Source organism: Noviluteimonas gilva (assembly GCF_009740395.1).
In the GTDB taxonomy this organism is placed as follows: domain Bacteria; phylum Pseudomonadota; class Gammaproteobacteria; order Xanthomonadales; family Xanthomonadaceae; genus Noviluteimonas; species Noviluteimonas gilva.
The window spans coordinates 503,062-559,022 of sequence record NZ_WOXT01000002.1 but is presented as its reverse complement, the minus strand read 5'-3'; the positions used below and the strand labels follow the sequence as shown (position 1 = coordinate 559,022).

General features: G+C 66.9%; 55 protein-coding genes (2 of these 55 only partly in view). 24 read left to right on the top strand and 31 right to left on the bottom strand.

Annotated elements, in window-relative coordinates; genetic code table 11:
* The 5 genes from GN331_RS09660 to GN331_RS09640 all read left to right on the top strand — a co-directional run.
* Positions 1–112 carry the end of a hypothetical protein gene (locus GN331_RS09660; RefSeq protein ID WP_156641757.1) on the top strand. The gene continues 425 nt to the left of window position 1, outside the view, so only the last 112 of its 537 coding nucleotides appear in the window; its start codon lies off the left edge, out of view; its stop codon occupies positions 110–112.
* 52 nt (positions 113–164) lie between these two features.
* Positions 165–1,073 carry a DUF4097 family beta strand repeat-containing protein gene (locus tag GN331_RS09655; RefSeq protein ID WP_156641756.1) on the top strand — a complete coding sequence of 303 codons (909 nt, stop codon included), beginning with the start codon at positions 165–167 and terminating at the stop codon, positions 1,071–1,073.
* 119 nt (positions 1,074–1,192) lie between these two features.
* Complete coding sequence (locus GN331_RS09650; protein ID WP_156641755.1) at positions 1,193–3,052, top strand: ABC transporter ATP-binding protein; 1,860 nt, start codon at positions 1,193–1,195, stop codon at positions 3,050–3,052.
* A 27-nt stretch (positions 3,053–3,079) separates the two neighbouring features.
* The gene (locus GN331_RS09645) at positions 3,080–4,261 is read left to right on the top strand and encodes a PQQ-dependent sugar dehydrogenase (protein WP_156641754.1); all 1,182 of its coding nucleotides are present in this window, start codon (positions 3,080–3,082) and stop codon (positions 4,259–4,261) included.
* Positions 4,258–4,674, top strand: a complete 417-nt coding sequence (locus GN331_RS09640) for a GFA family protein (protein ID WP_156641753.1) — start codon at positions 4,258–4,260, stop codon at positions 4,672–4,674. Before GN331_RS09645 ends, GN331_RS09640 begins: the two co-directional genes overlap by 4 nt.
* Here the strand turns inward: GN331_RS09640 and GN331_RS09635 are convergent.
* A complete protein-coding gene (locus GN331_RS09635; RefSeq protein WP_156641752.1) occupies positions 4,671–5,726 on the bottom strand; it encodes a LysR family transcriptional regulator in 1,056 nt (351 codons plus the stop codon). The genes GN331_RS09640 and GN331_RS09635 overlap by 4 nt on opposite strands.
* Before the next feature lie 140 nt (positions 5,727–5,866).
* Here GN331_RS09635 and GN331_RS09630 point away from each other — a divergent pair, with 140 nt between their 5' ends.
* The 6 genes from GN331_RS09630 to GN331_RS09605 all read left to right on the top strand — a co-directional run bounded on the left by GN331_RS09630 (position 5,867) and on the right by GN331_RS09605 (position 13,727).
* Entirely contained in the window at positions 5,867–6,136 is a 270-nt protein-coding gene (locus GN331_RS09630; RefSeq protein ID WP_156641751.1) for a hypothetical protein, read from the top strand.
* Entirely contained in the window at positions 6,133–7,023 is an 891-nt protein-coding gene (locus GN331_RS09625; protein WP_156641750.1) for an SDR family NAD(P)-dependent oxidoreductase, read from the top strand. The genes GN331_RS09630 and GN331_RS09625 overlap by 4 nt, the downstream gene beginning before the upstream one ends.
* Positions 7,001–8,194: an efflux RND transporter periplasmic adaptor subunit gene (locus GN331_RS09620; RefSeq protein ID WP_156641749.1), complete on the top strand. Its 1,194-nt coding sequence runs from the start codon at positions 7,001–7,003 to the stop codon at positions 8,192–8,194. Before GN331_RS09625 ends, GN331_RS09620 begins: the two co-directional genes overlap by 23 nt.
* Before the next feature lie 161 nt (positions 8,195–8,355).
* The gene (locus tag GN331_RS09615) at positions 8,356–11,517 is read left to right on the top strand and encodes an efflux RND transporter permease subunit (RefSeq protein ID WP_156641748.1); all 3,162 of its coding nucleotides are present in this window, start codon (positions 8,356–8,358) and stop codon (positions 11,515–11,517) included.
* 24 nt (positions 11,518–11,541) lie between these two features.
* Positions 11,542–12,294, top strand: a complete 753-nt coding sequence (locus tag GN331_RS09610; protein ID WP_156641747.1) for an SDR family oxidoreductase — start codon at positions 11,542–11,544, stop codon at positions 12,292–12,294.
* Positions 12,288–13,727, top strand: coding sequence for an efflux transporter outer membrane subunit (locus tag GN331_RS09605; protein WP_156641746.1), 1,440 nt, complete (start codon positions 12,288–12,290; stop codon positions 13,725–13,727). The genes GN331_RS09610 and GN331_RS09605 overlap by 7 nt, the downstream gene beginning before the upstream one ends.
* Positions 13,728–13,742: 15 nt before the next feature.
* Here GN331_RS09605 and GN331_RS09600 read toward each other — a convergent pair whose 3' ends face one another.
* Positions 13,743–14,573 carry a universal stress protein gene (locus GN331_RS09600; RefSeq protein WP_156641745.1) on the bottom strand — a complete coding sequence of 277 codons (831 nt, stop codon included), beginning with the start codon at positions 14,571–14,573 and terminating at the stop codon, positions 13,743–13,745.
* Between the two features lie 616 nt (positions 14,574–15,189).
* Here GN331_RS09600 and GN331_RS09595 point away from each other — a divergent pair.
* From GN331_RS09595 to GN331_RS09585, 3 genes are read left to right on the top strand one after another with little or no spacing between them, the layout of a single operon-like run.
* Positions 15,190–15,753, top strand: a complete 564-nt coding sequence (locus GN331_RS09595; protein WP_156641744.1) for a hypothetical protein — start codon at positions 15,190–15,192, stop codon at positions 15,751–15,753.
* Between the two features lie 16 nt (positions 15,754–15,769).
* Positions 15,770–16,159, top strand: a complete 390-nt coding sequence (locus GN331_RS09590; protein WP_156641743.1) for a hypothetical protein — start codon at positions 15,770–15,772, stop codon at positions 16,157–16,159.
* Entirely contained in the window at positions 16,156–16,482 is a 327-nt protein-coding gene (locus tag GN331_RS09585) for a hypothetical protein (RefSeq protein WP_156641742.1), read from the top strand. The genes GN331_RS09590 and GN331_RS09585 overlap by 4 nt, the downstream gene beginning before the upstream one ends.
* A gap of 6 nt (positions 16,483–16,488) precedes the next feature.
* Here the strand turns inward: GN331_RS09585 and GN331_RS09580 are convergent, their stop codons facing one another.
* Complete coding sequence (locus tag GN331_RS09580) at positions 16,489–17,025, bottom strand: DUF488 domain-containing protein (RefSeq protein ID WP_156641741.1); 537 nt, start codon at positions 17,023–17,025, stop codon at positions 16,489–16,491.
* Positions 17,026–17,100: 75 nt separating this feature from the next.
* Between GN331_RS09580 and GN331_RS09575 the strand changes: the two genes are divergently transcribed.
* Together GN331_RS09575 and GN331_RS09570 are read left to right on the top strand one after the other, a co-directional pair.
* Positions 17,101–18,786: an ABC1 kinase family protein gene (locus tag GN331_RS09575; RefSeq protein WP_156641740.1), complete on the top strand. Its 1,686-nt coding sequence runs from the start codon at positions 17,101–17,103 to the stop codon at positions 18,784–18,786.
* A gap of 162 nt (positions 18,787–18,948) precedes the next feature.
* Positions 18,949–19,758 (top strand): ferredoxin--NADP reductase, encoded by an 810-nt coding sequence (locus GN331_RS09570; protein WP_156641739.1) that lies wholly within the window; start codon positions 18,949–18,951, stop codon positions 19,756–19,758.
* Between the two features lie 16 nt (positions 19,759–19,774).
* Here the strand turns inward: GN331_RS09570 and GN331_RS09565 are convergent, their stop codons facing one another.
* Both GN331_RS09565 and GN331_RS09560 read right to left on the bottom strand, forming a co-directional pair.
* Positions 19,775–20,182, bottom strand: a complete 408-nt coding sequence (locus GN331_RS09565) for a hypothetical protein (protein ID WP_156641738.1) — start codon at positions 20,180–20,182, stop codon at positions 19,775–19,777.
* 132 nt (positions 20,183–20,314) lie between these two features.
* Positions 20,315–21,196: a LytTR family DNA-binding domain-containing protein gene (locus GN331_RS09560; protein WP_231734440.1), complete on the bottom strand. Its 882-nt coding sequence runs from the start codon at positions 21,194–21,196 to the stop codon at positions 20,315–20,317.
* A gap of 154 nt (positions 21,197–21,350) precedes the next feature.
* Between GN331_RS09560 and GN331_RS09555 the strand changes: the two genes are divergently transcribed.
* Positions 21,351–22,541 (top strand): acyltransferase family protein, encoded by a 1,191-nt coding sequence (locus GN331_RS09555; RefSeq protein WP_156641737.1) that lies wholly within the window; start codon positions 21,351–21,353, stop codon positions 22,539–22,541.
* Here GN331_RS09555 and GN331_RS09550 read toward each other — a convergent pair.
* Together GN331_RS09550 and GN331_RS09545 are read right to left on the bottom strand one after the other, a co-directional pair.
* Entirely contained in the window at positions 22,481–22,963 is a 483-nt protein-coding gene (locus GN331_RS09550; protein WP_156641736.1) for a glutathione peroxidase, read from the bottom strand. The two genes, GN331_RS09555 and GN331_RS09550, sit on opposite strands and share 61 nt — an antisense overlap.
* Positions 22,964–23,007: 44 nt before the next feature.
* Entirely contained in the window at positions 23,008–23,439 is a 432-nt protein-coding gene (locus GN331_RS09545; protein WP_197427070.1) for a CBS domain-containing protein, read from the bottom strand.
* A 175-nt stretch (positions 23,440–23,614) separates the two neighbouring features.
* On the opposite strand from GN331_RS09545, the gene GN331_RS09540 reads away from it, so the two are divergent.
* Positions 23,615–25,846 (top strand): M3 family metallopeptidase, encoded by a 2,232-nt coding sequence (locus tag GN331_RS09540; RefSeq protein ID WP_156641735.1) that lies wholly within the window; start codon positions 23,615–23,617, stop codon positions 25,844–25,846.
* A gap of 75 nt (positions 25,847–25,921) precedes the next feature.
* Here GN331_RS09540 and GN331_RS09535 read toward each other — a convergent pair whose 3' ends face one another.
* Positions 25,922–26,200 carry a hypothetical protein gene (locus GN331_RS09535; protein ID WP_156641734.1) on the bottom strand — a complete coding sequence of 93 codons (279 nt, stop codon included), beginning with the start codon at positions 26,198–26,200 and terminating at the stop codon, positions 25,922–25,924.
* A gap of 179 nt (positions 26,201–26,379) precedes the next feature.
* On the opposite strand from GN331_RS09535, the gene GN331_RS09530 reads away from it, so the two are divergent.
* The gene (locus tag GN331_RS09530) at positions 26,380–28,662 is read left to right on the top strand and encodes an FdhF/YdeP family oxidoreductase (protein ID WP_156641733.1); all 2,283 of its coding nucleotides are present in this window, start codon (positions 26,380–26,382) and stop codon (positions 28,660–28,662) included.
* Here GN331_RS09530 and GN331_RS09525 read toward each other — a convergent pair whose 3' ends face one another.
* From GN331_RS09525 to GN331_RS09480, 10 genes are all read right to left on the bottom strand, one after another.
* Positions 28,663–29,571: a hypothetical protein gene (locus tag GN331_RS09525; protein ID WP_156641732.1), complete on the bottom strand. Its 909-nt coding sequence runs from the start codon at positions 29,569–29,571 to the stop codon at positions 28,663–28,665.
* A gap of 12 nt (positions 29,572–29,583) precedes the next feature.
* Positions 29,584–33,915: a DEAD/DEAH box helicase gene (locus GN331_RS09520; protein WP_156641731.1), complete on the bottom strand. Its 4,332-nt coding sequence runs from the start codon at positions 33,913–33,915 to the stop codon at positions 29,584–29,586.
* Between the two features lie 90 nt (positions 33,916–34,005).
* The gene (gene cfa / locus GN331_RS09515; protein ID WP_331713433.1) at positions 34,006–35,151 is read right to left on the bottom strand and encodes a cyclopropane fatty acyl phospholipid synthase; all 1,146 of its coding nucleotides are present in this window, start codon (positions 35,149–35,151) and stop codon (positions 34,006–34,008) included.
* A 22-nt stretch (positions 35,152–35,173) separates the two neighbouring features.
* Positions 35,174–36,001, bottom strand: a complete 828-nt coding sequence (locus GN331_RS09510; protein ID WP_156641730.1) for a DUF3298 and DUF4163 domain-containing protein — start codon at positions 35,999–36,001, stop codon at positions 35,174–35,176.
* Positions 36,002–36,199: 198 nt separating this feature from the next.
* Positions 36,200–36,409: a cold-shock protein gene (locus GN331_RS09505; protein ID WP_036164817.1), complete on the bottom strand. Its 210-nt coding sequence runs from the start codon at positions 36,407–36,409 to the stop codon at positions 36,200–36,202.
* Positions 36,410–36,664: 255 nt separating this feature from the next.
* Positions 36,665–37,381, bottom strand: coding sequence for a pseudouridine synthase (locus GN331_RS09500; protein ID WP_156641729.1), 717 nt, complete (start codon positions 37,379–37,381; stop codon positions 36,665–36,667).
* 20 nt (positions 37,382–37,401) lie between these two features.
* Entirely contained in the window at positions 37,402–37,719 is a 318-nt protein-coding gene (locus GN331_RS09495) for a GNAT family N-acetyltransferase (RefSeq protein WP_156641728.1), read from the bottom strand.
* Between the two features lie 16 nt (positions 37,720–37,735).
* Positions 37,736–38,518 (bottom strand): hypothetical protein, encoded by a 783-nt coding sequence (locus GN331_RS16555; RefSeq protein WP_197427069.1) that lies wholly within the window; start codon positions 38,516–38,518, stop codon positions 37,736–37,738.
* An 80-nt stretch (positions 38,519–38,598) separates the two neighbouring features.
* Entirely contained in the window at positions 38,599–39,213 is a 615-nt protein-coding gene (locus tag GN331_RS09485; RefSeq protein WP_156641727.1) for a rhomboid family intramembrane serine protease, read from the bottom strand.
* 3 nt (positions 39,214–39,216) lie between these two features.
* Positions 39,217–39,873 carry a glutathione S-transferase family protein gene (locus tag GN331_RS09480; protein ID WP_156641726.1) on the bottom strand — a complete coding sequence of 219 codons (657 nt, stop codon included), beginning with the start codon at positions 39,871–39,873 and terminating at the stop codon, positions 39,217–39,219.
* An 84-nt stretch (positions 39,874–39,957) separates the two neighbouring features.
* On the opposite strand from GN331_RS09480, the gene GN331_RS09475 reads away from it, so the two are divergent.
* Positions 39,958–41,721, top strand: coding sequence for a M14 family metallopeptidase (locus GN331_RS09475; protein ID WP_156641725.1), 1,764 nt, complete (start codon positions 39,958–39,960; stop codon positions 41,719–41,721).
* Positions 41,722–41,813: 92 nt separating this feature from the next.
* On the top strand, positions 41,814–42,854 hold the full coding sequence (locus tag GN331_RS09470; protein ID WP_197427068.1) for a YbaY family lipoprotein: 1,041 nt from the start codon (positions 41,814–41,816) through the stop codon (positions 42,852–42,854).
* A gap of 18 nt (positions 42,855–42,872) precedes the next feature.
* On the opposite strand, the gene GN331_RS09465 is transcribed toward GN331_RS09470, so the two are convergent.
* From GN331_RS09465 to GN331_RS09450, 4 genes are read right to left on the bottom strand one after another with little or no spacing between them, the layout of a single operon-like run.
* Positions 42,873–43,289: a hypothetical protein gene (locus tag GN331_RS09465; protein WP_156641723.1), complete on the bottom strand. Its 417-nt coding sequence runs from the start codon at positions 43,287–43,289 to the stop codon at positions 42,873–42,875.
* Positions 43,290–43,300: 11 nt separating this feature from the next.
* Positions 43,301–43,822 carry a hypothetical protein gene (locus tag GN331_RS09460; protein WP_156641722.1) on the bottom strand — a complete coding sequence of 174 codons (522 nt, stop codon included), beginning with the start codon at positions 43,820–43,822 and terminating at the stop codon, positions 43,301–43,303.
* The gene (locus GN331_RS09455) at positions 43,819–44,418 is read right to left on the bottom strand and encodes a YdeI/OmpD-associated family protein (protein WP_156641721.1); all 600 of its coding nucleotides are present in this window, start codon (positions 44,416–44,418) and stop codon (positions 43,819–43,821) included. The genes GN331_RS09460 and GN331_RS09455 overlap by 4 nt, the downstream gene beginning before the upstream one ends.
* Before the next feature lie 20 nt (positions 44,419–44,438).
* Positions 44,439–44,966, bottom strand: coding sequence for a 2'-5' RNA ligase family protein (locus GN331_RS09450; protein ID WP_197427067.1), 528 nt, complete (start codon positions 44,964–44,966; stop codon positions 44,439–44,441).
* A 64-nt stretch (positions 44,967–45,030) separates the two neighbouring features.
* Here GN331_RS09450 and GN331_RS09445 point away from each other — a divergent pair, with 64 nt between their 5' ends.
* Together GN331_RS09445 and GN331_RS09440 are read left to right on the top strand one after the other, a co-directional pair.
* Positions 45,031–45,486 carry a guanyl-specific ribonuclease gene (locus tag GN331_RS09445; protein WP_425489284.1) on the top strand — a complete coding sequence of 152 codons (456 nt, stop codon included), beginning with the start codon at positions 45,031–45,033 and terminating at the stop codon, positions 45,484–45,486.
* Entirely contained in the window at positions 45,483–45,929 is a 447-nt protein-coding gene (locus GN331_RS09440) for a barstar family protein (protein ID WP_156641718.1), read from the top strand. Before GN331_RS09445 ends, GN331_RS09440 begins: the two co-directional genes overlap by 4 nt.
* Positions 45,930–45,932: 3 nt before the next feature.
* Here the strand turns inward: GN331_RS09440 and GN331_RS09435 are convergent, their stop codons facing one another.
* The 6 genes from GN331_RS09435 to GN331_RS09410 all read right to left on the bottom strand — a co-directional run bounded on the left by GN331_RS09435 (position 45,933) and on the right by GN331_RS09410 (position 52,302).
* The gene (locus GN331_RS09435) at positions 45,933–47,807 is read right to left on the bottom strand and encodes an ATP-binding cassette domain-containing protein (RefSeq protein ID WP_156641717.1); all 1,875 of its coding nucleotides are present in this window, start codon (positions 47,805–47,807) and stop codon (positions 45,933–45,935) included.
* A gap of 25 nt (positions 47,808–47,832) precedes the next feature.
* A complete protein-coding gene (locus GN331_RS09430; protein WP_156641716.1) occupies positions 47,833–49,413 on the bottom strand; it encodes a protein adenylyltransferase SelO in 1,581 nt (526 codons plus the stop codon).
* 34 nt (positions 49,414–49,447) lie between these two features.
* The gene (locus tag GN331_RS09425) at positions 49,448–49,600 is read right to left on the bottom strand and encodes a hypothetical protein (RefSeq protein WP_156641715.1); all 153 of its coding nucleotides are present in this window, start codon (positions 49,598–49,600) and stop codon (positions 49,448–49,450) included.
* Between the two features lie 42 nt (positions 49,601–49,642).
* Complete coding sequence (locus GN331_RS09420) at positions 49,643–50,248, bottom strand: alpha-ketoglutarate-dependent dioxygenase AlkB family protein (protein ID WP_156641714.1); 606 nt, start codon at positions 50,246–50,248, stop codon at positions 49,643–49,645.
* 66 nt (positions 50,249–50,314) lie between these two features.
* Complete coding sequence (locus GN331_RS09415) at positions 50,315–52,054, bottom strand: M1 family metallopeptidase (RefSeq protein ID WP_156641713.1); 1,740 nt, start codon at positions 52,052–52,054, stop codon at positions 50,315–50,317.
* A gap of 95 nt (positions 52,055–52,149) precedes the next feature.
* On the bottom strand, positions 52,150–52,302 hold the full coding sequence (locus GN331_RS09410) for a hypothetical protein (RefSeq protein ID WP_156641712.1): 153 nt from the start codon (positions 52,300–52,302) through the stop codon (positions 52,150–52,152).
* 92 nt (positions 52,303–52,394) lie between these two features.
* On the opposite strand from GN331_RS09410, the gene GN331_RS09405 reads away from it, so the two are divergent.
* Positions 52,395–53,567, top strand: a complete 1,173-nt coding sequence (locus GN331_RS09405; protein ID WP_156641711.1) for an alpha/beta hydrolase — start codon at positions 52,395–52,397, stop codon at positions 53,565–53,567.
* Here the strand turns inward: GN331_RS09405 and GN331_RS09400 are convergent.
* The 3 genes in view from GN331_RS09400 to GN331_RS09390 are tightly spaced (at most 35 nt apart) and all read right to left on the bottom strand, a layout consistent with a single transcriptional unit that may run on beyond the window.
* Entirely contained in the window at positions 53,564–54,184 is a 621-nt protein-coding gene (locus tag GN331_RS09400; protein ID WP_156641710.1) for an HD domain-containing protein, read from the bottom strand. The two genes, GN331_RS09405 and GN331_RS09400, sit on opposite strands and share 4 nt — an antisense overlap.
* Positions 54,181–54,789: a GIY-YIG nuclease family protein gene (locus tag GN331_RS09395; RefSeq protein WP_156641709.1), complete on the bottom strand. Its 609-nt coding sequence runs from the start codon at positions 54,787–54,789 to the stop codon at positions 54,181–54,183. Before GN331_RS09395 ends, GN331_RS09400 begins: the two co-directional genes overlap by 4 nt.
* 35 nt (positions 54,790–54,824) lie before the next feature.
* On the bottom strand, positions 54,825–55,961 hold the 3' portion of the coding sequence (locus GN331_RS09390) for an RNA polymerase sigma factor (protein WP_156641708.1). The gene runs 156 nt beyond the window's last position; 1,137 of the gene's 1,293 nt are visible here — the last part of the coding sequence; the start codon falls outside the window, past its right edge; it ends in the stop codon at positions 54,825–54,827.

The following is a 55,961-nucleotide window of genomic DNA, read 5'->3' as shown; positions in this document are numbered from 1 at the left end:
CGCGCTCGCGCGCGATCCGGAAGCGCGCTTCCTGCTCGATCGCCTGCAACGCACCTACACGCGGCGCCTGGAAATCACCCAGCGCCTGGCGCGCACTTCGCTCGCCAGCTGACCGCACGCATTTCGCATCAAGGCACTTGAACAATTTTCCTGGAGACACCCCGATGACACGCTCACTGATCGCTCTCACCCTCATGGCAGCCTGCGTGGCCGCACCGTCGGCGTGGGCCGCCACGCCGATCAACGAAACCCGTCCGCTCGACGCGCGGGGCCACATCGAGATCGAGAATCTCAAGGGCCGCATCCAGGTCCGCACGTGGGACAAGAAGGAAGTCCACATCGGCGGCAGCCTCGGCAAGGGCGTGGAGAAGCTCGTGATCGAAGGCGACGAAAGCGACCTCGTGGTGCGCGTGGAATATCCGCGCGGCCGCAGCGGTTGGCGCAGCAACGACAACACCGAGCCGACGGACCTGATCCTCAACGTGCCGGTGCTCGCCGAGCTGGAGATCGATTCGGTCTCCGCCACGGTCGACGTGGTCGGCACCGCGGGCGCATCGCTGCAGATCGACAGCGTGAGCGGCGATGTCGTCGTCGCCGGTGCGCCGCGCGAAGCGAACATCGAAAGCGTCAGCGGCGATCTCACGCTGACCCTGAACTCGCGCGACGTCAGCGCCTCGTCGGTCAGCGGCGATCTCAACCTGCGCGGCAAGCTCGACGGCGAGATGTCGGTCGAAACCGTCTCGGGCAACATCGAAGCCGACAGTGGCGGCAAGCTGCTGCGCCACATCTCGGCCTCGACGGTCTCCGGCGACGTGAAGGTCCGCGCCGGCCTGCAGAACGGCGGCGAGTTCAAGTCCGAGTCGGTGAGCGGCGACCTGCACCTGATCCTGCCGAAAAACACCTCGGCCCAGGTCTCCGGCGAAACCTTCAGCGGCGACCTCACCGCGCCCGGCGCGAAGATCGAACGCCCGAAGTACGGCCCGGGCGCGAGCTTCGAACATCGCTACGGTACGGGGAGCAGCACGATCCGGATCGAAACCTTCTCGGGCGATGCGGAACTTGTCTTCGAGTAAGCGGTCATAGCCAGTACGCAGCCGGGTCCCCCCTTCCCGGCTTCGTCACTCGGGGCGCGGCGGAAACCGCGCCCCTTTCTTTTTTCCGCCATCACCCGCCGCCCGCGACACTGGCCGGAATGGCTCAGCCTGCCCGCCCATCGGACAACCCCACGCTTCGGGAGCGCGTCGGCGCCCTGCGCAACCTGCCGCCCTTCCTGCGCGAAATCTGGGCGACCTCGCGCGCGCTGACGATCACCAGCCTCGGCCTGCGCCTGATACGCGCGCTGCTGCCGATCGCCACGCTCTACGTCGGCAAGCTGATCATCGACGAAGCGGTGCGCCTGGTCGGACAAGGCGTCGCCTACGAATCGCTGCAGATCGCGTGGCACAGCGGCACGCTCGATCATCTGCTCACGTTGTTGGCGTTGGAGTTCGGGCTGGCCATCGCGTCCGATTTGCTCGGTCGCCTGGTGAGTTACGCCGACTCGGTCCTGTCGGAGATGTTCACCAACGCCACCAGCGTGCGCCTGATGGAACACGCCGCGACGCTGGACCTGGAGGACTTCGAGGATCCCGAACTCCAGGATCGCCTCGACCGCGCGCGCCGCCAGACGATGGGCCGCATGAACCTGTTGAGCCAGTTGTTCGGGCAAGTGCAGGACGCGGTGACGGTGGCGAGCTTCATCGCGGGCCTGGTCGTGTTCGCGCCGTGGCTGATCGTGTTGCTCGGTGTCGCGTTGATTCCCGCGTTCGTCGGCGAGTCGCACTTCAACGCGCTCAACTACAAGCTCAACTTCCAGTGGACGCCGGAACGCCGGCAACTCGAATACCTCCGCCAGATGGGCGCGAGCGTCGAGACCGCCAAGGAAGTGAAGATCTTCAACCTGCACCGCTACTTCATCGCGCGGTATCGCGCGTTGTCGGCGCAGTTCCTGATCGCAAACCGCAGCCTCGCGCGCCGGCGCGCTTTGTGGGGCACGTTGCTCGCCGCGTTCGGGACCTTCGGCTACTACCTCGCCTATGGCTACATCGCATGGCGCACGGTCCGCGGCGATTTCAGCATCGGTGATCTGACCTTCCTCGCGGGTAGCTTCCGCCGACTGCGCCAGTTGCTTGAAGGCTTGCTCGTCGGCTTTTCGCAAGTCGCGGGGCAAGCGTTGTATCTCGACGATCTGTATTCGTTCTTCGAGATCCAGCCGGAGATTCGTTCCAGGCCCGGCGCCATCGCGATCCCGCGGCCGATCGTGCGCGGCTTCGTGTTCGAAGGCGTCGGCTTCCGCTATCCCGAAGCCGAGCGTTGGGCGCTGCGCGGCCTGGATTTCGAACTGCGCGCCGACGAAGTGCTCGCGCTCGTCGGCGAAAACGGCGCGGGCAAGACCACGCTCGTCAAACTGCTCGCGCGCCTGTACGACCCCGACGAAGGCCGCATCCTGCTCGATGGCCGCGACCTGCGCGACTACGACCTCGACGACCTGCGCGCGAACATCGGCGTGATCTTCCAGGACTTCGTGCGCTACCACCTCACGGCGGCGGAGAACATCGGCGTCGGCCAGATCGACGCGATGGACGACCGCACGCGCATCGAAGAAGCGGCGCGGCGCGCGTTCGCGGACGAAGTGGTCGCCGGTTTGCCGAACGGTTACGACCAGGTCATCGGCCGGCGTTTCCGCACCGGCGTGGACCTCTCCGGCGGGCAATGGCAGAAGATCGCGATCGCACGCGCGTACATGCGCAACGCGCAGGTGATGATCCTCGACGAACCCACCGCCGCGCTCGATGCGCGCAGCGAATTCGAAGTCTTCCAGCGCTTCAAGGAACTCTCGCACGGGCGCACGGCGGTGCTGATCTCGCATCGCTTCTCCAGCGTGCGCATGGCCGACCGCATCCTCGTGCTCAACGAAGGGCGCCTGGAGGCCAGCGGCACCCACGGCGAACTGCTCGCACAGGGCGGGCGCTACGCGGAACTGTTCGAACTGCAAGCGGCGGGGTACCGTTAGCCCGCGCTCTTTCCCCCGGAGGTCGGCATGGCACGCAAGGCGATGATGGTGCTCGCGGTGGTGGGTTCACTGGCGAGTTTCGGATGCAGCTCGCAGCAATCCTCCGCGACGGCGACGGCCAGTGGTGGAACGGCCACGGCACCGGCGAGCGCGGCGACGCCGTCCAGGAGCATGCGTGTCGAAACGATCGCGAAGGGTCTGGAACACCCCTGGTCCGTCGCGCTGCTGCCCGATGGCGCCTTCCTCGTCACCGAACGCCCCGGTCGCCTACGCCGCGTGGCCGCCGACGGCACGCTCGGCGAGCCGATCGCGAACGTGCCGGCCGTGTACGCCGAGGGCCAGGGCGGCCTGCTCGATGTCGTGCTCGCACCGGATTTCGCGACCTCGAAAAAGATCTACCTCAGCTTCGCCGAACCCGCTGACGACGGCACGGCCGGCACCGCGGTCGCGACGGCGACGCTCGTCGACACCGCGTTGCACGACGTGCGCGTGATCTATCGCCAGCAACCCAAGCTCACCGGCGGCGCGCATTTCGGTTCGCGCATCGTGTTCGACGGACACGGGCATGTGTTCATCAGCCAGGGCGAGCGACAGGATCGGATGAAGTCCCAGCAACTGAACATGCTGCAGGGCAAGCTTGTGCGCCTGAACCTCGACGGCAGCGTGCCGCGCGACAACCCCTTCGTCGGCCGCAAGGATGCGCGCCCGGAAATCTGGAGCTACGGCCATCGCAACATGCAGGGCCTCGCGCTCGATCCGCGCACCGGCACCCTGTGGGAAAGCGAGCACGGCCCGCGCGGCGGCGACGAAATCAACATTCCGCAGGCCGGCAAGAATTACGGCTGGCCGATCATTACCTGGGGCATCGACTATCCGGGTTACAAGATCGCCGAATCGGTCGGCTCCTCCGCGCCGGGCATGGAACAGCCGCATCACTACTGGGCGAAGTCGCCGGGCCTGAGCGGCATGGCGTTCTTCACCGGGCGCCCGGGCAGCGCATGGAACGACAGCCTGTTCCTGGGCTCGCTCGCCGAATCCAACCTGATCCGGCTTTCGCTCAAGGGCAACGCGATCGTCGGCGAAGAACGCCTGTTGCAGGACGAGGGCGCGCGCATTCGCGACGTGCGCGTGGGCAACGACGGCAACGTCTACGTGCTGACCGACGCAGCCAACGGCAAGTTGCTGCGCCTGACGCCGCCGGGCACATGATCCAGGGCGGTTGCCACTGCGGGAATGTGCGGCTCTCGCTGTATTGGCCGGCGGACGTCCAACGCATTCCCGCGCGCGCTTGCGGCTGCACGTTCTGCCGCAAGCACGGCGCGACGTGGACATCGCATCCCGACGCCGCGCTCGTGTTGCGCATCGCCGATCCAGCGCGCGTCGAACGCTACGCCTTCGGCACGCGCACGGCGGATTTCCATGTATGCACGGGGTGCGGCGTGGTCGTCGCATCGACGTGCCGCATCGACGGCCGCGATTACGCGGTGGTGAACATCAACACGTTCGAAGACGTGGATCCCGTGCGTTTCGACCGCAGCGACAGCGACGTCGAAGGCGAAACGGTTCAGGCGCGGCTGGCACGCCGGCGATCGCGCTGGATCGCCGACGTGCGCATCCTTTAGGCCTCGACGGTCTCTTCGGCTTCCGTGGCCTGCGCCGCGGGCGTTTCGTCCGCCACCTTGCGCAACGCCAGGCGATACGCGTTGGCGACCAACTCAGGCTTCTTGCCCACTTCCGTGCAGCTCGATCCGGGGCACACGCCCTGCATCACGCCCGCGTCGAAGTCGAGGCGCTCGACGAGGAAATCGACGAACGCACGCACCTTCGGCGACTGCACGCGCCCGCGCGGGAACACCGCGTTCATTTCGTACTCCGGGCCGTTCCATGCGGGCAGCACGCGACGGATGTAACCGGCTTCGACATACGGCCGCATCATGATGTCGGTCCCGAGCATCATGCCCTCGCCCGTGATCAGCGCGCCGCGCAGGCCCGCCGGATCGTTGGCGACGAACACCGGATCGATGCGGAACTCGGTGCTCTTGGTGCCGTCGTGCAGCGGCCAGCTGAAGCCGGCACCGTTCTTGCGCTGCTTGTTCATCGCGAGCGTGCGGTGGTGCTGCAGGTCGTCGGGATGCAGCGGTTCGCCGTGTTTTTCGAGATAGCGCTGGCTCGCGTACACCTGCGTGCGAAGCGTGGCCAGTCGACGCGCGATGAGATTGGAATCCGGGAGATTGCCCACGCGCAGCGCGACATCGATTTCCTTGTCGATGATGTCGAGCGGTTCGTTGTTGAGCACCATCTCCACGCGCACTTCGGGATTGCGCTGGTGGAATTCGCTGAGCAGCGGCGCGATCCATTCGATGCCCATCGAATAGGGCGTGGTGATGCGCAGCCAACCGCGCGGCCCGCCCTGCAACTGGCCCACCGCGCTTTCGGCTTCGTCGAGTTCGCGCGCAATGCGCTGGCAATGTTCGTAATACACATTGCCCGCTTCGGTCAGCCCGAGCTTGCGCGTGGTGCGATGGAGCAACTGCGCGCCCAGGCGCGTTTCCAGGTCCTGCACCTTGCGGCTGACCGTGGTCTTGGGAAGCCGCAACGCACGCGCCGCGGAAATGAAACTGCCGTGCTCGACCACCTTGACGAAGATCAGGGTGTCGTTGAGATCGCGGGCCATGCGTGGCTCCTGTGGGCCGAGGTCACCGTGGGGGGAGGAACATTGGACCGGGGCCGGGACAATTATTCCCCGTTTTGCCAGCTAATCAAGTGCCGATCCGGGGCGTACCTTTTGCGCCATCCCCGCCGAACCCCCTGGCCATGTCCACCCAGCAACGCGCCCGCCTCGCCCTCCTGCCCCTCCTGCCGATCGGCCTGATCGTGCTGGTGGTGCTTGGATTCTTTGCGATCGGTGAAGCCGTCGGACACGGCGCCGGCCCGGCCTGGCTGATGGTCGTGGTGGTTGCCTTCCTCGTCGGCATGCCGCTGCTCGTCCTGGGCCTGGCCGTGGCCGGCGCCGTGCAACGCCACGACCTGATCCGCGCTTTCGTCCCACATTCGGGAGAAACTATCCCGGGAGCGGGGCAATGAAGTCCATCTCTCGCAATAATGCGGGCGGCCCATCGGCCGCCCTCCTGGTTCTCGGCGCGACCGGCGCCATCGGGCGCGGCGTGGTCCGCGCCGCGCTCGACGCCGGCCGGCCCGTCATCGCCGTCTCCCCCGACACTGACGGGTTGCGCGCACTGCAGGGACTGCATGCGCACGCCGACCTTTCCTTCATCGACGCCCCCCTGGGCGACGAACACGACGCCGCGGCGCTCGAACACACGCTGCGCGAACTCGACCGTCCGATCCACGGCGTCGTCGTCGCGCTGTGCAGCGAACGCGAACGCGGCCGCTTGCTCGACGGCTCGGCGACCGAATTGCGCGAATCGATCGACCAGAACGTCGTCGCTCACCTCGCGCTCGCGCGCCACCTGCTGCCGCTGTTGGCGAAAGGCGGCCGTGCGGGCGGTTGGGTGATCGTCGACGGCCCCGGCGGCGACAACCCGTGGGCAGGTTACGGTCATCGCTCGGTCGGTGCCGCCGCGTTGCGCATGCTCGCGCGCGTGCTGCACGAAGAAGCCCGCCCGCGCGGCGTGCGCGTGCAGTTGCTTGCGCTCGACTGGCCGCTGAAAACCGACGCCAACGCCCGGCACGCCTGCGATCAATGGCCCGAAGCCCTCGGCGTCGGCCGCCGCGCGATCGCCCTGCTCGATCGCATCGACCACGCGGCCACCGACCCGATCGTGCACTGCAAGGGCCCGTGCAAGACGCAATCACAAGGATCGGATGGCGACGATGCGGCGCTCGCCGCACGCTGCCACGAGGATGCGCGCCGCCTGCTCGGCGCGCTCTCGCCATCGAACAAGCACAACGACGCCACCTCTCCCCTCTCCTCCAAGGAAGACGCTCATGACCCGCCGACCCGCCGATAACCGATTGCCTGTCGTCAACCGCGTGGTGCTCGGCACGCTGGCGCTCGCAGCCCTCCTGCCGATCGCCCTGTCCGCCTGCACCAGCGAAGCCGCGCCTGCGGCCCCGCCGCCGCCGGAAGTGAGCGTCGCCACCGTTGTGACAAAGGAAGTCGCGCAATGGGATGAATTCACCGGCCGCGTCGCGGCGGTGGAAACCGTCGACCTGCGCCCCCGCGTGAGCGGTTACGTGCAGCAAGTGGCGTACCACGAAGGCCAGGACGTCAAGAAAGGCGACCTGTTGTTCGTGATCGATCCGCGTCCGTATCGCGCCGCGCTCGACCAGGCGCTCGCCAACCTCGAGAAGGCGAAGGCCGAACAGTCGCTGGCGCAGATGCAGGACAAGCGCGCGCAGTCGCTGATCGAAGCCAAGGCGATCTCGCGCGAAGAGTTCGAGATCCGCAAGGCCGCCTCCTCGCAGGGCAACGCCGGCGTGCGCGCCGCCGAAGCCGCGGTCGCCGCATCGCGCCTGGACTTGCAGTTCACCGAAGTGCGTTCGCCGATCGACGGCCGCGCCGGCCGCGCGCTCGTCACCGAAGGCAACCTCGCGCAAACCGATTCGACGTTGCTGACCACCTTGGTCTCGCAAGACCCGATGTACATCTACTTCGAAAGCGACGAGCAGGCGTTCCTGCGTTACGCAGAACTTGCCCGCAAGGGCGAACGCGACGGCGTGCGCAACCCCGTGCGCATCGGCCTTGCGAATGAAGAAGGCTATCCGCACGACGGCGCCGTCGACTTCATCGACAACCAGGTCGATGCGAAGACCGGCACGATCCGTGCGCGCGCCGTGGTCGCCAATCCCGATCGCGTGTTCACGCCCGGCCTGTTCGCCCGCGTGCAGTTGAAGGGCAGCGGCAAGTTCAAGGCGCTGCTCGTCGACGACAAGGCCGTGCTCACCGACCAGGACCGCAAGTACGTCTACGTGCTCGCCCCGAACAACACCGCCGCCCGCAAGGACATCGTGCCCGGCGCGATGATCGACGGACTGCGCGTGGTGCAGTCCGGTCTTGCGCCGACCGACAAGGTCATCGTCCACGGCGTGCAGAAGGTCTTCATGCCCGGCATGCCGGTCTCGCCGAAGGCGATCGTGATGGGTGCGGAGCCTGCGGGTGAAAAAGTCGCGATGAAGTAGCGAAGGAATCGGGAATGGGAAATGGGGAATCGGGAATTGTTGTTCCCCGTTCCTCCCTTTCCCCGACACCAGAAGCTTGAAGTGTGGCTGCTCCGGCAGCCGCAGCAGACCAACTATTCCCTATTCCCCGTTCCCCATTCCCAGCTCCTGCTGAGGTTGCCATGGACTTCTCCAAATTCTTCATCGACCGGCCGATCTTCGCCGCCGTGTTGTCGATCGTGATCTTCGCCGCGGGCCTGATCGCCATCCCGCTGCTGCCCATCAGCGAATACCCCGAAGTCGTGCCGCCATCGGTGGTGGTGCGCACCGTGTATCCGGGTGCGAACCCGAAGGTGATCGCCGAAACCGTGGCCACGCCACTGGAAGAAGCGATCAACGGCGTCGAGGACATGATGTATTTCAAGTCCGTCGCCGGCTCCGACGGCGTGCTGCAGATGACCATCACGTTCAAGCCCGGCACCGATGCCGACGACGCGGCGGTGAAAGTGCAGAACCGCGTCGCGCAAGCGCTCGCGCGTTTGCCGGAAGACGTGCGGCGCCAGGGCGTGACGACGCAGAAGCAATCGCCCACGTTCCTGATGGTCGTGCACCTGGTCTCCACCGACGGCAAGTACGACACGCTGTACCTGCGCAATTTCATGCGCCTGCACGTCAAGGATGAACTCGCGAAGATCCCGGGCGTCGGCGAAGCGCACCAGTTCGGCGGCGGCGATTACGCCATGCGCATCTGGCTCGACCCCGACAAGATCGCCGCACGCGGCATGACCGCCGGCGACGTGCTGCGCGCCGTTCGCGAACAGAACATCCAGGTGTCCGCCGGCCAGCTCGGCGCCGAACCGATGCCCAACGGCAGCGACTTCCTCACGCCGATCAACGCGCAGGGTCGCCTGCGTTCGGTCGAAGAGTTCAAGGACGTCGTGCTGAAGTCGGGCGATGACGGCGAACTCGTGCGCCTGGGCGACGTGGCGCGCGTCGAACTCGCCGCGGGCGACTACACGCTGCGCTCGCGCCTGGACGGCCAGAACGCCGCCGCCATCGGCGTGTTCCAGGCGCCGGGCGCCAACGCGCTGGCGATCCGCGACCAGGTGGTCGCGAAGATGGACCAGCTGCAGACGCGTTTCCCGCCGGGCGTGGAATACCGCACCGTCTACGACACCACGATCTTCGTGCGCGACTCGATCAAGGCCGTCGTCAGCACGCTGTTGGAAGCAACCTTGCTCGTCGTGCTGGTCGTGATCCTGTTCCTGCAGACCTGGCGCGCTTCGATCATCCCCCTGATCGCCGTGCCGGTCTCGATCGTCGGTACGTTCGGCGCGTTGCACCTGCTCGGGTTCTCGATCAACACGCTGACCTTGTTCGGATTGGTGCTCGCGATCGGCATCGTGGTCGATGACGCGATCGTGGTGGTGGAAAACGTCGAACGCCACATCGAAGAAGGCGCAACGCCGCTGGAGGCCGCGCACCTGGCGATGAAGGAAGTCTCCGGCCCGATCATCGCGATCGCGCTGGTGTTGTGCGCGGTGTTCGTGCCGATGGCGTTCCTGTCGGGCGTGACCGGTCAGTTCTACAAGCAGTTCGCCGTCACTATCGCCATCTCCACCGTGATTTCGGCGATCAACTCGCTGACGCTCTCGCCAGCGCTGGCCGCCAAGCTGCTGCGCCCGCACGGCGCAAAGAAGGACGTGCTCTCGCGCGGCATCGAGCGTGCGTTCGGCTGGATCTTCCGTCCGTTCAACCGCTTCTTCCACAAGAACTCCGAGCGTTACCAGACCGGCGTGGGCCGCCTGCTCGGCCGTCGTGGCCGCGTGTTCGGCGTGTATGCCGTGCTGCTGGTCGCCACCGCGTTCGTGTTCCAGTGGGTGCCCAGCGGCTTCATTCCGACGCAGGACAAGCTGTACCTGATCGCGGGCGTGAAGATGCCGGAAGGGTCCTCCATCGAACGCACCGATGCGGCGCTGAAGAAGATCGCCGAAGCGGCGAAGAGCATCGATGGCGTCGGGCACGAAGTCGCGTTCCCGGGCCTGAACCCGCTGCAGTTCACCAACACCCCGAACAGCGGCGTGGTGTTCTTCCCGCTCAAGCCGTTCAACGAGCGTCATCTTTCCGCGAAGGAAATCAACGACCAGCTCAATGCCAAGCTCTCCGGCATCCAGGAAGGCTTCGCCTTCTCGCTGATGCCGCCGCCGATCCTCGGCCTGGGCAACGGCCAGGGTTACTCGCTGTTCGTCGAAGACCGCGCCAACCTCGGCTACGGTGCGCTGCAGAACGCGGTGCAGGCCGTGCAAGGCACCGCCGCGCAGACGCCGGGCATGGGCTATCCGATCACGAGCTACCAGGCCAACGTGCCGCAGCTCGACGCGGAAGTCGATCGCGTGAAGGCCAAGGCGCAGGGCGTGCCGCTGACGGAGTTGTTCGACACGCTGCAGACCTACCTGGGTTCGGCGTACGTCAACGACTTCAACATGTTCGGCCGCACCTGGCAGGTCGTCGCGCAAGCCGACGGTCCGTTCCGCGACAATGTCGAAGACATCGCCAAGCTGCGCACGCGCAACGTCAACGGCGAGATGGTGCCGATCGGTTCGATGGTCACGATCAAGCAGTCCTACGGCCCCGACCCGGTGCTGCGCTTCAACGGTTATCCGGCGGCCGACCTGCTCGGCGGCTACGACCCGACCAAGATGTCGTCCGGCGAAGCGATGGAGAAGGTCACCGAAATCGCCGGCCAGGTGTTGCCGAACGGCATGGGCTTCGACTGGAGCGACCTGAGCTACCAGCAGGCCACGCAGGGCAATGCAGCGCTCGTCGTGTTCCCGCTCGCCGTGCTGCTCGCCTTCCTCGTGCTCGCCGCGTTGTACGAAAGCTGGACGCTGCCGCTGGCCGTGATCCTGATCGTGCCGATGACGCTGCTGTCCGCGCTGGTCGGCGTGAAGCTCACCGGTGGCGACAACAACGTGTTCGTGCAGGTCGGCCTGGTCGTGCTCATGGGCCTGGCGTGCAAGAACGCGATCCTGATCGTCGAGTTCGCCCGCGAACTGGAAATGCAGGGCAAGGGCATCGTCGAAGCCGCACTGGAAGCGTGCCGCCTCCGCCTGCGCCCGATCGTCATGACCTCGATCGCCTTCATCGCCGGCACGGTGCCGCTGGTGCTCTCGCACGGCGCGGGCGCGGAAGTGCGCTCGGTCACCGGCATCACGGTGTTCGCCGGGATGCTCGGCGTGACGCTGTTCGGCCTGTTCCTCACTCCGGTCTTCTACGTCGCGCTGCGCAAGCTCGTGGCGCCCAAGCCCGAACCCGCCGCCGCACTCGCGACGACGCAAGCCTGATTCGATCTCCCAAGGAGAATGCACATGACCGCCATTGCCCCCACTGCCCGCAACAACGACAAGGTCGCACTGATCACCGGCGCGACGCGCGGGATCGGCTTCGAAACCGCGCGCCAGCTCGCCAACGCCGGCATCCACGTGCTGCTCGGTGGCCGCGACCGCGAGAAGGCCGTCGCCGCCGCATTGAAGCTGCAAGCCGAAGGGCTGCAGGTCGAAGCGATCGCCATCGACGTCGCCAACGACGACAGCATCGCGCAGGCTGCGGAAGAGGTCGCGCGCAAGCACGGCCGCCTCGACATCCTGGTCAACAACGCCGGCGTGCTGCGCGACGATGCGCAGCGCAAGCCGTCGGAACAGTCGCTCGCCACCTGGCGCGAAACCTTCGACACCAATGTGTTCGGCGTGGTCGCCACGACCCAGGCCTTCCTGCCCCTGCTGAAGCAGGCGCCCGCCGCGCGCATCGTCAATGTCTCGAGCATCCTCGGCTCGGTCGGCGCGAACAACGATCCTGCCTCGCCGATCTACGACATCAAGCTGCCCGCGTACAACGTTTCCAAGAGTGCGGTGAACGCGTGGACCGTGCAGCTCGCACACGAGTTGAAGGACACCGCAATCAAAGTCAACGCGGTGCATCCGGGCTCGGTGAAGACCGACATGAACGCCGGCGGCGATCTCGAAGTCGCCGACGGCGCACGCACCAGCGTCCGCATGGCCCTGCTCGATGCCGATGGTCCGAACGGCGGTTTCGTGTTCTTCGAGGAGACCCTCCCATGGTGAGTGCTCGCCTCGCAATGACCGTGCTGTCCACGGCCTTGCTCGCGGCGTGTGCGGTCGGCCCCGACTATGTGCGGCCGACCGCGGTCGAACCGGCGACGTTCGCGCGCACCGACGCGACCGCCGTTGCGGCCCCCGCCGACGACGCCTTCTGGGAACGCTTCGGCGACGCGCAACTCACCGCGCTCGTCGAAGAAGCCCTCTCGGCGAACCACGACCTGCGCATCGCCTTGTCGCGATACGACCAGTCGAATGCGCTGTTGCGGAACGCCAGGTTCGACCAGATCCCGACGATCACCGCGCAGGGCAACGCGAGCCGTTCGCGCCTCAGCGCGGACCAGGCGCCGGGCGTGTCGCGCGAAGGGCGCGACGACGTGGATTCGTACGACGTCGGTGTCGTCGCCGGATGGGAACTCGATCTGTGGGGCCGCGTGCGCCGCAACGTCGAAGCCAATCGCGCGGGCGTTGAAGCCAGCGCCAACGACCTGGCGGCGATGCAGGTCGCGATCGTCGGCGACGTCGCGCGCAGCTACTTCGAACTGCGCGGCCTGCAGGAACGCCTGCGCGTGGCGCGCGATAACGCGGAGAACCAGCAAGGCACGCTGCGCATCGTGCAGGCGCGCATGGATGCCGGCCGCGGCACCGAGTTCGACACCTCGCGTGCGCGCGCGCAGTTGGAAAGCACGCTCGCGATCGTTCCCCAACTCGAAGCGCAGGTCGCGTTCGCCGAACACCGCATCGCGGTGCTCACCGGCCGCGTGCCGGAAGCGTTGATCGCGCAACTCGATCAACCCGCCCCCCTGCCCGCCTTGCCCGAACAGATCGACGCCGGCACGCCGGGCGAAATCGTTCGGCGTCGTCCCGACGTCGCCGCCGCGGAAGAACGCCTGCATGCGTCGACCGCGCGCATCGGCGTGGCGACCGCCGACCTGTTCCCGCGCTTCACGCTCGGCGGCCTGATCGGCAGCCAGGCAATCGATGCCGGCAACCTGTTCGAACGCGACAGCGAAACGCGCGTCGTCGCGCTCGGCATCGACTGGTCCTTCCTCGACGTCGGCCGCGTGCGCGCCCGCATCGCCGCGGCGGATGCCAACGCCGAAGGCGAACTCGCGCGCTATCGCCAGACGGTGTTGCTTGCGTTGGAAGACACCGAGAACGCGCTGATTCGCCAGAACCGTGCGCGCGTGGAAGATGGGCATCGCGAACAAGCGGCGCTGGACAGTGCGAACGCCGCGCGACTGGCGCGCGTGCGTTACGAAGCCGGTGCGGTGGATCTGTTCGAAGTGCTCGACGCCGAACGCGCACAGTTGCAGGCGCAGGATGCGTTCGCCGATGCGCGGACGCGCAGCGCGGTGAGTGTCGTGGCGTTGTATCGCGCGCTGGCCGGTGGTTGGCCTGGGCGGATGCCGATGCGCGAGAAGATCGCGCGGGAGTAAACGCCGGCAATTGCCTCAGCGCGAGAACAACACCGGACGTTCCAGCGATTCGAGCAAGTCGCGGGTGGTGCCGCCCAGCACCCATTCCCGCAGGCGCGTATGACCGTAGCCACCCGCGACCAGGAGGTCCGCCCCGCTCTCGGCGGCGTGCAGCCGCAGCGTGGTGGCGACGCTCATGGTGCCTGAAGCGCGACGCGTCACGTTGACGTTCAACCCACGCTCCGCCAGATGGGCGGCGATGTCGGCGCCCGGCTCGTCGCCGTGGCCCAGGTCGCCGATTTCCGGATCGACCACCAGGACTTCGACGTCGCTGGGTGCGAAGAGCGAGAGCGCATCGTGGATCGCGCGCGTGGCCTCGCGCGTGGGCTTCCACGCCAGCAGCAGCTTGTCGAAGCGGCGGGATGCGAAGTTGGGCGGAACCACCATCACGGGGCGACCGGATTCGAACAGGAAGGCATTGAAGAACGCGTGCGCGATCGATGCATCGTCGCCGCGCGGTTGCGCGATGACGGACAGATCGGCGTAACGCGCCTGGAGGGTCAACGCCTCGGGAGGATCGAACAGGCGCGTGCGATCCACGCGCACGTCCCAATCGACCCCCGACTTCGCCATGCGACGACGAAGGTCTTCCGCCCGCTTCGTCGCGTGGATCTCCACTTCCTCGAGGACCTCCGCGAGCACCGGACCGGGCGCGAAACCCCAGGGCGCGGCAAGGGCCGTCGGCACCGCAACGGGTACGGAAATGATGAGCCTGGCGCGGTAGGCTTCCGCGATCCGTTCGGCGATCGCAAGGGTCGCATCGTCGGTGCTGGCGCCAGTCACCGGAAAGAACAGGTCCTTGAGCATGATCGCGCCTCAGTGAGGAGGTGGGATCACCGTACGCCCCCCGGAAGCGATGCTCCTTGATCCAGATCAAGTGCGTTGGCGCTTCAGCGCGCAACGTTGGCGTGGTCGTTGCAACTGTTGCTGGATGAACCCGTAAGCTTGGCGCCATGCGCCCGCCCCGTGCCCCCGATCTGCTTGCCGACATTACGCTCCTCCCAAGCCTTCAACGAGGCAGGTGGAGTGGATGGCGACCCAACAATCACTTTGGGCTGCTTCACTACAACGACGCGCACGTCGAGTTCCTCGATGGCGCGTTGCAGCCCGGCGAAACCGGGCGAGCGGAGCTTTGGCTTCTTGCACCGGAACTACAGATTGCTCGGCTCAGGAAGGGGTTCGCCTTTACGTTGCACGAAGGCTCGACGCTCGTTGCACACGGCGTGATCGACCAAGTCCTCCGTGAGGATTTGCTGGTAGCTGACCCCTGATGCGATTCGACAACGACACCATCGCAGTCGCCATCCTGGGCGGTTGGCTATATCCCTCGACGGCAGTGGCGATGGTCTTGGGTGTCCGCGCATTGATTCGCGGCTTCCTCGCTTCCACTAAAGTGCGCCGATAGCAGGCAGGGGAGCCGCTCATGGCAGGACGCACCGCTTCGTTCGCCGCCGCAGCCGTAATCGCCTGCATCGCCGCTGCATGCGACGGTGCATCGATGGGCAGCACGGTGGATTACGACACCGCCACCGCCACCGTGGCGGCGTTGGTGTCCGCGGTCGCCGAGAACGACCAGGCGAAGGTCGACCGGTTGACGACCCGTCCCGGTGCGGTTGGCGGTCCTCCTGCGCCGTCGACCGTCGCCGACCCATTCCTGGACGACCCGCCGGGCGCCATGAACGACATTACCAACCTCCGGCGCTACTTCAACAAAGTCGGCAAGCTCGCGCTGTACGAATGGGACGCGGATTTCCACGCGCTGTCCGTCAAGTTCGCGTGCGCGCCGCCCGACGGGCCGCGCTGCATCAATCGTCTCTACTTTACGTTCAAGCGCGAAATGGGCGACGAAACGCGCGTCGACATGATGATCGGTGTTCGCAACAACCCGGCGTGGGCAAAGCTGTGGGCGGACTTGCCGAACGCGCATGGACTTGAACCCGCCGCACCCGCGCCGGCGATCGAGAAAGCATTCGCGCAGTTCCATTGATCCGGGAGAGGCCGCCATGAAGTCCAAGTCGCCGATGTCCAGCCGTTACGCAGCGCTGCTGATGGTTTTTGCTGCCGTCATGCACGCGCTGGTGGCTTTTGATCTTGTGCTGCACTTCTTGCCGGACACGCCGGAATTTCAAGCCCTGTGGGCGGTCGGACCGCTGGTCAAGAGTCTGTGGTTTGCGTTCGTGATCATGGGCTTCGCAAGCGCCATCCTCCTGTACCGCGCACCAGTCGCAGGTTTTCTGTCGTCCGTGTTGGCGGGCGCGTGCCTCTACTTCGCCAGCGTCGGGCTCTGGCACGGTGTGAAAGGCGGGTTCTGGATTGTCGTCGCCGCCAACGTACTGGCCGCATTTGGCGCGTGGCAGGCAGTTCGGCAGAAGCGACCCAAGGGATCTCCATGACACCCATCAGGCCTTCGCGCGAGGTCCTTCAGGATTGGGCGCCCGAGCTTTCGGAGCGACTGGGACGACCGGTCGAACAGATCCTGTCCAAGGGGCTGTCAGCCCACGACTTCTCGACATCAGCGTTTGTCGAGGTGCGCGATCCAGGCGGCATCGTTGTTCGGCTTCCGTTTGCGTTTGCAGTTTTTCGTCCCGCGGCAGCGCGCGTAGTCGTGTTCACCGAACACAGTGGTTACATCGAGTTCGACCTGGAGGAAGACGCCATCGTCGCGGAGATCGAGGAGCGCATCTACCGGCAGGAATCGCCTGCACGCAATGGTTGATGCGCCTCAGAACAACGACCCCGTCGAAGGCTCGGCATACGTCAGCCGCCCGTCAGCGATCAACGCAGCCCCCGTGTACGGATGCACCTCGCTGCGGCCCGGCGACACCAGGTGCACGACTTCCCACCCGTCGGCCTTGAAGTCATCCGAGATCAACCCACGATGGCACTGCCACCACATCGCCTCGGCGCACATCACCGCGGTGGGTGTCGCACGCGCGAGTGACCCAAGCGCGGCACGCGCATCTCGATAGCCCGGCGTCGCCATGTAATCGGCATACGCACGGAAACTCGCGTTGCGCCACCGCGTGTTCGGCGAATCCTTCGACGGCGTCCGACGTCCGCCCAAGTCGACCATCGGCACATAGTCGATGCCCGCTTGCGGTAGCGCTTGCGCCATCGTCTCGCCGGAAAACTGCGGATGCCGGCGCGAACCGGCGAATCGCCGGACGTCGACCAGCGCGCGAATCCCCGCCGCGTCCAACATCCCGACGAACGTTTCCCAGTCGCGGATCGAATGCCCGATGGTCCACAGCGTGCGCATGCCCGAATGCTAGCCGCGCGGCGCCCCGGCGCGCGGTGAAAGGCCTTTGACGCGCCCGCGACTAGGCTTGCGGACATGAATGGAAACACGCCCGTCAGCATCGCCCGCAGCGCGCAGATCATCGCGTTCCTGCTGAAGTACCGCGGCGCCGGTGTCTTCACCGGCATCGACCTCGACAGCGCGACCACCGGCATGGAGCCGCCGGAGCACGTCGAGGTCGACGCCGAGCAATTCGTCGACGATCTCGAAGCGCTCGGCCCGACCTTCATCAAGATCGGCCAGGCGCTCTCCACGCGACCCGACATGGTGCCACCGGCCTACATCACGGCCTTGCAGCGCATGCAGGACGAAGTCTCGCCGGTGCCGTTCGAGATCGTGCGCGCGGTGTTCGAAACCGAGATCGGCGCGCGCATGAACAAGGTGTTCGACTCCGTCGACGAAGTGCCGATCGGCAGCGCGTCGCTCGCGCAGGTGCATCGCGCGGTGTTGCGCGACGGGCGCGAGGTCGCGGTGAAGGTGCAACGCCCGTTCGTCGCCGAACAGGTCCGCATGGATCTCGACACGATCGCTTCGTTTGCCGGCAAGGCCGATCGCATCACCGACATCGGGCGCCGGCTGCGCTTCGCCGATTGGGTGCACGAATTCCGCAAGACGCTGTTCGCCGAACTGGATTACCGCGTCGAAGCCGAAAACCTCGAGCGCTTCTCCGAACACTTCCAGGACTATCCGGAGTTGTTCTGCCCGCAACCGGTGCGCGACCTGTGCTCGACGCGCGTGCTGACGATGGACCTGGTGCGCGGCGTCAAGGTGACCGCGATCTCCGGCGTGCGGCGCACCGAGCAGGACATGGGCCTGCTCGGCAAGGCGCTCATGAAAGGCTATCTGGACCAGATGTTCGTGCATGGCGAGATCCACGCCGATCCGCACGCCGGCAACATGTTGGTGACCGACGACGGACGGCTGGGCCTGTTCGATCTCGGCATGATCGCGCACGTGCCGCCCAAGCAGCGCGAGCGATTGCTCAAGCTGTTGTTCGGCGCGGTCGATGGGCGCGGCGAGGAAGTCGCGGCCGAAGCGATCGCGATGGGCACGCGGCTGGAAGACTTCGAACACGAGCGCTTCCAGCGCGAGATCGGCCAACTCGTCGCGCGTTACGCCGCGCACGCGGGCTCGCAGTCGATGTCCGAAGGTCGCCTGGTCATCGAATTGGTGCGCATTTCCACGGCCTGCAACCTGCGCACGCCGCCGGAGCTGAGCCTGCTGGGCAAGACGCTGCTGAATCTCGAACAGGTGGCCTTCGCGCTCGAGCCGCACCTGGACGTCAAGAAAATTACCGAGGACCACATCCAGCACGTGATGCGCGAGCGGATGCGGCAGTCCTTCTCGCCGGCCAACATCGCCGGCGAAGTGCTCGAGGTGCAATCGCTGTTGCGCGAATCGCCGCGCAAGATTTCCGACATCCTTTCGCTGCTGGCGGAAAACCGGTTGACCGTGCAACTGGGCGGGCTCGACGACTCGCAGCTGATGGAGAACCTGCAGAAGATCGCCAACCGCATCACCGCGGGCGTGATCACCGCCGCGCTGATCCTGGCCTCGGCGATGCTGATGCGCGTGGACACGGCGGGGGCGCGCCTGTTCGGTTACCCGGCATTGGCGCTGGTGCTGTTCCTGATCGGCACCGTGCTGGGGCTGCTGCTGATCTGGAGTGCGTTCCGGCGCGATCACCGGGCGCGGCCGAAGGAGGAGCGCGGGACGCGGTGAAGCGGGAATAGGGAATAGGGAATAGGGAATAGTTGATTCGCCGCAGGTCGCCATCGCCGCAGGTCGCAATCGCCTCAAATCGCCCCGTTTCAACCATTCCCCATTCCCCATTCCCCATTCCCTTAGAATTCAACCCCCACGTTCCACCCTCCCCCGCACGCAATGTCCTCCCCCTTCGGCACCGAAACCGTGCTCGATGTCCGTCACTGGACGGACGCGTATTTCAGCTTCACCACCACGCGCGACGACGGCTTTCGGTTCGAGAACGGCCAGTTCGTCATGATTGGTTTGCCGGTGGAACAGCCCGACGGGTCGACGCGCCCGTTGATGCGCGCGTATTCGATCGCCAGCGCGAATTGGGAAGAGCAACTGGAGTTCTTCAGCATCAAGGTGGCCGACGGCCCGCTGACCTCGCGCCTGCAACACATCCGCCCCGGCGACAGCGTGCTGATCGGCCGCAAGCCCACGGGCACGCTGCTGATCCACGACCTGCATCCGGGCCGCAATCTGTACTTGCTCGGCACGGGCACGGGCTTCGCGCCGTGGCTGGCGGTGATCAAGGACCCGGCGACGTACGAACGCTTCGAACGCGTGATCCTTTGCCACGGCGTGCGCAACGCCGCGGACCTCGCCTATCGCGATTACATCGGCAACGAATTGCCGAACCACGAATTCCTCGGCGAGCAGATCCGCCAGCAACTGCTGTATTACCCGGCGGTGTCGCGCGAAGCGTTCGCGGTCGGCGGCAACGACCAGTGCGGACGCCTCACCGAGTTGATGGACAGCGGCCGGATGATGGACCACCTGGGCCTGCCCCCGCTCGACGCCGTGCACGACCGCGCGATGGTCTGCGGCAGCCCGCAGATGCTCGCCGACTTCCGTGCGCTGCTCGACGGCCGCGGCTTCACCGCCGCGCCGCGCATCGGCGTGCCGGGGCAATACGTGTTCGAGCGCGCGTTCGTCGAGAAGTGATCGCTTCGTTATCGCGTCACCTCCTCGGGAATCCGATGGACGTGCCTTTCAGCACGAAGGACGACCCGTAGAGCGTCGGCATGGCCTTGCGGGCGCGATACGGAATGAACAGATCCATGCACCGCCCTTCGACGTGCGACAGGTGCAGGCGAATCGCGGACGCCATGCCGTCATGCGGCACGTGCAGGTGGATGTCGAACACCAGCGCGTGCGCCACCGCCGACGCATCGATTTCCGCCAGTTCGCGCGCCAGCGTGCGGTCGCAGGGCGCAGCGGCGAGCATCGCCGGCGCGAATCCGACGTGGGTCACGCGATCGGGTGCGACGGCGTAACCGCCGAAAGGTTGGAAGCCGCCGAAACGGTCGAGCATCGCGCGGGCATAGGCCAGCAGTTCGTCGCGCAGGAGATGGCATTCGGGCGTCATGGCGCCATCTCGCGCGTTCGCGCCGCGACGCGAAAGGCGAAACGCCGCCTGTGCGTCGGGAAGATCGGCTACTGCGTCTTCCCTTGTTCTTGTCGGCGGCAAATCGCCGGAGCGTTACCGGTTTTGACGCGCCTAGGCGTTCGCCGGGCGCAGCGCGTCGCGATAACGTCGGCTGCACGGAACGACGGTGCCGTCGCGCAGTACGACGCGCGCATCGCCCGTATCGAGCGGTTCGATCTGCGCGATGCAGTCCAGGTTCACCATGTGGCTGCGATGCACGCGCACGAAGCGCGCGGGATCGAGTTGTTGTTCGATCGTCGCCATCGTGCTGCGCAACGGGTACTCGTGGCCGCGCACGCGCAGGTTCACGTAGTTGCCGGAGGCCTGCAGCGCTTCGACATCGTTGGCGGCGATCAGGAATTCCTTGCCGAGCTTGCGGACGAGGAAGCGCTCCGGGCGTTCGGCGAGCACGGCCGCCGGCGCGTCGTCGGGTTGCGACAGCAGGCTCGCCTCGCCCTGCCAGCGGCGCAGGAACCAGCGCCACGCTTCCATCGTCGCCACCAGCGAGGCGTAGCTGCGCACGTCCTTCAGGTATTCATAGCCCCATTCGCGCAGCACGGGACCGAAGTCATAGGTGTCGCCCTGCGCCGCGTACACCGCCTTGCGGATCGCGACCATCCCCGCGACGTGGACGATCGACCAGGCCACGCTGCCGAGGACATGCAGCGGCAGCGCGCGACGCCACGTGTCGAAGCGCACCGGGTTCCAGCGCGTGTACCAGGCGACGGCCGGCACCAGCGCCAGGCAGACGATCGCGCTCGACCATTCCCACACCGCCGGTTCCCAGGCCTGGAAGTCGAGGTGCGCACGCTGGATGTCGATCCAGGTCACCGCGCTGTTGGCGGTCGCGTTCACGCAATACATCACCACCCAGAAGCCGACCTCGAAGGTGCGGCGCCAGGGGCGGAAGCGATCCCACGCGGTGGGGGTCATCGGCAGCGTGTCGGTCGACATCCCGCGCATTGTGGCGGAGGGACGCGCATGGGCGGAACCGGTTCGTCCCTCGATCCCGCGATTCGTCCCCGGGACCGGCGAATCAATCACTTGGCGCTGTCATTGCCGCACTCGCGGGGCGAGCGTGGGCCATCCCCACCCGTGGACCACCGCCATGCCCAGCTCCCGACGCCACGACATCGATGCCCTGCGCGCCATCGCTTTCGGCATGCTCATCCTCTACCACTGGGCGATGCTCTACGTCGGCGGCGAGGACTGGGGCTGGCACATCAAGTCGACCTACACGACCGAGGCGATCCAGTTGCCCATGCTCGCGGTCAACCGCTGGCGCATGGACCTGATCTTCCTGATCTCGGGGTTGTCGGTGCACTTCCTGTTGCGCGACACCCGCATCGGCCGCTTCATCGCGATGCGGAGCTGGCGCCTGCTGCTGCCGCTGGTGTTCGGCATGTGGGTCGTCGTGCCGATCCAACCGTATGTCGAAGGCGTGTCGAACGGGCTGGTGGAGCGGGGGTTCTTCGCCTTTCTCGTCCGTTATTACGGTCACACGACCTGGCCCGAAGGCGCCTTCGCCGGCTGGGAACACGGCTTCACCTGGAACCACCTTTGGTACCTGGCGTATCTGTGGACTTACACGGTCGCGTTCGCGCTGCTCCTGCCGCTGTTGCGCCGCCTGCCGAATCCGCTCGCGAAGTTGCGCGGCCTCTGGTTATTGATCGTTCCCGCGATCCCGCTCGCGACATTCACCCTGCTGCTGCAACCGCATTTCGAAGACACCGGTGATCTGGTGCACGACTGGTTCCGCCACAGCGTGTACTTCACGATGTTCCTCTACGGTTGGTGGCTCGGCACGAATGAAGCCGTGTGGGCCGAACTCGCGCGCCTGCGTCGCCGCGCACTGATCAGCGCGATTACGTTGTTCGCGTTCTATGCCGCGTGCGTGTTCGTGCTGCCCGAAGAAGTCTCAGAGTCGCTGCAGGCCGGCATCTGGATCCTGCGCAACCTGTACATCTGGTGGATGCTGTGCGCGATCCTCGGTTACGGCCGCACGTACCTGGACCGCCCGTTCGCGTGGCTGCCGTGGGCGAACGAAGCCGTGTACCCGTGGTACGTGCTGCACCAGAGCCTGATCATCGCGATCGCTTTCGTGCTGGTGCCGATGCACGTCGGGCCGGTCGTCGAACCGGCGCTGGTGTTGATCGGCACCGTCGCCGGTTGCGCGCTGCTCCACGCGGTGATTCGCCGCGTGCCGGTGCTGCGTCCCTTGTTCGGCGTGAAGCGGCGTCAGGCGAGCGCGGCTTCGATGTCCTTCGCGAGCGATTCGGGCGTGTCGGTCGGTGCGTAACGCTTGCGCACCTTGCCGTCGCGGCCGACGAGGAATTTCGTGAAGTTCCATTTGATGGCGTCGATGCCCAGGAACCCGCCCTTCTCTTCCTTCAACCACTTGTAGAGGGGATGGGCCTGGGCGCCGTTGACGTCGATCTTCGCGAACAACGGGAAGTCGACGTCATAGGTGAGCGAGCAGAAATTCTTGATCTCCGCTTCGTCGCCGGGTTCCTGGTTGCCGAACTGGTCGCACGGAAAACCCAGGACCACGAGCCCGCGATCGGCGTAGTCCTTCCAGAGTTTTTCCAGCCCCGTGTATTGCGGCGTGAACCCGCACCTGGACGCGACGTTGACGATCAGCAACACCTTGCCGCGGTAGTCGGCGAGCGAACGCGATTGGCCGTCGATGTCCTGCGCGCTGAAGTCGAAAGCAGTGGTCATGGGTGTGCGATCCGGGGCGACGTTGGGTCGCCCCGGAGTCTAGCTCAGTGCTTGCTGCCGGGCTCGGAGACTTCCTTGACGACCTTGGCGGTCTGCCCGTCCTTGCCGGCGAGCGCGATGTCGGCCAGCGACACGATGCCGGTGAGCTTGCCCTGCGCATCGACCACGGGCACGCGACGGATCTTGGAGGCTTCCATCAGTGCGGTCGCATCCTTGAGGGTGCTGTCTTCGCGCACGCTCTGCACCGGGGCGCTCATCGCATCGGAGGCGGTCGCGTTCATGGTGTCGCGGCCTTCGGCCACGATGCGCACGGCGATGTCGCGGTCGGTGACCACGCCCACCGGCATGCCCTTGGTGTCGACGACGGGAATCTGCCCGCAGTCGTTCTCGATCATCAGGCGGGCGATGTCGCGCAGGGGCGTCTCGGGCGTGGCGGACGCGGGGTTGGCGGTCATCACCGAGGTCACGGTCGTCATGGGAGCTCCGAGAGTTTGGGGGAAGGCCGCATTGTTGCGACGGGGCGGTCTGGCCCCCGTGAACCGACGCCTTGTGAGGCCGAAACGGCCGCATTCACCGGACATGGCTTTCGTCATGGGTAGCCTTCACCCGGCTCGGGTAAATTCGCGGGTTCCGTCCGACGAGAACCCACCCATGAAGCACCCGCTCGCCTGCGCCCTGGCGCTCGCCCTCGCCGCAGGCACGCCTGCTTTGACGTATGCGCCCGCCGCGGCCGCGCAGACCCAAGGATCCGCCGTGCAGAACCCCGCTTCCAACCCGTTCTTCGCCGACAGCACGCTGCCCCTGCACTACCCCGACTTCGCGAAGATCAAGGACACCGACTTCGGTCCGGCCTTCGACCAGGGCATGAAGGACGAGCTCGCCGAAATCGACCGCATCGCCAGCGACACGGCCGAGCCGACCTTCGACAACACCATCCTGGCGATGGAGAAGAACGGCCGCACGCTCACGCGCGCCGCCACCGTCTTCTACAACCTGCTCGGCGCCGACAAGAACGAAGCGCGCGAGAAGATCGACGAACATTACGCGCCCATCTTTTCCGCGCACCGCGACGCCATCCGCCTGAACCCCAAGCTGTTCGCGCGCATCCAGTCGCTGTACGACCGCCGCGCCTCGCTGGGCCTGGACGCGCAGCAGACGCGCCTGGTCGAGCGTTACTACACCGACTTCGTCCGCGCCGGCGCCAAGCTGAGCGAAGCGGACAAGACCAAGCTCAAGGACATCAACGGTCAGCTCGCCGCCCTGGGCACGCAGTTCGACACCAAGCTGATCGCGGGCCGCAACGCCGCCGCGGTGGTCGTCGACACGCGCGCCGAACTCGACGGCCTGTCCGATGCGCAGATCGACGCGGCGGCCGACGTCGCCAAGTCGCGCAAGCTCGATGGCAAGTACGTTCTGACCATCCTCAACACCACCGGCCAGCCGCCGGCGGCACAGCTGACCAATCGCGCGCTGCGCGAGAAGCTGTATCGCGCGTCGATGGCGCGCGGCAACGGCGGCGAGTTCGACACCACCGCGATCATCGCGAAGGTCGTCAAGCTGCGCGCGCAGAAGGCGCAGCTGCTCGGCTATCCGAACTGGGCCGCCTTCGTGCTCGAAGACGAAACCGCGAAGACCCCGCAGGCCGTCAACGACATGCTCGGCAAGCTCGCTCCGCCGGCGGTGGCCAACGCGCGCCGCGAAGCGGCCGACCTGCAGGCGATGATCGACCGCGAACAGGCCGCCAAGGGCCAGCCGACCTTCAAGCTCGAGCCGTGGGATTGGTCCTTCTATTCGGAGAAGGTGCGCAAGGACAAGTTCGCGTTCGACGAGAACGAACTCAAGCCCTACCTGGAACTCGACAACGTGCTGCGCAACGGCGTTTTCTACGCGGCCAACCAGCTCTACGGCCTGTCGTTCAAGGAACGCAAGGACCTGCCGGTGTACGAGCCGGACGTGCGCGTGTTCGACGTGTTCGACAAGGACGGCAAGCAGCTCGCGATCTTCCTGTTCGATCCCTTCGCGCGCGACTCCAAGCAGGGCGGCGCGTGGATGAATTCCTACGTCGACCAGTCCGACCTCACCGGCTTCAAGCCGGTCGTCGCCAACCACCTCAACATCACCAAGGCACCGGAAGGCCAGCCGACGCTGCTGACGTGGGATGAAGTGACGACCACCTTCCACGAGTTCGGCCACGCGCTGCACGGCATGTTCTCGAACGTGAAGTACCCCTACTTCACCGGCACCAGCGTGCCGCGCGACTTCGTCGAATACCCCTCGCAGGTCAACGAGATGTGGGCCGACTGGCCGACGGTGCTGCCGAACTACGCCAAGCACTACCAGACCGGCAAGCCGATGCCGAAGGAACTGCTCGACAAGGTGCTGGCCGCCAGCAAGTTCAACCAGGGCTTCACCACGACCGAATACCTCGGCGCGGCGTTGCTCGACCAGGCCTGGCACCAGATCACGCCGGAGCAAGTGCCGGCGGCCGCGAACGTCATGGCCTTCGAAGCCGACGCGCTCAAGCGAAACGGCGTGGATTTCGCGCCGGTGCCGCCGCGTTACAAGACGCCGTACTTCAGCCACATCATGGGCGGCTACTCGGCCGGCTACTACGCCTACATCTGGTCGGAAGTGCTCGATGCCGACACGGTGGAATGGATCAAGCAGCACGGCGGCCTGACGCGCACCAACGGCGATCATTTCCGCGACACGCTGCTCTCGCGCGGCGGCAGCAAGGATGCGCTGCAGTTGTTCCAGGATTTCGCCGGTCGCAAGCCGGAGATCGGTCCGCTGCTGAAGCGTCGTGGCCTGGATGGCTCGGCCGACGATTCCAAGCACCCCGCCGAAGCCAAGCCGCAGGAGAAGGCCGCCGCGGGCGGTTGATCCCTCGATTGGATCGTGGACAAGCGAAAGGGCCGCATTGCGGCCCTTTCCTTTTGCATCACCGAGGTGGGTCGATCAGGCGGCGGACTGCACGCGCACCGGCTTGTCGTCGCAGCAGCAACCATCCTTGCTCAACTTCGCGACCTGCCAGGCCGAATGCGCTTCTTCGCGCACTTCGTTCCAGCCCAGTTGCGAGTCGCCGCGCACGCGGGTCCAGTCGCTCGCCATCTGCGGTTCGACCTTCTGCCAGGTCATGTCGGGATAGAAACCCGTCGCGAGTTCGCCGAGGGCTCGGGCGCGCGCAGAGGTGACTTCGTCGATGTCGCGGGGGGCGGCATGGAGGTGGATGACCATTGGGGCTGGACCTGGGTTACGCGGGGGATGGGGCGCAATGTGCGTACTCATGCGTAACAGCCGGGTGAAAGGAACGTTCACGGGGCGGTTCGCGCTTTCAGGGTTACGAATACTGCCGCTGATGGAGGACACGCATCCTTCCCTTGCAGCAGAGCTCGGGTGAGGTTAAACCGGCTGTCATGACCACTCCCCGCAAACCCTCCCCCGCCGGCGGCCGCGGCGCACTGCGCGGCACCGTGCGCGCCTGGTCGCGCCAGGGCATCCCGCTGAAGCTGATCGGCTCGTTCTTCACCGCCAACAAGGTGGGCGGGTTCGACTGCCCGGGCTGCGCCTTCCCCGACAAGGTGGGCCATCCGCTCGTCGACAGTTGCGAGCAGGGCCAGAAGGCGATTGCGTGGGAGATGACCCGCAAGTCGGTCGGGGCGGAATTCTTCGACGGCAAGACGCCCGCGCAATTGCGGGCGCTGGGCGATTTCGACCTGGAGTTCCAGGGACGGCTCACCACGCCGGTGTTGTACGACGCGACCGTCGGCACCTATCGCGCGATCGATTGGGACGAGGCCTACGCCGTCGCCGCGCGCGAACTGCATGCCCTGCCGCCGCAATCGGTCGCGTTCTACGCGTCGGGGCGCAGCAGCAACGAAGCGGCGTTCCTCTGGCAACTCGCCGCGCGCGGTTACGGCAGTCCGCACCTGCCCGATTCCTCGAACTTCTGCCACGAGCCCTCGAGTCTCGCGCTGAAGCAGAGCCTCGGCACCGGCAAGGGCACCTGCACGCTCGAGGATTTCGAGAACGCCGAGTTGTTCATCGTCATCGGCCAGAACCCGGCCAGCAACCATCCGCGCATGATGGCGGCGTTGTACGAGGCGAAGAAGCGCGGCGCCACGATCCTCGTCGTCAATCCACTGCGCGAACGTGGGTTCACGCATTTCTCCGATCCGAAGAACGTCGCAGAACTGGCGCGCGACACCGGCATCGCGGTGGCCGACGCGATCTACCAGGTCACCATCGGCGGCGATTTCGCGGCGCTCAAGGGCGTGATGAAGGCGCTGCTGGAAACGGAGCGCGCGGCGCCGGGCACGGTGTTCGACCAGGCGTTCATCGCGCAACACACCGAAGGGTTCGATGCGTTGATCGCGGACCTCGATGCGTGCGACTGGGCGACGCTCGTTGCGCGCTCCGGCCTGGACGAAGCGCAGATGCGCGAGATCGCGGCGCATTACGCGCGCGCCAAGTCCACGATGATCACGTGGTGCATGGGCCTGACCCATCACCCCGATGCGGTCGCGACGATCCAGCAGGTCGTGAACCTGTTGCTGTTGCGCGGCAACATCGGCCGCACCGGCGCCGGCGCGATGCCGGTGCGCGGGCATTCCAACGTGCAGGGCGATCGCACGATGGGCGCGACCTCGCAGGTCACCGACGCGTGGCTCGACAACATCGAACACACCTTCCCCGGCGTGCGCCTGTGCCGCGATGCAGGACGCGACGCGGCCGGCGTGATCGACGGCCTGTTCGACGGCAACGTGCGCGCCCTGCTCTCGCTCGGCGGCAACTTCGGCGTCGCCGCGCCCGATGCACCGCGCGTGCTGGCCGCGCTCGAACGTTGCCGCTTCACGCTGCACATCGCGACCAAGCTCAATCGCACGCACTGCCATCCGGGCGCAATCGGCCTGCTGCTGCCGACACTGGGCCGCACCGACCGCGACCTGCGCCCCGGCGGCGAGCAGTGCATTTCCACCGAGGATTCGTCGGCCACCGTGCGCGCCTCGCGCGGCGTGCAGGCGCCGATCAGCGAACTGCAGCGCAGCGAACCGGCGATCGTCGCCGAACTCGCGCAGGCGATCGGCGCCGCGCCGAGCGTGCCGTGGCGCGAATTCGCCGACGACTATGCGGCGATCCGCGATCGCATCGAACGCTGCCAGCGCGGCGTGACCGAAGGCTTCGAACGTTACAACGATCGCCTGCTGCAGGACGGCCGCTTCATGCTGCCGAACGCCGCCTCGAATCGGCAATGGAATACCGCGAACAGCAAGGCACGCTTCATGGCGCACGCGCTGCACGACGACACCCCGATGCAACAGGCGCGCCTTGCGCACGGCGAAGCGGCGCTGACGCTGATGACGATGCGCGCGCACGACCAGTTCAACACCACGGTCTACAGCAGCGACGATCGCTATCGCGGCGTCGAAGGCGACCGGCGCGTGGTGTTCCTCAACGCCGGGGATCTTGCCAGGCGCGGATTACGCGATGGCGACCGCGTGGATATCGAATGCCTGGTCGACGATGGCCACGAACGACGCGTCGAAGGATTCACCGCGCGCGCATGGGGCATCCCGCCGGGTTGCTGCGCGGCGTATTACCCGGAAGCGAGCGGGTTGATCGCGGCGAGTGTCTATTCCGCGGGGAGCAGGACGCCGCTGTACAAAGAGATGCCGGTGCGAATCAGCCCCGCTGCGTAATCACGCAACCGCGCCCCACTTCACCGGCGGCAGCGCGGAACGCACCGCGTTGTTGAACGGCGAGGCCAATTGCGCGAAGCCGTCTTCGGTCGGGTGGATCTCGTCGTACCAGAACGCCGGCTGCCGCGCGGGGAGGAAGGCTTCGAAGTCCGCGTAGGTGAACAGGCCGGGGAAGGTCTGCGTCAGCGGTTCCAGCACGCCGTCGCGGAAACCTTCGAACAACAGCAGGTCGGCGAACGCCTTTCCTTCCGCCTTGTCGATCAGCACGTGCTGCATCGGCTTCCACAGCCACGGGCCGATGTCGTCCTTGATCCAGGCGATGAGCCCGATGTTTTCGACGGTGAGATCCGCCGGCGCGCCGATGCGCTGCAGTGGCGCGTAGGTGTGGCCGACGACGCGGAATGCGGGCCGTCGCGGCAGCACCTTGCGACGCACCGCATCGAGCACGCGCGTGTAACTCGCCAACACCGGCGCGAATCCACCGGCCTGCATCAGCAGGTCGAAGGCAGCCTGCCCCGTGATCTTCGGTTGCTGCCGCGGCGGTTGCCACGCGCGGAACGACTGCGCCAGGCGCTCGGAGAGCTGATCGTTCCCGCCCGCGCTCAAACACAACACATCGAACGGCGATCCGTTGATGCGATCGATCATGCGGTCGACTTCGTTGGGCGCGAACAGGTCCGACGCCGTCGCGCCCGGCTTGCCGACGACCATCGCCATGCCGGTGATCCGCAACAGGCTCTGGCGCGCGAGGTTGAGATACAGCGGCGTGCTGAACCACGAATCGCCCCAGTACAACAACGCCGGATGCGTTTGCAGGAACGCTTCGACGCGCCGGCGTTGCGGCGTGCCCGATCGCCCCATCAGCTCGCGCCAGGATTCCCATCGGGTGGTCCAGGACATCTGCGCCATGGGCGTTCCTCGCTATGCGGGATGCAACGTGGGTTCGGGCTCGCGCAGCAGCGCGCGACGCCAGGTGCGCTGCTCGTCGAGCGTGGTCTCGACGTGGAACGCCAGCTTGCCTGCGATCCAGGTCGCGACCGCGATGCCGTCGCGATACAGCACGCGCGTCCCGAGCTGGCGCGGCACTTTGTCGCCGGCGAGGATCGTGCCGACGAGGTTCAATGGATCGAGTGCGGACAGGCTCACGAGCGCCCCGTCATGCGGGCGCTTGCGCACCGCGCGCAGCGCGCCGATCGCTTCGGGCAGCGCGAACTGTTCGCCCGACAGGCCCGCGATGAAGCGGCCGCCGCGGATTTCGCCGCGGGCTTCGAGCCGGTGATACACGCGCAGCAACTCGCGCCACGGCGGCAGCCAGGCGGCCTCGCGTTCGAGCAGGCGCCAGCACACGACGCCATAGCGGCGCAGCAAGGTGCGTGCGATGTGCTCGATGATTTCGGGTTCGACGGCCTGCGGCTGCGTCGGTTTGCGCGTCAGCGTCCAGCGGCCCGCGTCTTCGATGCCGAACAATGATGCACGCCGCCCGCGACGCGCACCGAAGGCATGCGGCCGCTTCGATTGCGGAACGAGCAGCGCTCGCAGACCCGCGAAGCTGTCGCAGTGCACGCGGCCGCGCGCGACGAGTTCGGCGAGCGCGTCTTCCAACTCCGTGCGCAACAAGTGCGCGCCGGTCGTGAGCTCGTCGAAGAACGACGCACCGTTTTCGCGCAGATAGTCGGCGACCTTCTCCGCGCGCGACGAAAGCGCGGGCTCTTCATCGTTGCGTTGTGCGGCGACCTGCGACCACGTCGCCAGTTGTTTACGCGGCAGCAACACGATGGGCGTCGCGCGCACCGGGGCGGTGCGGCCGCCCTGCGCATCGGACGGTGCATTGCGCAGGCGGGCCCAGGTCGTGCGGCCGGCGGTGCACAAATCGTCGAGCCACGCGATCGAGTAATCGTTGACGCGCGCGGGCAACAAATCGGATTCCCACGCGGCGGCGGGCGCTTCGAAGCCTTCCAATTGCGCGACCACGCCCGCGAGCGCTTCCGGCCCGCTCACGCGCGCCGATGGCGCGACGCGCTGCCAGTCGAACAAAAAGCGCATGTAATCGCGCGGCTCGACCGGTTCGATTTCGCGACGCAGCCGGCCGATGGTGTAGCGATGGATGCGCGCGAGCAGATGGCGTTCGCACCACTCGTCCTCGTGCGTCGCCTGCTCGCCGGAACTGAAACGGCCGCGCATGGCGAAGCCTTCGGTTTCGAGCGACGCGAGCGCGAGGTCGACGTCGCTGCGCGGCAAGGCCAACGTGGTGGCGAGCGCGCCTGCGGTGATCGGTCCCACGCCTGTCAGGCGCGCCCGCACCAGTGCAATCGCGGCCTCCTCGCGCGGCCACTCGCGAACGTAGATATCCGGCGTAGTGACCTTCGGCGCGAACGTCGCATCCGGATGCAGCGCCAGCAGTTGCGGCACACGCTCGGCCGCCCACCATTGGCCCTCGCCCACGGCCACGTGCGTCGCGCGCAGGTCCTTGGCCAGCGATTGCAGCAAGGGCAGCCAGCCGTTCGCGCTCGCATCGGCATCGGTGACGGTGCCGATACCCATGAGGGCCTCGTGCATTTCGTCGGCGTTGCGCGCGTCGGGCCAGGCCTGCGCGCGCACTTCGTCGATCGCGTCGGCATCCAAGCGCGCGAGGTCGCCCGGCGCGTCGTCTTCCGCATAACGGCGCGCCATGACGGCCTGCGTGCGGCGCTCTTCCAGCGGCGCGTCGTCGAGGAACGCGTAAGGCCGCGCGTTGAGGGCTTCAGCCGCGAAGGGCGACGGCGCGGTGAGATCGCGCGCGATCACTTCGATCTCGCCCGAGCCCATGCCGCGCAACACCGCGAGCCAGCCTTCGGCATCCATCGCATCGTGCAGGCAGTCGTCGAGTGTCTGCGCGACGAGCGGGTGGTCGGGCACTTCGCGTTCGCCGACCAGGTTCTCCGCGCAGGCGACTTGATCGGGGAACACGGTCGCGAGGAGATCTTCGGACTTCATGCGTTGCAATTGCGGCGCGACCTTCTTGCCGCCGACGAAGCGCGGCAGCGCGAGGCCCGTCGTCGCATTCCAGCGCCAGCGCACGCCGAACAGCGGCGCGTCGAGCAGCGCCTGCACGAGGATGTCGAGCGCCGAATTCGGATGCAGGTAGGAGGCCACTTCGATCAGCGGGAAGCTGTGGCTGGTCGAGAGCGACAGCACGATCGCATCTTCGGTCGCCGCCGCCTGCAGTTCGAAGTTGAACTTGCGGCAGAAGCGCTTGCGCAGCGCCAGGCCCCACGCGCGGTTCACGCGCGACCCGGAGGGCGAATGCAGGATCAGTTGCGTGCCGCCGGATTCGTCGAAGAACCGCTCCAGCACGATGCGCTGCTGCGTCGGCATGGTGCCGAGCGCGGCGATCTGCCGTGCGAAGTAATCGGCGAGTTGGCGCGCGGCGGTTTCGTCCATTCCCACTTCGCCCGTGAGGAAGCCCATCGGGTCTTCGCTCGCTTCCACGCGCGCGGCCAATGCCGTGCGCAGGCGCGAGACGCCGGCCGAGAGTTCGTCGGTGCGGCCCGGCGCTTCACCCAGCCAGAACGGGATGCTCGGCGGCATGCCCTGCGCATCCTCGACGCGCAGGCGGCCGGATTCGACGCGCAGGATGCGGTAGCTCGTGTTGCCGAGCTGGAAGATGTCGCCGGCGAGGCTTTCGATCGCGAAGTCTTCGTTGACCGTGCCGATGTTGATCGCCTGCGGTTCGAGCAGCACGGCGTAATCGCCCGTATCGGGGATCGTGCCGCCGGACATCACCGCGCTCTGTTTCCCGCCCGCGCGACCGCGCAGGCGCTTGTGGACGGCGTCGCGGTGCAGATAGCTCGCACGATGGCCGCGGCGCGTGGTGAAGCCTTCGACGAGCATTTCGATGATGTCGTCGAAGGCCTTGCGCGGCAGTTGCGCATACGGCCAGGCGTTGCGCACCAGCGCGAACAAGGCGTCCTCGTCCCATTCCTGCGCACAGACTTCGGCGACGAGTTGTTGCGCGAGGACATCGAAGGGCGCCCTGGGCATGCGGAGCGCGTCGAGTTCGCCGCGACGCACGCAGTCGAGCAAGGCCCCGCATTCGGCCAGGTCGTCGCGCGATTGCGGGAACAGGCGGCCCTTCGGCACGCCGCCCACGAAGTGGCCCGAACGGCCCACGCGTTGCAGGAAAGCGGCGATCGCACGCGGTGAACCGAGTTGCACCACGAGGTCGACATCGCCGATGTCGATGCCCAGTTCCAGCGACGCGGTCGCCACGAGCACCTTCAGCTGCCCGGTTTTCAGGCGTTGCTCCGCGGCCAGGCGCAATTCCTTCGCAAGCGAACCGTGGTGCGCGGCGACGTGTTCCTTGCCCAGCAGATCCCCGAGATGGCGCGCGGCGCGTTCGGCCATGCGGCGCGTGTTGACGAAGACCAGCGTCGTCTTGTGTTGCTCGACCAGTTGCGCGATGCGCTTGTAAACCTGATCCCATTGTTCGTTCGACATCACCGCCTGCAGCGGCGTGGGTGGGACTTCGAGCGCGAGGTCGCGTTCGCGCGCGTAACCGATGTCGACGATGTCGCAGTCGGCCACGCCGTGTTCGACGTGCCCGGCGCCGACAAGGAAACGCGCGACTTCCTCGATCGGCTTCTGCGTCGCCGAGAGACCCACGCGTGTGAGGCGGCGGCCGCACAGGGCATCCAGGCGTTCGAGCGACATCGACAGATGGCTGCCGCGCTTGCTCGCGGCGACGGCATGGATTTCGTCGACGATGACGGTACGCGCGGTCGACAGCATCGCGCGGCCGGAATCCGAACCCAGCAGCACGTACAGCGATTCGGGCGTGGTGACCAGGATGTGCGGCGGCGTCTTGCGCATGCGCGCGCGCTCGCTCTGCGTCGTGTCGCCCGTGCGCACCGCGGTGCGGATCGCGACGTCGGGCAGGCCCATGCGTTCGAGTTCGGCGCGGATGCCTTCGAGCGGCGCGTCGAGGTTGAGATGGGTGTCGTTGGACAGCGCCTTGAGCGGCGAGACGTAGACGACCTGCGTGGCTTCCGGCAGCCCATCGGGCGACAAACCCTGGCGGACCAGTGCATCGATGGCGGCCATGAAGGCGGTGAGCGTCTTGCCCGATCCGGTCGGCGCGGCGACGAGCGTGTGGCGCCCGCCTTCGATCGACGGCCAGGCCTGGACCTGCGCTTCGGTGGGCGCCGGAAAGGCGCGCGTGAACCAGCCGGCGACGGCGGGATGGAAGAGATCGAGGACGGGGGAACGCGCCGACATGGCCGACGGATTATCCGCCTCGGGCGCGAGGGCGGGCTGAACGGGCATGGGGCGAACCTTCCCACCTGGCCGTCTCAGGCCATGCGACGCCTACCGTGGGGCGATGTACCCGCCGGGCACGCCGCGCGGCGACAGCACCAACTGCCAGAGCTGGAGGTGGCGCGTGCGGAAGCCGGCCATCGATCCGGCGAGATAGAACCGCCACATCCGCCGGAAGCGCTGGTCGTAGCGCGCCGGCAGCCGATCCCACGCAGCCTCCACGTTCGCGCGCCACGCCTGCAGCGTGCGGTCGTAATCGGCGCCGAAGTTGTGCCAGTCCTCGCACACGAAGCGCCCTTCGATCGCCGTGGAAATCTGCTTGGCCGACGGCAGCATCGAGTTGGGGAAGATGTAGCGTTCGATCCACGGATCGGTGTGGTCGACCGAGGTTGCGCTGCCGATCGTATGCAGCAGGAACAACCCGCCGTCCGGCGCATCGGCCGACAGGCATCGGCGCGCGACGTCGAAGTAAGTCTCGTAGTTGCGCACGCCGACGTGTTCGAACATGCCGAGCGAAAACACCCGGTCGAAGCCTTCGTCGATTTCGCGGTAATCCTGCAGGCGGATCTCGATCGGCAGGCCCGTGCACAGCGAGCGCGCGTAGTCGGCCTGTTCGCGCGACACGGTGACACCGACGCCGCGGATGCCGTAACGCTCCGCGGCGAACTTCAGCGCCTCGCCCCACCCGCAGCCGATGTCGAGCACGCGCATGCCCGGGCGCAGGCCGAGCTTGCGGCACACCAGGTCGAGCTTGGCTTCCTGCGCGGCATCCAGATCGTGCGCTTCGCGCCAGTACGCGCAGCTGTAGACCATGCGCTTGCCGAGCATCGCGCGATACAGGTCGTTGCCGAGGTCGTAATGCCGCTCGCCGACTTCGAAGCTGCGCGTCTCGCTCTGCAGGTTCATCAGGCGCGCGCGCAAGGCATCCCACACTTCGCCGACGCCGCGCACGCGTTGGTCGATGTCGTTGGACAACAGGCGGTACAGCATGCCGTCGAGATCGGCGACGTCCCACCACCCCTCCATGTACGACTCGCCGAGCCCGAGCGAGCCCTGCGCGAGGATGCGGCGGAAGAAGCGCGCGTCGTGCACGCGCGGATCGCAGGGCGCGGCGCCACCGGCGCGCGCGTCGTCGAAATACAGGCCCGCGTCCTCGAACAAGCCTTCGACGCGCCGGCGGAACGGATGCGGCGACACGGCGGTCTGCCTCCGCGCCGGCTCAGCCGCCGCGGAACAAACTCCGGTACGCGGGCGCCACGTGCGGCAGCAGTACTTCGGCGGGTACGTCGACGGTCTGCGTGCCGTCGGCGTACGGCCCCACCTGGTAGGGCGGGAAGACGAAGCGCAGCGCACCGATCCTGCCGTCGGCGCCGACGCGCGGTTCGAATTCGGAGAACGCGTCCGCTTTGGGCTGGGTGCCGTCGTCGATCATTTCGCCGGCGTTCTTCAGCATGTCGGCGCGTTCTTCGGCGGGCACGTCGTCGGCATCGATGCGTTGCGACAGCGCGGTGTGCAACTGCTCGCGCACGAAATCGGAAATCGCCTGCCAGCCCTTCGCGTCGGGCACGAGTTTGTCGGAGGTGAGCATCGCGTTTTGCTTCGGCAACCACACGAAGCGGGCAATCAGCGGCGAACCATGCGCGCCACCGGTGTAGAGGCTGCCGTCGGCGGCGATCGCGACGAGGTTCGGCGAATCCACGAGCGTGGTGTAGGACAGGCTCAACTCGTACGGCGCGGTCGGCGTGTCGTTGCCGAGCGCTTCGACGGCGCCGATCAGATCCTTGCGCGCGTCCGCCGCATACGCCATCAACGCGGTGACCAGGCCCGGATACGGCGCGGCTTCCTTCGGATACGTGATCCCGATGACGTAGCGCGGCGTGGTTTCCACTACGTCCTTGAGCGGCGCGGGCGCGGTGGCGGCGCTGGCGGGCGCGGCGGTGGTGGCGGCGCCGGACGGCGCGTTGGCCGCGGGTGTCGGCGCTTCGCGGCGGCAGGCCGCCAGCGTGACCATGGCAAGGAGGAGAACGAACAGCGGAACGCGCGTCATTTGAGGCAATCCATTGGCTCGAGGGTCGCGATGCAAATTATCGCCAGCGCCGTGACGCCTGAATACACCCGATGCGTTCGCATCCGACGTGTGGGCGCGAAAAATTTTCTTCGGGCAAAAGAAAACCCGGCACGAGGCCGGGTTTTCGAAGGTGCGACCGGTGCGTTTCCGCACCGGGCATACCGCAAGTCGTGGACCTTAGACGGCCTGGACTTCGTCGGCCTGCAGGCCCTTCTGGCCCTGCACAACCTTGAACGACACGCGCTGGCCTTCCTGCAACGACTTGAAGCCGGTGCCCTGGATGGAACGGAAGTGCACGAAGAGGTCCGGGCCGGATTCCGGCGTGATGAAGCCGAAGCCCTTGGCGTCGTTGAACCACTTGACGGTACCGGTCTGACGATCGGACATAAACTACTCCTTGAAAAACAGATGGTTGGTGCACGGTGCGCACTTTGCACACCGAGACTGTCCAGCAAGGGGTAATGAGCGAACGATGTAGCGGACCGCGGGCTGACGCCTTGATCTACCGCATCGGGCCACGATGTACCGTGATCCCGCTTGAAACAGTGGGCGCACCTTACCCTACTTTCACGCCGAAGTGTGAATGCGGGTGGACGAAGTTCAGGTGTCCCGACGAACGTCTCGCTCGTTGGGCGACCAACCTCACCACTCCGTCCGATTCGGCAAGAGGGCCTGAAGTTCCTTCTCCGTCAGGTTTCGCCACTGGCCGACCTTCAGATGGCCCAGCTTCACCGTGCCGATCCTCACACGCATCAGCTGCTTCACGCGGTGGCCGAAGTGCGCCGCCATCAGGCGGATCTGCCGGTTGAGCCCCTGCACCAGCACGATGCGGAACCCGAAGCGGCCGAGCTTGCCGGTCTTGCAGGGCAGCGTGGTTTCCCCGTGCAGCGGCACCCCGCGGGCCATGCCGCGCAGGAATTCGTCGGTCACCGGGTGGTTGATCGCGACCAGGTATTCCTTCTCCAGCTTGTTTTCGGCGCGCAGGATCTCGTTGACGATGTCGCCGTTGGAGGTCAGCAGGATCAGGCCTTCGGAGTCCTTGTCGAGCCGCCCGATCGGGAAAATCCGCTCCTGGTGCCCGATGAAATCGATGATGTTGTCGTTGACCCCGGTCTCGGTCGTGCAGGTGATGCCGGTGGGCTTGTTGAGCGCGATGTAGACGTGGCGCCGCTTGCCGGGCGCGGGCGCGGCGCGGGCGACGACCGGTTGGCCGTCGACGAGGACGGTGTCCTGGTCGCCCACTTCGGCGCCGACGCGGGCGCGGATGCCGTTGACCTGGACGCGGCCCTCGGCGATGAGGCGGTCGGCTTCGCGGCGCGAGCAGGCGCCGGTGTCGCTGATGAACTTGTTTAGGCGCATCCCGCCAGTTTACGTGCTTGTCAGAGCCGGGTGATCGCAGCGTACTCGGGGTGTTTCTCGACCCAGGCCTTCGAATAGCTGCACGCCAGGTGCACCTTCATGCCCTCGGCCTTCGCCCAGTCGAGCGCCGTGCGCACCAGCGCGCCCGCGATCCCGCGCCCGCCGATCGCCGTCGGCACGCCGGTGTGGAGGATGGTGATCTGCCCCGCGTCGTCGCGGCGGTAGACCAGCTCGGCTTCGACGCCGTCATCGACGACGACGAACCGCCCTTCGGAACGCGCCCCCGCATCCGCTTCATGGCGGATGCGGGCGGCGATGTCGCGCGGATCGTTGCTCATGCGGCAGATGTTGCCATCACTCGCGGGAATCGCGCTTGCCCTGGTTGTGGCGATCGACCGAGGCGCTGCTGCCGGCGATGCTCGCCGAGCCCGTCTCTTCCTGCGCGCGGCCCACGGCGCGGTCGCGCGCCTGGTCGGACTGGAAGCCGTCGTGCGTCACCGCATGGCCGCCTTCGTGGCCGATCGACTGCCACGCCGGTGTCTCGCGATCGTGCTGCTGCTTTTCGGCGAGCAGGCGGCGGGTGTTTTCCAGCGCCTGTTCCGGGGTGATGGTCGAAGCGAAGGTCGCCTTGGGCTTGCGCGGCGCCCGGGGCTTCGGCGGCGGCGGCGTCGGTGCGACCGGTGTCGCTGCGACCTGCCGGGTGAGCTTCTTCGGCGCGGCTTTCTTCGCGACCGGCTTGTTCACCGCGGGCTTCCGGGTGGCGGTCTTTTTCGCCGCGACTTTCTTCACCGCGACTTTCTTCACCGCGACCTTTTTCGCAGCAGCCTTCTTCACCGCGGTTTTTTTAGAAGCGGCGCCCTTGCGGACGGTGGTGCGCTTCACTGCCTTCTTCGCGGCGGTCTTCTTGACGGCCTTCTTCGCCGCGGTCTTCCTGACGGCCTTCTTCGCCGCGGTCTTTTTAACGGCCTTCTTCGCCGCGGTCTTCCTGACGGCCTTTTTGGCTGCAGACTTCCGCACGGCCTTCTTCGCGGCGGCCTTCTTGACCGCCTTCTTCACGGCCTTCTTCGCGCCCGCTTTCTTGACGGCCTTCTTCGCGCCTTTTTTCGCAGTCTTCTTCGCAGGTTTCCGGGTCGCCATGACACCTCCTCGTGCAATCCAGTCGCCCGGATACCACGAAGGAGATTCAGTCGGAGTGATCGGTCGACGCGCGTGTTCGATCAACCCAGCGGCGCGAGCAGGCGGTCGATGAAGATCCCGGACAAGCGCGGCTCCACCATCAGCGCGACGACGATGCCGAACGCCGCGCCCCAGAAATGGGCGCTGTGGTTGACGTTGCCGTGTGCGCCGCGCGCGTCGGCCCACGCCGAGTACGCCAGGTACACCACGCCGAACAGGATCGCCGGGCACGGGATGAACATGATCCCGATCATCCCCCACGGGTTGAACAGGATGTAGGTGAACAACACCGCCGACACCGCGCCCGATGCGCCCAGGCTGCGATAGCTCGCATCGCGGCGATGGCGCATGTAGGTCGGCAGGATCGCGACCACGATCGCCGCGAGATAGAACACCGGATACGCCAGCGGCCCGACCGCATTGGCGTAGAACCGCTCGGCGAGCGGCCCGAAGAAATACAGCGTGAACATGTTGAAGAACAGGTGCATCCAGTCGGCGTGCACGAAGCCGTGCGTCACCAGCCGGTCGTACTCGTGCTTGCGGTCGATCGCCGGCGGCCACAACGTCAACCGATCGAGCAGCCGCGGTCGCGAGAACGCGAGCCACGACACCACCACGGTGATCGCGATCAGGATCAGGGTCTGCGGGGCGCCCATGCGTCAGACCGCCGCCGTCGCGGGCGCCAGCGCCCATTCCGACAGGCCTTCGCGCTCGTACAGCGTGCCGAAGGACGGACGCGCGCGCATGCGGTCGGCGAAGGCGCGCAGGTGCGGCCAGTCGGTCGCCGGGCGCGGCATGTTGCGCGACCAGCGCATCAGCATCGCGAGGTAGAAGTCCGCGGCGGTCAAACGATCGCCGAGCAGGTACGGGCCATGTTCGGCGATGCGTGCGTCCAGGCGATCCCACGCGGCCGCGATGCGCGGCGCGATGGATGCGCGCACGTTGTCCGCGTTCGCCTCGCCGGCGGGCTCGTGCGGATACCACCACTGGCGGAACAGGGGCTGCACCGCGTTGGCCAGGTGGAACATCCACTGGTGATAGTCGGCGCGCAGCGGATCGTCGTGCGCGGGCGCGAAGCGGTGCTGCGGATCGCGATCGGCCAGCGTCATCAGCAGCGCGGCGGCTTCGAAGCGCGGCACGCCGTCCATCACGAGCGTGGGCACCACGCCGTTCGGATTGAGCCGGAGGTATTCGGGCGAACGTTGCGCGCCGGCGGAGGTGTCGATCAGGTGCAGCGCATGCGGCGCATCGAGTTCGATCAACAGCCAATGCACGACCATGCTGGCGGCGCCGGGCGAGTAGTACAGGACGTCCATGGGCGTTCCCTCTGGCAGAGGCGCACATCATATCGGTCGACTACCATCGGGCGCTTCCCCTTCCCCCTCCATCGACCGACGCCCATGACGCCGATCCGCACGCTGCTCGCCACCGCCGTTGCCCTCGCCTGCCTCGGCCCTGCCTTCGCGGCGAACCCGCGCGCGGACCTGGTGACCGAATCCGAACGCTCCGGCTTCGTGCGCACGGGGCGGTTCGCCGAAACCATCGCGCTGTGCCACGCCTTCGAGAAGGCGTATCCCGACGCGGTGCGCTGCACGCAGTTCGGCACCACGCCCGAAGGCCGCCCGATGCTCGCGCTGATCGCCACGCGCACCGGCGCGCTGACGCCCGAAGCCGCGCGCGCGAAAGGCCTGCCCGTGCTGCTGGTGCAGGGCGGCATCCACGCCGGCGAGATCGACGGCAAGGACGCGGGCTTCCAGGCGCTGCGCCAGGTGCTCGACGGCGACGCCGCCAAGGGCGTGCTCGACAAGCAGGTGCTGGTCTTCGTCCCGGTGTTCAACATCGACGGCCATGAGCGCTTCGGCGCCTGGAACCGCCCGAACCAGCGCGGCCCCGAGCAGATGGGCTGGCGCACCACGGGCCAGAACTACAACCTCAACCGCGACTACGTGAAAGCCGACGCGCCGGAAATGCAGGCGATGCTGCGCCTGGTCGATGCGTGGGATCCGATCGCCTACATCGACCTGCACGTCACCGATGGCGCGAAGTTCGAACAGGACGTCGCCGTGCAGGTCGAACCGGTGCACGCCGGCGATGTCGCGCTGCAAGCCGCGGGCCGCGCCTTCCGCGATGGCGTGATCGCCGACATCGAGAAGCAGGGCGCGCTGCCGGTCGCCTTCTACCCGTCCTTCGTGCAGTACGACGACCCGACCTCCGGCTTCATCGACAGCGTGTCGCCGCCGCGGTTTTCCACCGGCTATTTCCAGTTGCGCAATCGCTTCGGGATGCTGGTCGAAACGCATTCGTGGCGCCCGTATCCGCATCGCGTCAAGACCACGCACGACATCGTGCTCTCGGTGATGCAGCACGTCGCGGACAACGGCGCCGAATGGATGCGCATCGCGAAGGCCGCCGATGCCGCCGATCTGGCGGGCACGCCGGTGCCGCTGGATTACACGACGAGCGACAAGGTGCGCATGGTCGATTTCCGCGGCTATGCGTACACGCGCACGCCCTCGGCGGTGTCGGGTGCGTTGATGACGCGTTACGACGAAACCAAACCGCAGATGTGGAAGCTCCCGTTGCGCGACGAGATCGTGCCGGGCCGCGTCGTCGACGCACCGCGCGCCGGTTACATCGTGCCGGCGGGGCATGCGGCGTGGGTCGGCGAGAAGCTGAAGCTGCATGGCGTGCAGTTCCGTCCGATCGACGCGCAGGACAAGCTCGCGGTGCAAACCTTCCGCGCGACGAGCACGAAGTTCGCCGGCAATTCGGTCGAAGGCCACCAGCGTTTGACGCTGGAGGGTGCGTGGAAGCCCGAGTCGCGCGATGTCGGCAAGGGCGCGTTGTTCGTGCCGATCGATCAGCCGAAGGCGCGCCTGGTGATGGCGCTGCTGGAACCGCAGGCGCCGGATGCATTGGCGGCGTGGGGCGAGTTCAACAACGCCTTCGAGCAGAAGGAATACATGGAAGCGTACGTCGCCGAGGAAGTCGCCGAGACGATGCTGAAGGATCCGAAGGTGCGCGCCGAGTTCGACGCCGCGCTCAAGGACGAAGCGTTCGCGAAGGACCCCGATGCGCGCCTGGCGTTCTTCGCCAAGCGGCATTCGTCGTGGGACGAGCGCTTCGACCTCTATCCGGTGATGCGCGTGGACGCCGCCCCTTGATGACATCCCCCTTCAAGGGGGATCGAGCGCGCACAGCGCGCTCGAGGGGGTTAGGCGTACGATTCCCCCCTGACTCGCCAAGGAGCCCCGCAATGAACGTCCTGCGTTACGTGTTGGCCGCATCGTTGGCGATGGTGCTGGCCGGCTGCCCGGAGAAGACGCCGGCCGCACCCACGGCCGATGCGCCCATCCCGACCGAATCGAACTTCATCCACGGAAGCGCGTGGTTCGCCGAACGCATCAAGATCGCGCCCGGCGCCGACTTCACGGTGCAGTTGATCGACAACCAACTCGCCGACACGCCCAATGCGGTGATCGCCACGACGACGCTCGAAGACGTCGCGGGGCCTCCCTATGATTTCTCGCTGCAATACGACCCGGCGAAGATCCGCCCGAACGGCCAGTACGGCCTGAGCGCGACCTTGCGCGGCGTCGATGGCGAACTGCTGTTCCACACGCCGGAACGCGTCGCGGTGACGCCGGGCGACCCGAAGAAAGTCGAGTTCCGCCTGGTGCGCGCCAGCAGTGGCGATGCACCGCAGCCGCCCGCGCAGACGACGCGATCGACGTGGACCTGCGACGACATGACCTTCGACGCCGTGTTCGACATCCCGGGCGAACGCGTGGACCTCGCGCTGCCGAGCGGCGCGCTGTCGCTGCCGCTGGCGCAATCCGCGTCGGGCGCGCGCTACGCCGATCACCTCGGCAACGAGTTCTGGACGAAGGGCCCCGAAGGCACGCTCACGCGCCAGGGCGGCGCGAAAGTGCAATGCGTGCAGCAGGACGCGCCGCCGCAAGCCGGCTCACCGTGGGATGCAGCGAAGAAGCGCGGTGTTGCGTTCCGCGCGATCGGCAACGAGCCAGGCTGGCTGCTGGAAGTCGGTCCCGGTGAAGCGCCGGCGCTGCACGCCGAACTCGATTACGGCGAGCGCAAGATCGAAGTCGCGAAAGCGCAGCAACTGTCGGGCCTGATGGGGTTCGCGGGCGCGGCGGCCGATGGCACGAAGGTGCGCGTGGTGCTGGAGCGCAAGCCGTGCAGCGATGGCATGAGCGACGCGACGTATCCGGTCGATGCGATGCTCGATGTCGGCGGCACGGCGTATCGCGGATGCGGGCGGTTCCTGAAGGAGTAGTCGCTCGACGCGACGGCCTTACCGTCGCCCGACGAGATATCTCCAGCACAGCGCCGCCCAGATCAACAGGAGCGGCGCGTAAACGTAGGCGCTCACTTCACCGGGGCGTATCGGGCCGTACGTCCGATGCAGGAAGACGGTCTCCAGCATCTCCGCGATCGCGAATGCAACCAGGCAGCCCACGAGCCACTTCGCCGCACGCGGCCGTTCCTTCCACGTGCCGAGCAGCGCCATCGCCAGCACCGACGACACCAGCAGGAGGATCGCGCTGGTCGCAATGACCGACGGGCGCCACTGATACGCGGCCCCGGTCAACGCCTCCTGTCTCACGGACAGCAGCACCCAGCCGGAGGCCAACAGATACGTGGCGAGCACGAGCGCGCTGCCCACCAGCAACACCCGGCGCATCCAGACGTTCGTCGATACGAAGTTCATCGTGCTCCGTGTCAGTCGATCGAATCGTCGAATACCGCGGACGTTTTCGGCATCTTCGCAAGCGTTACGCGTTCGTTGCGGCCATCGGCCAGGGTAATGACCACGTCGATCGCCGGTGGCTTCGCGCACGCGTTGGCCACCGAGAGGACGTGGCGGACCTGCGGCTCGCTGTAAGGGACCACGCGTTTCGCCTGCCGCATGATCGGACTGTCGACGCCCGGGAACCAGGCGATATACGGCGGCGAAATGCGGATCTCATCGCCAACGACCTTCGCCCGTGCGGGAAGCGCTTCGCCCTTCCACGTCGTCGCGTAGACCTTGCCCTTGCGCACATACAGCGCCTCGATCGGCGTGAACACCTTCGCGTCCGGCCAGTCGCCAGTGGTCCACGGGATCTGCGCACCGTCGAAGGTCTGCGCGCGCCAGTCGCTGTCCGCGGAGAGGAAGGCGCCCGGGCAGCGCTGCGCCGATGCGTCGCGCGCAAACAGCGCGCATGCGCAGAGGAGTGTTGCGGCGATGATCTTCGTGGTCATCGGCAGTTCTCGTACTTCCAGTTGCGACGCTTGCCTTCCGCAATCCACTCGACCGCCTGCGCGAGCCGACTCGCGCGCGTTTCCTCGCGCTTGGCGTCCGTGATCCATTCGACGTACTCGCGTTGCGCGCCCGGCGGGAACGCTTCGTAGTGCTTGCGCGCCTTGGCGTTCTTCTTCAACGCGGCGGCCAGGTCGGTCGGCACTTCCGGCGGCGGCTTCGGCGCGGACGCCTTGCGCGTGGGCGGCGCTTTTTCGAGGTTCAACTGCATCGCCTTGCGGATGTGCGCGATCAGCGTCTTCTTCGGCGGCAGTTCCTTGAGCGAAGTCAGCTTGCCGTAGCTGCCCATGCCATCGCGCGGTTCGCCTTCGCCCACGACGAGCGCGTGCTTCCAGTAGCCGAACGAGGCGTGTTGCTTGAACGCCGCCATGCCGCAGAGGATGCCGCCGCCGTATACGAACGTCGGCATCGACCACTTGATGGTTTCCTCGACCTGCGGACACGCTTCGTGGACCACGGCGCGCACGTGTTCGAGGATCGGCCGTGCGAAGTCGGCTTGCCTGGCGATGTAGGCGTCGATGCGCGGATCGGTGGTCATGGCGCCCTTTTGCCACGCCCTCAGGCCGGCTGCAACGGCCAGGTGCCGAGCACCTCGTATGCGCCTTCGGCGCTCGCCATCAATTCGAAGTGCCGCACGCGCCATTGCAATGGGTCGATCGCGTGCGGCTCGGGGTGTGTCGGGTCGCGCAACGCGGTGACGTGCGGCGTGTAGTGGTTTTCGCGACGCACGGGGGCGCCGGTGGCGAAGCAGGCGTCGACGAGCGATTCGTGCAAGGTCTTCAACGCCGGCGGCACCTGCGAACAGCCGAGCCAGCCGACGCGGCGTTCGAAGCGTCCCGCGCGATCCACGACCAGGTCGAATTCCCGTTGCGCGATCGTTGCGCCCGCCGCGCATGCCGCGTCGATGAGCGTGGTTTCGATCGGCGCGGGCAACGCGTCGAGGAACAGCACCGTCATGTGCAATTTCGCCGGCGCCGTCATGCGGCCGCCCCATGCGTCGTGCAGGCGTTGCGCTTGCGCCGCGAGCACGCCGCGCAACGACGGATCGGGCGCCAGGGCGAAGAACAGGTTGCGCGTGAGCGGCATGGAAGGAGTATCTTCCGATCCGACGGCGAAGGACGCCTTCACGGCAGGAACCATGCGACGACATCTGCGCAATCCGTGGGTCTGGGTGGCCGCCGCGCTGCTGTTCGCGCTGTGGCTGTTCTGGCCGCGCACCGTCAATTCGCCGGCACCGGGTGAAGCACCGCCTTCGGCGAGCGCACCTGCGGCAGCCGGCGGCGGCGGTGCTGTCGAGCTTGCGCGCAACGATGCGCCTGCCCTGCCCGCGTTCCTGCCTGCCGAAGCGCGCCAGACCGTCGCGCTGATCCAACGCGGCGGGCCCTATCCGCATCCGCAGGACGGCAGCGTGTTCCAGAATCGCGAACGCCACCTGCCCGACATGCCGCGCGGCTATTACCACGAGTACACCGTCGACACGCCGGGCCTGGATCATCGCGGCGCGCGCCGCATCGTCACCGGCGGCCAGCCACCGTCGACGTGGTATTACACCGACGATCATTACGATTCGTTCCGGTCCTTCGACGTAGCAGGAAGCGCGCAATGAGTGAGTCGGGTTGGGAACTCGGCCTGGCCGATGCCGACAACGCGGGCGTTTACTTCGTGACGACCGAAGACCTCGACACGCTCGGCGTCGCCGGGCGCGATGCCGGCCTGCAGGTCCGCCGCGTGGACCTGGAAGGCGGCGAGAAGCACCAGATCCTGCTGCGCATCGCCACCGCGCTCGATTTCCCGCGCACCTTCGGGAACAACTGGGATGCGTTGGCCGACAGCCTGCGCGATCTGTCGTGGTTGCCGAACGCGGGCATCGCGCTGCTGTTCGAAAACGGCGGCGCCCTGCAACAGGCCGAAGGCGACGAGTTCGACACGCTGCTGGAGATCCTCGAGCAGACCGCGCAGGAATGGTCCGAACGCGACGTGCCGTTCTGGTCGTTCATCGCGCTGCCCGAATCGGTGTTCGACGAGATCGACGCACAGGCGTCGGAGTAAGCCTCAACCCGCGTCGAGTTCCATCCACCGGCCGTAGGCCACATCCAACTGCGCCTGCGCTTCGGCGAGCTTGGCGTTGTGCGCGACGATCGCCGCGCTGTCGCGTTGGTAGAACGCGGGGTCGTGCATCACGTCGGTCAGTTGCGCGACCTGCGCTTCGAGTTGCTCGATGCGCGCCGGCAGTTGCTCGAGTTCCTTCTGCTCCTTGAAGGACATCCGGCGCTTGACCCCCTCCCCTGTTTTGACAGGGGAGGGCTGGGAAGGGGTGCTCTTGATCGGGTGCACAGCCGCCACGTTCTCCCGACGCTGGCGCACCCAATCGGTATATCCGCCGACGAACTCCCCCACACGCCCGTCCCCTTCCATCACCAGCGTCGAGGTCACGACATGATCGAGGAAGTCGCGGTCGTGGCTCACGAGCAGCAAGGTGCCCGGGTACTCGGCGAGCAGTTCTTCCAGCAATTCGAGCGTTTCGACATCGAGGTCGTTGGTCGGTTCGTCCATGACCAACAGGTTCGAGGGTTGCGCGAACAAACGCGCGAGCAGCAGGCGATTGCGCTCGCCACCCGACAGCCGCGTGATCGGCGCGCGCGCGCGCTCGGGCGTGAACAGGAAATCCTGCAGGTAGCCGAGCACATGCTTGCGCCGGCCGCCGATCTCGACGAAATCCTGGCCGCCTGAGACGTTCTCCATCGCGCTCCAGTCCTCGCGCAGCGACGCACGCTGCTGGTCGAAGTACGCGACTTCCAGCCCCGTGCCCGGCTTGACCGTGCCCGATTGCGGCACCAGTTCGCCGAGCAGCAGCTTGAGCAGCGTGGTCTTGCCGCTGCCGTTCGGCCCGATGAGGCCGACGCGGTCGCCGCGCAGGATCGTCGTCGAGAAATCGCGCACGAGCGCGCGATCGTCGTAGTCGAAATTCACGTCGCGCGCTTCGATGACCTTCTTGCCGGACGACTCGCCCTGCGCGACTTCCATCTTCACTCGACCCATCTGCTCGCGACGCGCGGCGCGTTCGTTGCGCATCGCTTCCAGCCGGCGCACGCGCCCTTCATCGCGCGTGCGGCGCGCCTTGATGCCCTGGCGGATCCAGGTTTCTTCCTGCGCCAGCAACTTGTCGAAGCGCGCACTTTCCTGCGCTTCGGCGTTTGCGCGTTCCTCGCGACGGCGCTGGTAGTTGTCGAAGTCGCCCGGCCAGCTCGTCACGTTGCCGCGGTCGATTTCCACGATCCGCGTGGCCAGCGCGCGCAGGAAGCGGCGATCGTGCGTGACGAAGACCAGCGCGCCGTTCCAGGACTTGAGGAATTGTTCGAGCCAGTCGATCGACTCGATGTCCAGATGGTTGGTCGGCTCGTCGAGCAGCAGCAGGTCGGGGGCGGACACGAGCGCGCGCGCGAGGAGCACGCGACGCTTCATGCCACCCGACAGGCGCGCGAATTGCGCATCGCCATCCAGCCCCAGGCGCGTGAGCGTTTCTTCGACCTTCTGGTCGAGCGACCATGCATGCGCCGCTTCCACGCGCGCCTGGATCTTCGCCAGCGCGTTCGCATCGACGACTTCGGCGTGCGCGACATGGTGGAATTCGGCCAGCAAGGCGCCCGCCTCGCCCAGGCCAGCGGCGACGACGTCGAACACGGTGCCGACCGCATCGCCGGGCACTTCCTGTTCCAGGCGCGCCACGCGGCGCCCGCCTTCGATGCGAACCTCGCCGTCGTCAGGCTTGAGGTCGCCGGAGAGCAGCTTCAGCAGCGTGGACTTGCCCGCGCCGTTGCGGCCGATGAGCGCGATGCGCTCGTTGGGTTCGATGGACAGGTCGACGTGGTCGAGCAGCAGCGGGCCGCCGACGCTGTAGTCGACGTTCTGGAGGGCAATCAGGGGCATCCGCCCATTGTAGAGGGTCGGCCCCTCAGGAGCTGCAGCTCAGCATCGAACAGCCCACCTTGGTCTTCGCCCATTCCGGCCGCTTGCGCGCAAAGCGCTCGTACTGGGGCTGCTCGTCGTAGGGTTTGCGCATCACGTCGAGCAATTCCACGACCCGGCTGTCGTCGCCCTGTTCGGCCAGGTCGATCGCTTCCTGCGCGAGGTAATTGCGCAACACATACTTCGGATTGACGGCATCCATGCTCGCGCGGCGCTCCTCCTCCGGCCTGCCGTCTTCCTTCAAGCGCGGCGCGTAGAGGTTGAACCAGTCCCAGAAGCCGGGCAGCACTTCCTCGCGATGCGTCGGGTCGTAATACGCGTGGGCGAACACATCGCCGGGGCCGTCCAGCTGCGCTTCGATGTCGGCGTCCGGGTCGAAGCGCGACAACGCGCGATAGAACAGCGTCATGTCCAGTTCGCCCACGCGCAGCAGGTCCTGCAACATCTGGTGTTGTTCGATGTCGCTGTCGCGCGCCTCGCGCAGGCCGAGCTTGCCGGCGACGTTCGCGCGATCGGCGGCGACGTACGCATCCATGAAGCGTTGCAGGCCTTCGTTCAAGGGCGCCACGTCTTCGCCGAACAGCGGCGAGATCGCATGCGCGAGCATCGTCAGGTTCCAGTACGCGATCTTCGGCTGCCAGCTGAAGCGATAGCGACGGCCGCCGGCGTCGGTGGTGTTGGGGGTCCAGTCCGGATCGAAGTCGTCGATCCAACCGTAGGGGCCGTAGTCGATCGTCAGGCCGAGGATCGACAGGTTGTCGGTGTTCATCACGCCATGCACGAAGCCCACGCGCATCCAGTGCGCCATCAGCACCGCAGTGCGTTCGGCGACGGTCGCGAACCAATCGCCGTACAGCGTCGTGCCTTGACCCCGCAGTTCGGGGAAGTCGCGCGCGATGCAGAAGTCGGTGAGGCTTTGCAGGCCTTCGAAGTCCTCGCGCGTGTACGGCAACTCGAAATTGCCGAAGCGGATGAACGACGGCGAGACGCGGCAGACGATGGCGCCGGGTTCTTCCTTCGGGTTGCCGTCGTACAGCATGTCGCGCACGACGGACTCCCCGGTGGCGACCAGGCTCAGCGCGCGCGTAGTCGGCACGCCGAGGTGGTGGATCGCTTCACTGCACAGGAATTCACGGATCGACGAGCGCAGCACCGCGCGGCCATCGGCGCTACGAGAGTACGGCGTCGGTCCCGCGCCCTTGAGTTGCAGTTCCCAGCGTTTGCCTTGCGCGTCGAGGATTTCGCCGAGCGTGATCGCGCGGCCGTCGCCGAGTTGGCCGGCCCAATGACCGAACTGGTGGCCGCCGTAATTCGCGGCGAAGGGATCCATGCCCGGCAGCAGCGTGTTGCCGCCGAAGACCTGCGCGAATTCGGGCGAGCGCACGTCGGCGTCGCTCAGCCCCAGGGTCTGCGCCATCTCGCGCGAATACGCGACCAGGCGCGGCGCGGCGACGGGCGTGGGTTTCACGCGCGACCAGGCGGCTTCGACCTCGCGGATGCCGGGGCCTTCCTGCGGGTCGCCGCGAAGCTCGGCGAGGAAGCGATTGTCGAATTTCAGGCTTTGCATCGCGGCATTGTGCCCGCGCATGCGAAAGACGGCGTCAGAACGGCCGCGGCAATCCGAGGAACGGCGCCGCCACCCACCACAACCCCACCAGCACCGCACCCCACAGCAGGATCTTGAACAGGACGCCGACCACCTTGAAGGCCAGCCAGATGCAAACGATCAGTATCAGGATCCCGACCCAGGTCATGCCCACTTCCGCGCTTTTTCGATTGCCGCCGAGCTTACAGGGTCACGCGTTGTCCTTGGGCGGACGCACGCGGAAGGCCAGGCTGATGCGCGGGCCGACGGCGTGCTTCGTCTTCGGGATGCCGTGGTCGTACGCCGATTGCATGGCGTGGCTCATCGACAGCAGGCTGCCGGGTTCCAGGTCGATGCGCACGACGTTGTGCGGCGGTTGCTTCGCGCGAATTTCCATGCGGCGCGGATCGCCGAGGGACAGCAGCACGATCGGATGACCGGGGATCAGCGTCGCGAGTTTGTCGTTGTGCGGGGCGACGCTGTCGTTGCCGTCGCGATAGAAGTTGAGCCCGACGTGCGTGAAAGGAACGCCCGTGCGTTCGCGCACCGCGGCGTGCGCGGCGGCGAGTGCATCGGGAAGGACGTCGGTGCCATCGAGCGCATATCCGCTGGTGAGTCGCGGCACGTCGACGATGCGGTCGTACATCGGGCGCTGTTGGTGGCGCCAGTCGACCGAGTCGCGAAGTTGTTCGAACCACGCCGACGCCCGCGCGTGATCGATGAAGTCCGGGTGATACCAGCACCCGCCTTCGGCGTCGTCGATGAGGGTGCGCGGGCCCTGGCTGAACAGGTCGCCTGCAAAATGCGCTGCATGCATGACGCGCATTTTCGCCCGGCGCGTCTCATCTCGTAAGACGCGCCGGCGTTGTTCCGTTCAGCGCGTTCAGCCGGCCGCGGCTTTCTTGCGCGCCTCGGCCTTCTCGCGATCGCTCTTGTCCTGCTGGAAGGCATCGATGTGCGGCAACTGGCGCAGCACCTTCGAATTCGGATCGAGCGTGAAGCTCTCGTCGGCCTTGATCGGCAGGCTGCCCTGCCCGTTCGCCATCGCAACCGTCTGCACCTGATCGCCGACGCGCACTTCGACCGGCATCGGGAACGGCTTGCCGCCGGTCTTCCATTCCAGCTTCAGCGTGTCGCCTTCGCGCGCGGCCACCAGTTCCGGCAGCGCGGGCTGATAGAGGTAGACGTCGAAGAACCACTGGTAGTCCTTGCCCGTCACCTTCTTCACCGCCGCGATGTAATCGGGCGTGTTCGCGTACAGCGGCTTGAAGTTGCCGGGGCGCGGATCGGTGCGGCCGTACACGGCCTGGCGCGTGACGTCGAAGAACTGCTTGTCGCCGATCAGATGGCGGAATGTATCGAGGACCAGCGAGGCCTTGTAGTAGATGTCGTGACCGGGGCCCTTCTCGTCGCTGTACACGTCGGCTTCGAGCATCGGGCGGCCGGCGACGATCGGATGCTTGTTGGCCAGCGTCGCGCGCTGCTTCATCAGGTTGGCCTTGTACTCCATGTCGCCGCGCAGCCATTGCATGTACAGCGGTTGCATGTACGTGCCGTAGCCTTCGTGCAGCCACATGTCGTCCCAATCCTTGTTGGTCAGCTGGTTGCCGAACCACTCGTGCGCGAACTCGTGTTCGAGCAGCCAGTCGTAACCGTATTCGGACTTCTTGTACTCGTTGCCGTAGGCGTTGATGGTCTGGTGTTCCATGCCCAGGTGCGGGGTTTCGACCACGCCCATCTTTTCATCGGCGAAGGGATACGGCCCGATGACTTCCTCGAAGAAGTCGAGCATCGGCGCGAACTCGGCGAACAGGCCCTTGGCCTTCGCCTCGTTGCCCTTCAGGTGCCAGAAGCGCAGCGGGATCGTGTTGCCGTAGCGCGACTTGTAGTCGGCCGACAGCAGTTCGTACGGCCCGATGTTCAACGAGATCGCGTACGTGTCGGGGTTCTTCGTGCGCCAGTGGTAGGTGCGCCAGCCGTCCTTCTCGTCCATGCCGACGAGCACGCCGTTGCCCGCCGACACCAGCGGCGCGGGAACGGTGACGTACTGGTCGACCACTTCGGGCTCGGCCATCGGATGATCGATGCACGGCCAGAACAGATCGCACCCGTTGCCCTGGATCGCGCTCGCGATCCACGGCTCGCCGGTCGGCGCCTTGGCCCACACGAAACCACCGTCCCACGGTGCGCGCTCGGCCACGTGCGGGAAGCCGTCGTACACGATGCGCAACACGGCCTTGTCGCCGGTCGCCAGGGGCTTGGCGAGCGGGATCGTCATGCGGCCTTCGGGGTTCTTCCAATCGGCGACTTTCGTGCCGTCGACTTCGACCGACGCGATCTTGTAGTTGCGATCGAAGTCGACGACCAGCGCATTGACCGGCTTGGTCGCGCGGAAGGTCAGCGTCGCATCGCCATCCAGGTGCTTGCGCGCGGGATCGACCTTGAACTTCAGGTCGGCCAGTTCGAACACCACCGCTTCCTGCTCGGGCGTGCGCGGCACGCCGGTCTGCAGCGTGAGGTGGGTCAGTTCGGGTTGCTTCGCGGGCGCGGTCTCGGCGGCGTAGGCCGGGGACGCGAGGGCGGCGATCAGGGCGCAGGGCAGCAGGGCGACGCGGAGGGACATGCGCGGGCTCGGGGAGCGAAAAGGATCGCGCGACGATGCCACACCGCGGGCCGCGGGGGCACCCTGCCTGTAGTCATAAGCGGGGGATGCAGGACTCAGTGCTGGAACAGCCCGGCCTGTTGCGCGTCGGCGCTCTCGACTTCGGAGGCGGTGCGGAACCCGGTGGCGCCCAATGCCGCGACCAGCACGGCGCAAATCGTGGCGCGTGCGGCGATGACGCGCATCCTGCGGCGGAGTCGACGGGTCATGCGGTGGGGTCCCCTGTGTGCTGGGGATGCAGGGTCGGGGAGCGGCCGTCGGGGCCGCGTGAAGCGCGCAGAAGCGGGCGTATCCTCGTTCCATGCGCAGGCTCGGCGCCCTGGTGTTGTGCGGATTGTTGGCGGCGATGGGTGCGTCGCGGGCTGCCGAGCGGCTCGACGACAAGATCGCCACGCAAGCCGATCCCGGGCAGCAATACGCGCTCTATCTGCCCGACGGTGCGTCTGCGCGCACCCCGCTGCTGATCGTGCTCGATCCGCGCGGACGCGGCGCGATGGCGCGCGATCTCGTCCTCGACGGTGCGCGTGCGCGCGGGTGGGCCGTGATGTCGTCCTGGCAGAGTCGCAGCGATACGCAGGAGGGCATCACTCTGCGCGCGCTCGATGCCTTGCTGCGCGAGAGTGCGCGCGTTCCACACGATCCCAAGCGCGTGTATCTCGCGGGCATGTCGGGCACGGCGAAGACGCTGTGGGTCGTGCAGCCGGTGTTGCGCGATCGCATCGCGGGCCTGATCGGCAGCGGCGGTGCACGACCGCCGGAATTGCCGGCGTTGCAGGGCGCCCCGCCCTTCTTCGGCTTCGCGGGCACCACGGACTTCAATTTCCAGGAGATGCGTGCACTGGACGACGCGCTCGCAGGCACACCGCATCGCTTGCGCGTGTTCGATGGTCCGCATGGTTGGCCCGCGTCGGATGGCTTCGTCCAAGCGATCGCGTGGATGGATCTGCAGGCGATGCGTGCGCAGCGAATTCCGCGCGACGAGACATTGATCGACGCGCGCATGCGAACGTGCGCGCAGGAAGCGACACCCGATCCTCTCGATCGTTGGCGTGAGCTCGATGCCTGCGTGCGCGACCTCGACGGCCTGCGCGACACCGCACCGCTCCGCGCGCAAGCCGCCGCCCTCGCCGCGTCCGCCGACGTGCAGCGCCTGCGCAAGCTGGAAGCCCGCCTGCGCGACGAAGAAGCGCGCCAACGCAAGCGCTTCGACGAATGGCGCACGCGCTTCGGCGCGCGCTTCGTCGAAGGCCGCGAACAACCGCCGCCATCGCATGCGACCACGGTGCGCGAACTGCGCATCGCATCGCTCCGCAAGCGCGCAGCCGACGCCGATCCGCGCATCGCGCAATCCGCGCGCCGCCAACTCGCCTGGATGCACGCGGGCGCCGCATCCTACCTCCCGCCGACCTTCGCCGACGATGCGCAGCGTCTCGCGGAGTTGAAACGCCTCGCCGACGCCACCGCCCCGCCCTAGCGCTTGGTGGTGATCGCGCGACGCAGGTTGTTGCGGGCGCTGGCGTCGAGCCGCGCGTGGAAGAAGTCGCTCAGGTAGATGCGTTCGCGCGCGAGCAAACCCTTCAGGAAGCGCTTGCGATTGATCGCGAACATCCAGCCCGGCACCACGCCGCGATATTCCGCCGTGATCCCGCGGTCGTAGGCGTCGAACACCGCCGGCGCCGCGCCCAGGATCGCCATGTCGCAATCCAGGAACAGGCGCGTGTCTTCGTCCGGCACATCGCCGGGCGACAGGGTGCCGTGCCGTGCGGTGAGTTCGATCAGGTGCGCGATGCGATCGATGTCGAGCCGGTCCATCGGCCATCGCGCGAGATCCTCGCGTGCAACCGTCGCCGAACGCGCTTCGTTGTCCTTCGCGCCCGCGACGTAGATCGCGTCGTGGTACACCACCGCGAACGCGACCTCGCGCGGATGCACCCAACCGGGGCCACGCGCCACTTCGTCGTAATGCCGCAGCACTTCGCCGACGTGGTGCAGGTCGTGGTACGCACGCGGCGGCGTGGCGTAGGCCTGCGCGATCGCCGCCGCCTGGTCGGGCGGCAGCGGGAACGGCAACAGGGCAAAGGCGTCGCTCATCGTGATGCACGATGCCAGCGCAGCACCACTTCGGGCAACCATGGCGCCAGGTCGATGTCGAGCGCGTCGAAGGCGCCGAGTGCGTCGCGGACGGCGGTTTGCGCGCTGGTGGCGCCGAAACCGCCGGGACGCGGCGTTTCAAGATCCTCGACACCCAGCGCGCTGGTCCAGTCGAACAACAGCTCCGCGCGCGCTTGAAGCGCTGCCTGCAACCACGGGCGCAGCGGCGCATGGCGGGTGTAGCCCTCGCCTTCGAGATCGCGCGATGCGGCTTCGAGGACGTCGTACGCGCCGCGATACCACTCGCGCGCGCCGCCGGCGTCCTCGCGCATCGTCAGCGGTCGGGGCGCGTTGTACGCGTCGAGGTCGCGGCGGAAGCGCAGCTCAAGGCGCCGTGCGTCGGGCACGCTCTCGGTTTCGACGGTGAACGCGCGGTCCAGGTCGAACTGTTCATACCAACGCGGGTGCAACTGCTGCAGGCGCGCGAGCGGATCGCGCGAGAAGCCGAGCTTCAGCAGATCCTCCACCACGACCGGCAGGACGTAGAGATGACAGCGGCCGCGGCTTTGCGTGCGGCCCGCGGGATCGCGGCGGTCGATGGGCATGGCGCGATGCTCGCGCGTGCGCGATGGACGCAGCGTCAGGGCGTCGTGGCGGCCGCGCGACGACGCAGCAATTCGGCCTCGCGCTCGTTGCGCGCGAGATCCGCGGCGCGTTCGAACTCGGCGCGCGCTTCGTCGACGCGGCCGAGCTTCTGCAGCAAATCGCCGCGCACGCTGGGCAGCAGGTGGTAATCGCGCAACTCGCGCGCATCGACGATCGCATCGACCACGTCCAGTCCCGCCTGCGGCCCGTAAGCCATCGCGACGGCGACCGCGCGATTGAGTTCGACCACGGGCGAGCCCATGCGCGCGGCGAGCACGTCGTACAAGCCGGCGATGCGTGGCCAGTCGGTGTCCTGCGCGGTGGGCGCGCGCGCGTGGCATGCGGCGAGCGCGGCTTGCAGCGCGTACGGACCTTCGGCGCCGCCAAGGCGTTCGGCGTGGCGCAACGAGGCCAATCCACGCTGGATGTACAGGTGATCCCAACGCGTGCGGTCCTGGTCGAGCAACAGGATCGGCGTTCCATCGGGTTTCGTGCGCGCGCCGATTCGCGAGGCCTGCAATTCCATCAGCGCGAGCAGGCCGTGCACTTCCGGTTCCAGCGGCGCGAGCGCGACGAGGATGCGGCCCAGGCGCAAGGCTTCGTCGCACAGCGCCGGGCGCATCCAGTCGGTGCCGCTGGTGGCGGCGTAGCCTTCGTTGAAAATCAGGTACACCACGCCGAGGACGGCGGCCAGGCGCTCGGGCAATTCGTCGCGACCCGGTGTTTCGAACGGGACGTTCGCCTCGCTCAGCGTGCGCTTGGCGCGCACGATGCGTTGCGCGACCGTCGGCTCGGGCACGAGGCAGGCGCGCGCGATTTCTTCCGTCGTCAAACCGCCGAGCAGGCGCAGCGTGAGCGCGACCTGCGCGTCGCTGGACAACACCGGATGGCACGCGGTGAACACCAGGCGCAGCACGTCGTCGCCGATCACGTCGTCGGCCGCGGTTTCCGGATCCGCGGCAAGCAGCGCGGGCTGCCAGTCGTCGTCGTGATCGATGGTGGTCTGCTTGCGCGCGTGCAGCTGGTGCTGGCGCATGCGATCGATCGCGCGACGCTTGGCGGTGGCCATCAGCCACGCGCCCGGTTTGTCGGGCACGCCGCTGGTGGTCCAGTGTTCGATCGCGGCGAGGAA

Coding starts and splice junctions, on each gene's coding strand:
- GN331_RS09655 (WP_156641756.1), top strand. CDS start 165: ATGACACGCTCACTGATCGCTCTCACCCTCATGGCAGCCTGCGTGGCC.
- GN331_RS09650 (WP_156641755.1), top strand. CDS start 1,193: ATGGCTCAGCCTGCCCGCCCATCGGACAACCCCACGCTTCGGGAGCGC.
- GN331_RS09645 (WP_156641754.1), top strand. CDS start 3,080: ATGGCACGCAAGGCGATGATGGTGCTCGCGGTGGTGGGTTCACTGGCG.
- GN331_RS09640 (WP_156641753.1), top strand. CDS start 4,258: ATGATCCAGGGCGGTTGCCACTGCGGGAATGTGCGGCTCTCGCTGTAT.
- GN331_RS09635 (WP_156641752.1), bottom strand. CDS start 5,726: ATGGCCCGCGATCTCAACGACACCCTGATCTTCGTCAAGGTGGTCGAG.
- GN331_RS09630 (WP_156641751.1), top strand. CDS start 5,867: ATGTCCACCCAGCAACGCGCCCGCCTCGCCCTCCTGCCCCTCCTGCCG.
- GN331_RS09625 (WP_156641750.1), top strand. CDS start 6,133: ATGAAGTCCATCTCTCGCAATAATGCGGGCGGCCCATCGGCCGCCCTC.
- GN331_RS09620 (WP_156641749.1), top strand. CDS start 7,001: ATGACCCGCCGACCCGCCGATAACCGATTGCCTGTCGTCAACCGCGTG.
- GN331_RS09615 (WP_156641748.1), top strand. CDS start 8,356: ATGGACTTCTCCAAATTCTTCATCGACCGGCCGATCTTCGCCGCCGTG.
- GN331_RS09610 (WP_156641747.1), top strand. CDS start 11,542: ATGACCGCCATTGCCCCCACTGCCCGCAACAACGACAAGGTCGCACTG.
- GN331_RS09605 (WP_156641746.1), top strand. CDS start 12,288: ATGGTGAGTGCTCGCCTCGCAATGACCGTGCTGTCCACGGCCTTGCTC.
- GN331_RS09600 (WP_156641745.1), bottom strand. CDS start 14,573: ATGCTCAAGGACCTGTTCTTTCCGGTGACTGGCGCCAGCACCGACGAT.
- GN331_RS09595 (WP_156641744.1), top strand. CDS start 15,190: ATGGCAGGACGCACCGCTTCGTTCGCCGCCGCAGCCGTAATCGCCTGC.
- GN331_RS09590 (WP_156641743.1), top strand. CDS start 15,770: ATGAAGTCCAAGTCGCCGATGTCCAGCCGTTACGCAGCGCTGCTGATG.
- GN331_RS09585 (WP_156641742.1), top strand. CDS start 16,156: ATGACACCCATCAGGCCTTCGCGCGAGGTCCTTCAGGATTGGGCGCCC.
- GN331_RS09580 (WP_156641741.1), bottom strand. CDS start 17,025: ATGCGCACGCTGTGGACCATCGGGCATTCGATCCGCGACTGGGAAACG.
- GN331_RS09575 (WP_156641740.1), top strand. CDS start 17,101: ATGAATGGAAACACGCCCGTCAGCATCGCCCGCAGCGCGCAGATCATC.
- GN331_RS09570 (WP_156641739.1), top strand. CDS start 18,949: ATGTCCTCCCCCTTCGGCACCGAAACCGTGCTCGATGTCCGTCACTGG.
- GN331_RS09565 (WP_156641738.1), bottom strand. CDS start 20,182: ATGACGCCCGAATGCCATCTCCTGCGCGACGAACTGCTGGCCTATGCC.
- GN331_RS09560 (WP_231734440.1), bottom strand. CDS start 21,196: ATGTCGACCGACACGCTGCCGATGACCCCCACCGCGTGGGATCGCTTC.
- GN331_RS09555 (WP_156641737.1), top strand. CDS start 21,351: ATGCCCAGCTCCCGACGCCACGACATCGATGCCCTGCGCGCCATCGCT.
- GN331_RS09550 (WP_156641736.1), bottom strand. CDS start 22,963: ATGACCACTGCTTTCGACTTCAGCGCGCAGGACATCGACGGCCAATCG.
- GN331_RS09545 (WP_197427070.1), bottom strand. CDS start 23,439: ATGACGACCGTGACCTCGGTGATGACCGCCAACCCCGCGTCCGCCACG.
- GN331_RS09540 (WP_156641735.1), top strand. CDS start 23,615: ATGAAGCACCCGCTCGCCTGCGCCCTGGCGCTCGCCCTCGCCGCAGGC.
- GN331_RS09535 (WP_156641734.1), bottom strand. CDS start 26,200: ATGGTCATCCACCTCCATGCCGCCCCCCGCGACATCGACGAAGTCACC.
- GN331_RS09530 (WP_156641733.1), top strand. CDS start 26,380: ATGACCACTCCCCGCAAACCCTCCCCCGCCGGCGGCCGCGGCGCACTG.
- GN331_RS09525 (WP_156641732.1), bottom strand. CDS start 29,571: ATGGCGCAGATGTCCTGGACCACCCGATGGGAATCCTGGCGCGAGCTG.
- GN331_RS09520 (WP_156641731.1), bottom strand. CDS start 33,915: ATGTCGGCGCGTTCCCCCGTCCTCGATCTCTTCCATCCCGCCGTCGCC.
- GN331_RS09510 (WP_156641730.1), bottom strand. CDS start 36,001: ATGACGCGCGTTCCGCTGTTCGTTCTCCTCCTTGCCATGGTCACGCTG.
- GN331_RS09505 (WP_036164817.1), bottom strand. CDS start 36,409: ATGTCCGATCGTCAGACCGGTACCGTCAAGTGGTTCAACGACGCCAAG.
- GN331_RS09500 (WP_156641729.1), bottom strand. CDS start 37,381: ATGCGCCTAAACAAGTTCATCAGCGACACCGGCGCCTGCTCGCGCCGC.
- GN331_RS09495 (WP_156641728.1), bottom strand. CDS start 37,719: ATGAGCAACGATCCGCGCGACATCGCCGCCCGCATCCGCCATGAAGCG.
- GN331_RS16555 (WP_197427069.1), bottom strand. CDS start 38,518: ATGGCGACCCGGAAACCTGCGAAGAAGACTGCGAAAAAAGGCGCGAAG.
- GN331_RS09485 (WP_156641727.1), bottom strand. CDS start 39,213: ATGGGCGCCCCGCAGACCCTGATCCTGATCGCGATCACCGTGGTGGTG.
- GN331_RS09480 (WP_156641726.1), bottom strand. CDS start 39,873: ATGGACGTCCTGTACTACTCGCCCGGCGCCGCCAGCATGGTCGTGCAT.
- GN331_RS09475 (WP_156641725.1), top strand. CDS start 39,958: ATGACGCCGATCCGCACGCTGCTCGCCACCGCCGTTGCCCTCGCCTGC.
- GN331_RS09470 (WP_197427068.1), top strand. CDS start 41,814: ATGAACGTCCTGCGTTACGTGTTGGCCGCATCGTTGGCGATGGTGCTG.
- GN331_RS09465 (WP_156641723.1), bottom strand. CDS start 43,289: ATGAACTTCGTATCGACGAACGTCTGGATGCGCCGGGTGTTGCTGGTG.
- GN331_RS09460 (WP_156641722.1), bottom strand. CDS start 43,822: ATGACCACGAAGATCATCGCCGCAACACTCCTCTGCGCATGCGCGCTG.
- GN331_RS09455 (WP_156641721.1), bottom strand. CDS start 44,418: ATGACCACCGATCCGCGCATCGACGCCTACATCGCCAGGCAAGCCGAC.
- GN331_RS09450 (WP_197427067.1), bottom strand. CDS start 44,966: ATGCCGCTCACGCGCAACCTGTTCTTCGCCCTGGCGCCCGATCCGTCG.
- GN331_RS09440 (WP_156641718.1), top strand. CDS start 45,483: ATGAGTGAGTCGGGTTGGGAACTCGGCCTGGCCGATGCCGACAACGCG.
- GN331_RS09435 (WP_156641717.1), bottom strand. CDS start 47,807: ATGCCCCTGATTGCCCTCCAGAACGTCGACTACAGCGTCGGCGGCCCG.
- GN331_RS09430 (WP_156641716.1), bottom strand. CDS start 49,413: ATGCAAAGCCTGAAATTCGACAATCGCTTCCTCGCCGAGCTTCGCGGC.
- GN331_RS09425 (WP_156641715.1), bottom strand. CDS start 49,600: ATGACCTGGGTCGGGATCCTGATACTGATCGTTTGCATCTGGCTGGCC.
- GN331_RS09420 (WP_156641714.1), bottom strand. CDS start 50,248: ATGCATGCAGCGCATTTTGCAGGCGACCTGTTCAGCCAGGGCCCGCGC.
- GN331_RS09415 (WP_156641713.1), bottom strand. CDS start 52,054: ATGTCCCTCCGCGTCGCCCTGCTGCCCTGCGCCCTGATCGCCGCCCTC.
- GN331_RS09410 (WP_156641712.1), bottom strand. CDS start 52,302: ATGACCCGTCGACTCCGCCGCAGGATGCGCGTCATCGCCGCACGCGCC.
- GN331_RS09405 (WP_156641711.1), top strand. CDS start 52,395: ATGCGCAGGCTCGGCGCCCTGGTGTTGTGCGGATTGTTGGCGGCGATG.
- GN331_RS09400 (WP_156641710.1), bottom strand. CDS start 54,184: ATGAGCGACGCCTTTGCCCTGTTGCCGTTCCCGCTGCCGCCCGACCAG.
- GN331_RS09395 (WP_156641709.1), bottom strand. CDS start 54,789: ATGCCCATCGACCGCCGCGATCCCGCGGGCCGCACGCAAAGCCGCGGC.